Below are 54,670 nucleotides of genomic sequence, written 5' to 3'. Positions count from 1 at the left end.
CCGCATCTTTGGCTAGGGCATTGATGAACATCATCACATTCGGGCTGCCCGGTTCGACCCCGAGGTTGAAGTCCACGGTCTTGCCGCTATTGAGAAATGCCGAGAACCAGCCATCGCTGGCCGACTTCGGTTCCACCTTGCGCGACAGCCCTTTGCCGTCGTCGTAATAATTCAGCGTCGCCTCGGAGATCCAGTCTACTGATTCAGCCCCGCTGATGGCCTTCACCTGACGGGCATAACGTTGCCAGGTGCCAATCCCGCTGGCGGGTTCTCCCTGTGCCATCCAGTCGAGCAGAAATACATTGCCCGCCATTTGCCGGGTTTGTGCCATGGGCACCGATACCGCCGTATCCAGACCATTGCGGATAGCCTCGACCGTGCGTACCAATTCATATTGCTCCAGGCGATCGGCCAGCGCCCGATGCACCAGACGGGCTGTCAACAGGCCGGTGACCAGCAGCGCGGCGGCCAGAATGCCCACGACGCTGATCAGCATTTTTGAACGAACCGACATTGTTCTGAACATGATAAGAATCCATCAAAGGAGGAAAACGGCAAGATGGATCCGGCCACCTTGCGGTGCCTGGATCTGAGTTTTCTATGACAGAGCAATTAACGCGCCATGGGGAAGAGGGGGTTTTTGAAGCGATAAACGGTGATTGCCGTATCAAAGCAATACCATTTGCTATCAAATTGAGAATCTGCAGCAGGCTGGGGGAACGCTGCCGAGGGCCGGCAGGCGCCGTCGTTGACCAGGGGGGCTATTCTCTCCACAATCGAGAGCTCGCCGACGATGATAAAAGGGATGTGAAATGTTCTTTCACCAGGGCAAGCGCCAGCGGCGCATCTCAGTGGGCGGGCGCGACCTGTTCATTCACAACCTGCCGGCACATTCACCGCAAGACCTGTATCACTACTGTATGACGATCAGCTGGCCACGGTTTTATTGGTTCATTGCGCTGGCGTTTGTCGTGTTGAACCTGGTGTTTGCCGCGCTCTATCAGCTTCAGTCTGGCGGCATTGCCAATCAATATCCGCAAGGTTTTCTCGGCGCTTTTTTCTTCAGTGTGGAAACGCTGGCCACGGTGGGTTATGGCGACATGCACCCGCAGACTCTTTATACCCACTGGATTTCCATGCTGGAAATCTTCATCGGCATGATGAGCCTGGCGCTGATTACCGGGGTGACCTTTGCCCGCTTCTCCCGTCCGCACTCCCGTATTGTCTTTACGCCCCATCCGATTGTGCGCACTTTCAACGGCGAGCGGGTGCTGATGTTCCGGGCCGGCAATGCCAGAACCAATTTCATCATTGATGCCAGTGCCCGCCTGCGTTTGCTGCAGCATGAGCTGACCGACGAGGGGGTGTCATTTCGCAAGTTCTACGATTTGCCGCTGATTCGGCATGAGCATCCGATGTTTTTGCTCGGTTGGACCATGATCCACAAACTGGATGAAAACAGTCCGCTGTTCGGGCGAGATGCCGCCTCACTGGCCGAGAAAAAAGCCCAGCTTGTCCTGACCATCAGCGGTATTGATGAAACCACTGTTCAGTCAGTGATTGCCCGGCAGGTTTTTTCGCATCAGGACATCCGCTGGGATCATGCCTTCGTCGATCTGATCTACGCCGACGAAAACGGTAATGATCATGTTGATTATCTGCGGTTGAAAGATGTCGTCCCCTTGAACAGGGGGGTGGCAGATGGATCTTAGTTTGACCGGGACGCATGTCAGGACCGGTCAATCATGGCCGGCTGCGGATCTGTTGCGAGGGGTGGGTGCAGGTAAATCGCTCATGAACGGGTGGCCGACTCCGCTTTGTAAGCGCAAAAAGCCCGCAAGGCGGGCTTTTTCTTGTTCCGGAGAGCTTAACGTTCAGTTGATGCCGTACGCCGCGCACGAATTTTCATATCGATCTTCAAGTTGGCTTTGGTGGCCAATTTCACCAGCACATCGAGACCAAATGCTTCGACTTTGTCGTTTACCAGGTCCGAGATACGCGTGGTCGTGATGCCGAAGAAGCGGGCTGCCTGACTCTGATTCATGTGGTTGTCGCTGATGAAGGTTTTTAAAGCCAGAATCAACTCGGCGCGCAATTGCATATTGGCGGGCGTTTCGGTGGTTTGCATAAAAATGTCCCAGACACTGGCAGGGCGTTGAGCGCTCATTGACCTTGTTCCTTATGTTGACTCAGGGGAGGGCGATGGGAGGGTGCTGCTGAATCTGCATGGCCTGCGTGGTCTTGCCAGACTGTGCTGCCAGTCCTTTGCCAGACTCGAATGCCGAAATCAGGTTGGCATTCATCGCAGCGATGGCACCCACAATCGCCAGCCCACAGCTGATGGCCGTCAGGATGAGATTGTTGCGCAGGGAGGAGACTTCCTTGTGCTGTGATTCGCGCTGCTGCTCGAGCTTGATGTTGAACGCCTGAGACTGCTGCGCCAGGGCAGTCATCAGGCTGTGATGGTCTGCGCGCTGCATCTCGCGTTGCTGGATGATGACGTCTTGCAGCCTGTCGAAGTCGATGCGCTGAGCCTCTCGTAACGCTGCGCAGTCAGCACGCTGCATCTCGCGCAACTGGATGATGGTTTCGAGCAGTTTGTCAAAATCGATGCGCTGGGCTTCGCGCAACGCAGCGTAATCCGAACGCTGCAATTCACGTTGTTGTGTCATGGCGTCCTGCAGCTTGTTGAAGTCGATGCGCTGAGCCTCACGTAACGCTGTGTAGTCAGCGTGCTGCATCTCGCGAAGCTGCATGATGGTGTTCAGCTGTTTATCGTCGTCAGCCCGTTGCCCCTCGCATAAAGTGCTGATGCTGTCCTGCAACTGCTCGATGCTTCGACGCAATGAAACCTGTTCTGACGCCTGCTGCTTCAATTGCTGTCTGACACTGTCCCCCAGGGTGGTGGTGGTGATTTTGCTCTGTTCGGCGGATTGCCGGACCTGCTCTTGCAGTGCCGTGATGCGATGGTCTACCCGTTGGATCCGACCGTGCATCCGTTGCTCAATCACCCCCAGGCAGGCATCGAGATGTCCGCTGGCAACGGCGAATTGACGGCGAGTCGCCATGCGAATGCCGTGCAAGTCCTCCGTGTGAGGTGGGAAATGGCTATGCGCATGGCTGCGAGCATGGGCTCTGCGGGTTTTCTGCATGTTGCGCTGTCGTCCTTTCGCGATGTTTGTCCATGCATGGCTCCCGCCATGCCTCATCGGGGAGGATCCCCCCCGGAGGGCTTTCGCCCCCGGCCTCCAGAGTGATTGCCTACTTCGCCAGCAACATCGTGCAACCTGCCAGCGGCCGGCCGTCAGCCGACACATCGCGCGGCAGACACCGCCGTGCCACCAGGTCAAACAACGGCAGCAACGGCGACGGATGCAGACGGCGAGTTGTGACGTACAGGGGGTGATTAACCATGCCTGTCAGCCATACTGACTCCTCGGCTGCCTTGGTGTGGTCAGCGGGTCCGGGGGTGGTTGCACCCCCCCGGGCCCTTTAACACGGCAAACCTGCCGCGCCACATACCCTAGCGAAGGAGGTGACAGACCAGCAAATCAGCGCGGTCAGACGAGGCAAGGAGCGGAAGGGGGCATACGCCTTCAGGGCCCGGAGAAAGGTGGTGCGCGAATGCCGGCGGTGCACTCGCTTCAGGTGCACCGTTACCCATACCATCACAGGGTCTGTCCATTCTCGGCGCGGATGACTTGTCCGGTCATGGAGCGCGAAGTGAGCAGAAGCCAGATGGTGTGTGCGATGTCTTCCGCTGTCGAAATGCGTTGCAGGGGAAGGTGGCCCGAGAGTTGGCGCATCTTGGCCTCATTGCCTGACCACCAGCGGGTATCGACAGCCCCAGGGGCAATGCAATTGACGCGGATGTCCGGCGCCAGGGCCCGTGCGAGGGATTTGGTCATGCCGTGCAGGGCGGCCTTGGAGACAGCATAAGGCAGGGATGAACCATAGCCTGTTTCTCCGGCGATGCTGCCTACATTGACGATGGCGCTGCCGGGTGTGGTGCGCAGATATGGGGCGGCAGCCCGGCTGCAATGGAATGCCCCTTTGACATTGACCGCAAAGAGTTCGTCCCAGGTGTTGTCGCTGATGGCTTCCAGTTCAGCGAACGGCAATTGTCGGGTGATGCCGGCATTATTCACCAGATAGGTGATGTTGCCGAAGGCTTCGGCGATCTTGGTCATCATTCGCCTTACCTGGTCATCGTCAGCGACATCCGCCTGGATGGCGATGGCTTCCCCGCCTGCCGCGCGGATCGTGTCAACGGTGTCCAGTGCTGCTGCACTACTGCGTGAGTAGACAATCACCACCATACATCCGGCGGCGCCCAGCATCTCGCTGGTGGCCCGGCCGATACCTGTGCCGCCACCGGTAATGATGGCAACGGCTTTTTGTGAATTGCTCATGTCGAGTTTCTCTTTCTTGTTTGCTGCAAGGGATCCGGAGAGTCGATCACGCCGCTGGGCTGTCATCAGCCAATCCCCCTTCGGTATGTGCTTAAGGTTGCAGGAGTGTGGCGCCGACCGTGGCGCCCGACTCGAGACGGCGATGCGCTTCTGCCGCCTGGTTCAGGGGCAGAACGGCACCAATGCTTGGCCGCAAGCCCATTTGCAACTGCCGGATGGTCGCCCTGGCACCTTCGCGGTAGCGGGCCAGATCCGTCATGAAGCGGAAGACGCCGGGGCGGATGAGTGCGACCGAACGTGCCGGGCCGAGCAGCGACAGATCCAGTGGACCGCTGTCGCCAGCGACCTGCCCGACGCTGGCGACCATGCCGTAGGGGCGGACGCAGCCGAGCGTGTCGAGCAGCGTCTTTCCGCCAATACCATCAATCGCGTAATCGACCCCTTGGCCATCGGTCAGGCGCATGACCGCCGCCACGAAGTCCTCCTCTCGGTAATGGATCGCGTGGTCCAGTCCATGTGCGGTGGCGAGCGCCGCCTTGGCCGGCGAACTGACCGTGCCAATGACGCGGGCCCCCATGGTTTTTGCCCATTGCACGATGACCAGCCCCAGACCGCCGGCGGCCGCGTGAACGAGGACGGTCTCGCCGGCTTTCAGGGGGCGAACATCGTTCAGCAGCATGTGGGTGGTGATGCCGCGCAACAACAGGCTGGCGACTGCGTCATCGGTGACATCGTCAGGCAAGGGGATAGCCCTTGCGGCCGGCAGGTTGCGTGCCCCGGCATAGCTGCCGGTGGGTGGCCCGGCGTAGGCGATGCGCTGGCCAATCTGTACCGTATCGACATCCGGGCCGAGCGCCTCGACCACCCCGGCTGCCTCGACCCCCAGAACCGCCGGCAGCGAGGGTAACGGGTAAAGGCCGGTGCGATGGTAGATGTCGACATAATTCACGCCGATTGCCGTATGGCGGACACGGATTTCACCGGCCGCCGGCGGAGGAAGGACGGTCTCGGTCGTGGTCAGTGTGGCAGCGTCGCCATACTGGCCGATGACGATCTGCGTCGTTGTGGAGGATGCTGGAAAAGATGCGTACTTGCTCATGTTTGGCTCCTGATGAATCAGCTTGCCAGCGCAGCATACGTTGCGCAAAATAGCTCATCAATTCGCAAAACATTGACATTTACTGTGCAAAAAAACACAAAAAATCCTGGTGCTGAGAAGCGTGGCCTGCAATGGGATGACATCCGCTACTTCCTCGAGCTTGCGCGCACTGGCAGCCTGTCGGGTGCCGCCCGGCGGCTCAAGGTCGAACACTCGACCGTCGCGAGACGGGTCGAGGCGCTGGAGCAGTCTCTGGGTATCCGGCTCTTTGACCGCTTGCCCAAAGCGTGGACATTGACGACGGAAGGCGAAACCCTGGTCGCCCAGGCCGGTCGGCTCGATGACGAGGCGCAGGCATTCTCGCGGATTGCCCTCGGCGTTTCATCCCTGCAGGGAACAGTCCGCATCTCCGCGCCCCCGGTGCTGGCCGGGCATTTTCTGGTGCCTCGCCTGGCCGCCATCCGCTCACGCTGGCAGAACATCGAACTGGAAGTGATTGGTGAATCGCGCGAGGCCAATCTGGCACGGGGGGAGGCCGACCTGGCCATCAGGATGTCGCGCCCCACGGCGCCGGGCCTGGCTGCCCGTTGCATCGGGGACATGGGATACGGACTGTATGCTGCCCATGGTTATACCAGCAGGCCCGCAGAAGCGTGGGCGTTTCTCGGTTACGACGATCACCTTGTCCAGGTGCCGCAGCAGCGATGGCTGGCTCAGTTTGCCGGCTCGCGGCCTTTCGTCTTCAGAAGCAACGATCTGGCGGCATTGCTCAATGCTGCTCGCGCCGGATTGGGCATTGCCGTGCTGCCGCATTTTCTGGCTGCCGGCGATGAGGCTCTGGCGTTGCTCGTCAACCCGGCCTGCCCGACGGTTCGGCAGATCTGGCTGGCGATGCATCCTGACGTCAAACGCTCGCCACGGGTACGGCTGCTTGCCGATCTTCTGGCGGAGTTGGTCGGTGAAGCGCAAGCCCTGCTGTCTGGCGCCCGGCCGGGCTGATGCCCGCCGCGTCTCACAGGGCGTCGTAGACCGCGTCGCTGACCGGCTCCAGCCACTCATTGCGGCCTTCAAGCCCCGGAATCTCGACCGCAATGTGGCTGAACCAGCTATCGGCTTTGGCCCCGTGCCAATGCTTCACGCCTGCCGGGATATAGACACAGACGCCTTCCTTCAGGCTGATGGCGTCTTCCCCTTCCTGTTGATACCAGCCTTCCCCCGCGGTACAGATCAGCATCTGGCCGCCCCCCTGCCTGGCGTGATGGATATGCCAGTGATTCCGGCAGCCAGGGGCAAAAGTGACATTGGCCAGAAACAGCGGGGCCTCTCCCGGCGGAACCAGTGCATTCAGGAAGGACGCACCGGAGAAGTATTGCGCATAGGCCTCATTGGGCATGCCGGTGCCAAACACATTGGCTTTTTCAAACTCGTTCTGATCTGTGTATTTCATGATTTCTGATTCCTTTCAGTACCAGAGAAAGCGCTCTTGTCGCGAGGCCTGTCAGTCTTGCTGCCAAATCGCCCGGGCCATACGGAAGGCGGCCCAGGCTTTGGGCCAGCCCGCGTAAAAAGCCAGGTGAGTGATCACCGCCACGATTTCTTCCCGGGTGATCCCGTTGCGCCTGGCGGTCTGCAAATGGAAGTCAAGTGCGCTGTCGAGCATGCCGCTGGCCATCAGCGCAGTCACGGTGATCAGGCTGCGGTCTCGGGCTGAAAGCTCGGTGTCTCGTGACCAGATCTGACCGAACAGCACATCGTCGTTGAGCGCGGCAAACTGGGGGGCAAAATCACCCAGTTGATCCCGGCCGGCCGTTACTTTGGGTTGGTTCATGGCGTACTTCCTGCAAGGTTGATTCATGGTGCGGGACGCCGGGAAAGGCCTGCACGCCCGGGTTTGCCTGGGCTGCGAGCACATTGCCATGGCGATGGTTGAACTTTATCAGTCCCACAGTCATGCCAGTAGTCGCTATCATTGAGATAGTGATATGAGGAAAATTCATGATGGCGCGTATGGACTTCAACACCTTGCAAACTTTCGTCGTCGTGGCGCGCGAGCGCAGCTTTACCCGGGCGGCGGCGCAGCTTGGGGTCTCGCAGTCGGCACTGAGCCATGCAATTCGTGGCCTGGAAGAGCGCCTTGGCCTTCGACTACTCACGCGCACCACCCGCGGGGTCTCTCCCACCGAGGCGGGGGAGCGCTTGTTGTCCAATATCGGTCCCTATTACGAAGGGATTGAGTTTGAGCTGGCGGCGCTGAGCGAGCTGAAAGAGAAACCGGCCGGCACGGTGCGCATCACCTCGCACGATCATGCGGTGGATACCGTCCTGTGGCCCAGGTTAAAAGACCTGCTGCACGATTACCCTGAGATCAAGGTCGAGATCAATATCCACTATGGGCTGATCGACATCGTTGCGGAGCGCTTCGATGCCGGGGTGCGCAGTGGCGACCAGGTGGCCAAGGACATGGTCGCCGTGCGGATCGGACCGGACTATCGTCTCGCCGTTGCCTGCTCCCCCGATTATCTGGCCGGCCGGTCCAGGCCGCTCATCCCGCAGGATCTGGCCACGCATGCGTGCATTGGCCTGCGTTTGCCGACCCACGGCGGCCTGTATGCCTGGGAGTTCGAGAAAGACGGCAAGGCGCTGGAGGTGCGTATCGATGGCCAGTTCGTGTTCAATACCACGCCACAGATGCTGCGCGCTGCCTTGGCCGGTTATGGCATGGCCTATGTGCCCGAAGATCTGCTTGCGCCCTATCTTGCGCGAGGCGAACTGGTGACGGTGCTGGAGGACTGGTGGCCCACCCTGACCGGATACCACCTGTACTATCCCAGCCGTCGGCAGTCTTCTCCGGCGTTTGCCTTGCTGGTCGAAGCGTTGCGCTATCGGCGTTGAGGTGAGCTGTTGTAGGGACGCCTTACCCAAATGTGTCATACGGCCATTGACGGGAGCCTTGTGTCGCACGTGTCTTTAATTTGTCATTGAATCAGCCGAATAAAAAGCTATAAGTCATATTGTGCAGGCCTTACTGACAGCGTGTCAGCTTGGTCATCCAGATAAAAAAGCAGCCTGCAGCGAGGACCTGACATCGTTCAAAGGGGCCATTGTGACGATTCGCAGCAAGCTTCAGCTTCTGGTGCTTTCGGTGTTTACCCTGCTGGCTTTATTGGCCGGCGTCATTTTCTTTGGCATGCAATCGGTGTCGGCAAGCGATGCCAAGGTCTATCACCAGGCACTGGATGCCCAGGCCATCATCGAGGTCAAGGCCAGCGCCCTGTCCACCATCATCCTCGATCCCGCTTCTCAGGATACGGTCAAGGTTTTTGCTGATGCCAATGGCAACATCGGTCGCATGGCCGATCAGTTGAATCACAGCGATACTGCCGTTCCCTACCAGGACAAGATCCGGCTGGTGTTGTCGCAGTGGCAGCAATACAGCAGCGAGTCGGCGTCGATCATTGCCGAGGCGTCCAGGGACAGCAAGGTGGCCAACGAGAAAGTCGTGGCGCTGTATCACAGCCGTTTTTTACCCCTGCAGGCCAGTATCGAATCCCTGGTGAAAACGCTGCAGGAAGATGCGCTGGCGAGCAAGCATCGTGCGGATCAGGAGCAAGTGCGCACACTGTGGTGGACGACCAGTCTGGCAATGGCTCTGGCGGTATTGCTGAGTGCGGCCCTGCTGCGGCTGGGCCAGCAGATTCACGTCTCTCTCGCCCAGGTCCAGCAGCGCATCATCCAGACGGCACAAGAAAAGAATCTGTCACTGCGGCTCCCTGCCCTGGGGCATGATGAAATCGGGCAGACGGCTGCCGCGTTCAATGGATTGATGACTGCGTTGCAGCAGGATTTCAACCAGTTGCAGCAACGTGCGGTTTCTCTCGCGGCAGCCGCAGAGCAACTGACCAGTACCGCGGCAGCGGTCAGCCAAACCGCGCATGAGCAGGGCTCGGCATCGACACTGATGGCAGACCGTCAGCAGGCGCTTTCCAACAATATCTTCCGCGTCGTCCATCAGGCCGAAGAGACGCTGACCTTGTCCACCTCGGCCGAGAGTCATGCAGACGAAGGTCACGAAGTCATCAGCCAGACACTCAAGCATATCCACGGCATTCTTTCGACCATCACCGAAGCCTCGCACCGCATTCGCGAGGTTGAGTCACACAGCAGCGAAATTCAGACTGTCATTGGCCTGATCGGCGCGATTGCCGACCAGACCAATCTGCTGGCCTTGAATGCCGCCATTGAGGCAGCCCGGGCCGGTGAGGCCGGGCGTGGTTTTGCCGTGGTCGCCGATGAGGTTCGCAAACTGGCCGAGCGCACCACCCAGTCAACGCACGAAATCACCCGGACCATCGAGACGATGATTCAGAGCGCGACCCAGGCCACCAGCCAGATGGCGAGCGTGGAAGACATGATGGCGGTGAGCAAGGGACAAGCCGATGAGGCCGGCATTGCGATTGAAAAGATTCGCCATGCCATTGCCGAAGCCGCCGGCATGGTCGGCAGCATGACCAATGCGCTGAGTGATCAGCAGGGACTGTATGACGAAGTGACCCGTGAAATTGCGCATACGGCAACGCTGTCCGGACAAGGACACCAAGTGGCGCAACAACTTGCCAGCGCCGCTCTGCAGGTGCGTCAACTGGCCGATGAGCAGCGGACCACGCTGGCGCTATATCGCTATTGATAGCCGGGGAAGTGGTCCGGCGGAGAAACAGGGAAGTGGCTCTGGGGACACGCGCTTGTCGGCGGTACCATGATGTCGTTCGCACGCCGCATGCGGCTCGGGCGGACAGGTTATCCGAATCACGCAAGCATGGTTGATGGAGTCTGGATGTATATCCCGGAAAAATTCACTGAACAGCGCCCGGCAGAGCTGGCGCGACTGATTCGTCAGTTCCCGCTGGGCAGCCTGTCGTATTGTGTCGACGGGCGGCTCGATGCCATTCATGTGCCGTTCGAATTCGAGCCTTCGCCGCAGGGGGGCGTGCTGCGGGCCCATATCGCCCGTGCCAACCCGCTCTGGACCGAGCTGACCACCGGTGCCGAGGTGCTGGTGTTGTTCCGCGGCGAGGATGCCTATGTCTCGCCCAACTGGTACCCCAGCAAACACGCGCTCCATCGTCAGGTACCGACCTGGAATTACCAGGCCGTGCATGTGCGTGGTCGCTTTCGCGCGATCGATGACGAGAAGGCGGCAAGGGGCGTTGTGGCCCGCCTGACGCGCACCCACGAGGTACGGGTACAGGAAGCCAGACCGTGGAAAATGACGGACTCGGCGCCTGATTATATCGATGCACTGCTGAAGCAAATCGTGGTGATCGAAATCGACATCACCGAGATCGTCGGCATCTCCAAGGCCAGTCAGAACAAAGAGGCACATGACCGCGAATCAGTCGCCGGACAGATGCAACGACTGGGCAAAGACGAGATGTCACGGGTCATCACCCATGCGCAGCACCCCCACGCCACCCCGGATAACCTGTAGGGTGCAATCGCCGACGGCATTGCACCCATTGGGTCTTACATGCCCGGCAGCACCGGTTCGCAACGGACTTCGCTTTTAACTGAGTTGGCGATGAAGCATGCCTCGTGGGCCAACTGATGCATGGCGACAATCTCCTCTCTGTCCGGGCATTGGGGGCCGGCAAACTGCACCGCCGGGCGCAAAGTTACCCGCGTCATGGCCAGCCTGCCTTCGGCGTTCTTGCCCATGAAGCCCTGCGCCTTGTCCTGATAATGATCCACGCAGTATTGCCGGCCCGCGGCGATATCCAGAAACCACAGCATATGGCAGCTGGACAGGGCCGCGACAAAGGCCTCCTCCGGATCGACCGCGGCGGCATCGGACATGGGCGGCGGTACCACCGCTGGTGAGGACGAGCCGGGCACGATGGTACCCCCATCAAAACGCAGCCAATGCTGCCGGCTGTAGCGGCGGTCGAGAAACGGCTGCTCGCCGCGCTGCCACAAGACTTCGACGACAAATGACGCCATGGTTTGCCTCTCATTTTCTCAAGTGTGGCGATGCAGAAAGACCGTCAGGCTGTCCTTGGGTGGCTGGATGCCGGCGCGTGCCAGCACATTGCCCACCATGCCACGGTGATAATTGCCATGCGTCAGCAGGTGCATCAGCATTTGATCGCGTTGCATGCTGCCGGCCTGGCCATCGACAAAACAGAAATCCAGCTGTTGTGCCAGGTCGGTGTTATCCAGCGTGTGCAGGTAGTGCTGGAACCAGCGGTCACTGTCTTGCTGGCGGGTAAGCAGCGTCGCCAGTGTCGGTGTGTCCGTGGTATTGAGGGCAGCCCAGCCGTGCGGCAGTCCCTGCAGATTGGCCTGAAAGATCTGCTCGACCACCCAGACATGATTCAGGAGACGCAGGACTGTGGTCTGGTCCTGCGCCGACAGGCTGCTCAGGTGCACCGCCAGCAGGGCGTGAAGCTGTTCATGGGCCCATGCCTTGTATTGAAACAGGGTCTGCAATGTCTGCTGCATCCGATGTCCTCCGTCAAAGCTTCAGCGTATTCCTTATTCGTGAATTTATAATCAGTTCATCTGGAAACTCATTGATGAATGGATTTCATTAATATGATCGGCACACAGACAATCGAGCTGCTGGCGGTCGTGCAGCTCGCCGAAACCGGCAGCTTTACGCGCGCCGCCGAGCGCCTGGGGCTGACCGCTTCAGCCTTGTCCAAAGCGATAGACCGGCTGGAAAAACGCCTCGGCAGCCGGTTGTTTGCCCGCAGTACCCGGCGTGTGGTGCCCACCGCCGAGGGCGAACGCTTTATCGCGCATGCGCGGCGCATTGTGGATGATCTGGCGGCGGCCGAAGCTGATCTGCGCCTGGGCCGCCGCATACCGCAAGGCACCTTGCGGCTGACCGTGGGGACCGCCTTTGGTAACCATCAACTGCTGCCGGCGCTTCCGCGCTTTCTGGCGATGTATCCTCAGGTCAGTCTGGAGGTCTCGGTCACGGATCATCTGGTGGATATTGCGGCCGACGGATTTGATCTGGGCTTGCGGCTGGGGCCGCTGGGCCCGGTGGATGATCTGGTGGCCCGGCCCATTACCGCGTTGCCGCGCAAAGTGTGTGCCGCGCCGGCCTATCTGCAGCAGGCTGGTGAGCCGCGACATCCGGCAGAGCTGGCACAGCATCAGTGTCTGGTGGTGGCCGATGTGGCACAGGCCGATCAATGGCCGTTCCGGGTCGACGGACAGCAAAGGATGATCGACGTCGGCGCCCGCCTGCGCGTGGATAGTGCCGAGTCCCTGCTGAGTCTGGCCCTGGCTGGCGGCGGCATCATTCGCCAGTCGGCCTTCATGCTCGAGCCAGCCCTGCAGTCAGGGCGGCTGGTCGAAGTGCTGAAGCCCTGGCGTGTCGATGACCCCATGCCACTGACGGCACTGTTTCCGCCCGGCCGGCAACATCAGGCCAAACTGACGGCCATGCTGGATTTCCTGCAGCAAAATTTTGGCGGTCAAGGGTAGCGAAAGACGGAGAAAGACGGGGTCAGGTCTTGTTTTTTGCATCTCGATGCAAAAAACAAGACCTGACCCCGTCTTTCTGGATGGGTGTTTAATCCTCGCCCGGCCAGTCGAGCGTGCGTTGGCTATAGAAGCTGCGTGCCTGACCGTCGATCGGGTCGGTGAAGTGAATGGCGCGTGCCAGCAGGCACAGCGGTGCGCTGAAGTCATCGGCGGCCTTGTCGGGTAATAAGTCCGGGTACCAAGGATCACCGCAGATGCCGATGCCCAGTGCGGCCAGGTGGGCGCGCAGCTGGTGTTTCTTGCCGCTACGCGGTTGCAGGTGGTAGCGCGCCAGCATCCCGCGCCGCTCGATCAACGCAATATGGGTTTCGCTGTTGGCTTCGCCCGCTACTTCGATCATGCGAAAGTGGCCCTCGGCCTCCTGCAGGCGACTGCGGTAGACCATGGGCAAGGTCAGCTCCGGCCGCCAGGCACCGATGGCCTCGTATTCTTTTTGCACCTGGTGTTGCTGGAACAGGGTCTGGTAGGCGCCGCGCTCTTGTGGCCGACAGCAGAACAGCATGACGCCGGCCGTTTCCCGGTCCAGCCGGTGGATCGGCGTCAGCGCCGGCAGGGCCAGTTCACGTCGCAGGCGGCCGAGCAGGGTCTCGTGCACATGGCGGCCTCCGGGAATGCTGGCGAGAAAATGCGGTTTGTCGGCGACGATCAGATGCTCGTCACGGTAGAGAACGGGGGCATTGAACGGGATCGGGGTTTCGGCAGCCACTTCGCGGTAGTACCAGATCAGCTGGCGTGCCGGATAGGGGCTGTCGGGCTGGAAGGGCCGTCCCTGGGCATCGAAGATCCGTCCCTCTGTCAGGCGTTGTTGCCAGCTAGCCTGATCCACATGGGCAAAGCGCTCGCAGAGAAAGGCCAGCAGGGTCGGCCAGCTGCCAGGGGGCAAGTGCAGTCTGCTGGGTGTCAGGCCCTGGCGTGCAGGGAGGGGGGCGGACGGCTTGGACATGGTCAGGCTGACTCCGGCTGGGCATCGCGCCAGGTCAGCCAGACTCGCATATCGAACTCGAGCTGGTGGTAGTCCGGCTCCATATGGCAGCACAGTTGATAGAACGCCTTGTTGTGGTCTTTTTCCTTCAGGTGTGCCAGCTCGTGCACCACCAGCATGCGCAGAAAGTCTTCCGGTGCCTCGCGCATCAGCGAGGCAATGCGGATTTCGTTCTTGCTCTTGAGCTTGTTGCCCTGTACCCGCGCCACGAAGGTATTCGTCCCCAGCGTGCCCTTGACCGGATGCTGCTGGCCGTCGAACTGCACCTTGGCCAGGGCGGGCGCGTTCTTCAGGTAGCGCTGTTTCAGATCGCTGACGTACTGGTACAGCGCCTTGTCGGTCTGGATGGTGTGGCGGACCGGGTAGCGCCGTGCGAGCCAGTCACCGAGTTTGTTGGTTTGCAGCAGGGTCAGTACCTGTTCCTGCAAGGTGGCGGGATAGCCATGGAGGTAGTGAAGCGAGGTCATGGCGCCATGGTAGCGGTTTTTGCCAGATTTGCCTTGCGTTGCAACAAGCCCCGGCGAGCCGGGGCTTGTTGTCTGCGGCTCAGTGCCCCAACTGGCGCAGCGGGTGGGCGTTGTCCGGCCAGGGGCTGTCGAAGTGGCTGTCAATCCAGTCGTGGCTGAGCTGGCTCCAGCTGTGTGACCATCTGGGCTGCCGGTCCTTGTCCACCAGCAGGGCGCGAACGCCTTCGACGAATTCGCTGCGCGCGCAGACATTGACCGACAGCGTCAGTTCCATGCGTAACACATCGGCCAGCGACTGGTGGGCGGTACGCCGTTCAATCTCCCACGACAATGCCGCACTGGTCGGGCAGCCATGCAGGAAGCCTTCGCGCGCTTTGGCCAGCCAGGGATCGTCGAAGCTGGCGCATTCCAGGCTTTGCCGCACATCCTGCAGGGTGCCCTGGTTCATCAGGCGGCGGATGGTGTCGAAGTGGCGTTGCACCGGGCTGTCGAGTGCCGGATGGTCCTCCATGGCGCCCAGCAGTTGGCTGACATAGGCCTTGTGGTCGCGCGGATCGGCCGGCCAGGGTGCGCTGACCAGGCGGTCGAGCATGCTGTCGAAGGCGCCGGCTGCCAGGATGTGGTCACCCAGGTTGAGCCACAACGCATCGGCCGCATTGACCGGGGCGCCGGTCAGTGCCAGGAACAGGCCGACCCTGGCCGGCATGCGTGACAGAAACCAGCTGCCACCGACATCCGGGTACAGGCCGATGGTGATTTCCGGCATGGCGATGCGGCTGGTGGCGGTCAACACGCGGTGGCTGGCACCGGCCAGCAGGCCCAGGCCGCCGCCCATGACGATACCGCTGCCCCAGACGATCAGGGGTTTCGGGTAGCAATGGATGCGGTAGTCGAGGGTGTACTCCTCGCTGAAGAAGCTTTCTGCGTCCGGGTGCGGGGCGTTGCCCGGGCGGTCGATCAACGCCTGGCGCAGGGCGCGCACATCGCCGCCGGCGCAGAAGGCTTTGTCGCCGGCGCCGCGCAGCACGACGCCGACCACGGCGGCATCGTGCTGCCAGGCGATCAGTTGGCGATCAAGTGCGCGGATCATGGGCAGCGTCAGGGCATTGAGGCTCTTTTCGCTGTTGAGGGTGGCGATGCCGAGCTGTTGGCCCGCGCCGCAAGGCAGGGTGCTGAATTCAACCGGGTTCATGCGTTTTTCCATTGCGGGCTGCGCTTTTCCAGAAAGGCGTTGACCCCTTCGTGCTGGTCCTGGCTGTCGAACAGGCGCACAAAGGCTTCGCGTTCGCGGATCAGGTTGCTGGCCATCGGCTGATGGCGGCCAGCCTGGATCAGGGTCTTGCAGGCAGCCAGCGAGCCGGGGGACTGGCGCGCAGCCTGTTCGGCCAGCTTCAGGGCGCTGTTCAGCGCTTCGCCACGCGGCACCATCTGTTCGATCAGGCCGATGCGCAGGGCGGTCGGCGCATCAACGCGCTCACCGCACAAAATCATGCGTTTGGCCCAGCCTTCGCCAACCAGCCAGGGCAGGTTCTGCGTGCCGCCGGCACAGGGCAGCAGGCCGACCGAGGCTTCCGGCAGTGCCAGTTGCACCTGTTCTTCGGCAATGCGCAGGTCGCAGGCCAGCGCACACTCCAGCCCGCCGCCCATGGCATAGCCGTTGATGGCGGCAATGCTCAGGCCGCGGAAGGCGCTCAGTGTCTCGAAGGCTTCGGCGAACAGGATGGTCAGCGTCTGTGCCACGGCCTTGTCGCTGTCGGCAAATTGCTTGAGGTCGGCTCCGGCCGAGAAGAATTTTTCGCCCTGGCCAGTGATCACCAGGGCGTAAATGTCGCGCTCGGCATTGAGCTGCAGCACGCATTGTTTCAGCGCAGCCAGATTGTCGCGGGTGAAGGTGTTGGCCGGCGGGTTGGCCAGTGTCAGCAGGGCAGTATGGCCCAGGCGTTCCAGTTGAATGGTGTCAGTCACGCATCTCTCCTAGCGCAGGGTGTCGAGCGCGCCGGCGCTCAGCAGTTTACGGGCGATGATCAGTCGCATGATTTCGTTGGTGCCTTCCAGAATCTGGTGGACCCGGGCGTCGCGCACATGGCGTTCGAGCGGGAAGTCTTTCAGATAGCCGTATCCGCCGAACAATTGCAGCGCTTCATTGGCCACCTTGAAGCCGGCGTCGGTGGCAAACCGTTTGGCCATGGCGCAATAGGTGCCGGCCTCCGGGCTGCCACTGTCAAGCTGCCAGGCGGCCAGACGCACCATCTGTCGGGCGGCCACCAGCTCGGTCAGCATGTCGGCCAGGCGGAATTGCACGCTCTGCATCTCGGCCAGATGCTGCCCGAACTGCCGTCGCTGCTGCACATAGGTCCCGGCGGCATTCAGGGCTGCCTGGGCGCAGCCAAGGGCGCAGGCGGCAATGTTGATGCGCCCGCCATCCAGACCGCGCATGGCCAGTTTGAAACCCTGACCTTCTTCGCCCAGCAGGTTGTCGGCCGGAATCTCCACCTGGTCGAAGGTCACGGCGCGGGTCGGCTGGTTGCACCAACCCATTTTACGTTCTTTTTTGCCATATCCAATGCCGGGTGCATCAGCGGGGACAACAAAGGCGGAGATCCCGCCTGCGCCAGGGCCGCCAGTACGGGCCATGACCACCAGCACATCGGTGCTGCCGGCGCCGGAAATGAACATTTTCGAGCCGCTCAGGCGGTAGCCGCCGGCCGTGCGCTCGGCGCGCGTTTGCAGTGAGGCGGCATCCGAGCCGGCATTCGGCTCAGTCAGACAGTAGCTGCCCAGTTTGTCGCCGGCCACCATTTGCGGCACCCAGTGTCCGGCAACCTCCGGTCGGGCGAAGCGGGCGATCATCCAGCCGACCATATTGTGGATGGTCAGGTAGGCGGCGGTAGCGGTGCAGCCGGCGGCCAGTTCTTCAAAGATCAGGGCGGCATCCTGCCGTCCCAGACCGAGGCCACCGAACGTTTCCGGGATGTACAGACCGCAGAAACCGAGGTCGGCCGCCTGGCGGATGGCGTCCAGCGGGAAGTGCTCCTGTTCGTCCCATTCGGCGGCATGCGGCGCCAGCGCGTCCTGGGCAAAGCGGCGGGCGGCGTCCTGAAAGGCGCGCTGGTCATCGGTGAGGGCAAAGTCCATGTCTGTCTCCGCTCAATAGGTGTAAAAGCCCTGACCGCTCTTTTTGCCCAGCTGGCCGGCGGCGACTTTTTGTGCCAGCAGGGGGCAGGCGCGGTATTTGCTGTCACGGAATTCCTGATAAAGCACATCCATGATCGACAGACAGGTGTCCAGACCAATCAGATCCGCCAGCGCCAGCGGGCCGAGGGGGTGATTCATGCCCAGTCTCATCACCGTGTCGATGTCCTCGGCGCTGGCGATGCCTTCGTACAGGGCAAAGGCTGCTTCGTTGATCATTGGCATCAGGATGCGGTTGGAAATGAAGCCCGGAGCATCCTGCACGGTGACCGGGGTTTTCTGGCACTGGCGAGCCAGGTCCATGACGGTCTGCCAGGTGGTGTCACTGGTACGCAGGCCACGGATCACTTCGACCAGCGGCATCAGCGGCACCGGGTTCATGAAGTGCATGCCGATCACCTGCGCCGGGCGGCGGGTCCAGGCGGCGATGCGGGTCAGCGGGATAGACGAGGTGTTCGATGCCAGTAGCGTTTCCGGCGGACTGAGCCGGTCCAGCTCTTCAAAGATCTGTTGCTTGATGGCCTGGTTTTCGCTGGCGGCTTCAATGATGATCTGGCGCTCGTGCAGTTCGCTCAGGCTGTTGGCCGGGTGCAGACGCGCCAGGGTGGCGGCCTTGTCTTCGGCGCTGATCTGACCTTTCTGGCAGAAGCGGTCCAGGCTGGCGGCTATTTTTCCCAGTGCTGCATCGACGGCACTGGCCGAGACATCGACCAGGATGACATGACAGCCGCTGGCGGCCAGAACCTGGGCAATGCCATGGCCCATGGTGCCGGCACCGATGACGGCGGCGCGTTCGATCTTCATTGGCAGATCCCTTTTTGTGGCTTGTTCTTATGACAAATGGTGCTTTTACCATAGCGTAACGTTTACGTTAACGTCAATTGTGATCTATCATGGACTGACCCTGATTTTCCTTCCTGTGGAGAGCAATGATGCAACAGCAAGACATCGTGATTGTTGGTATGGCGCGTACCCCGATGGGGGGGCTGCAGGGCGATCTGGCGCACCTGAGCGCCGGTGAACTGGGAGCGGCGGCGATTCGCGCTGCGGTGGTGCGTGCCGGTGTGGCGGCCGATCAGGTCGAAGAAGTCATCATGGGCAATGTGCTGGGGGCGGGGCAGGGCCAGGCACCGGCACGTCAGGCCGCACTCAAGGGCGGACTGCCCGAATCGACGGCCTGCCTGACGATCAACAAGATGTGTGGTTCGGGTATGAAGGCGGTGATGCTGGCGCATGACCAACTGAAGGCCGGGTCGGCGGCGGTGATGGTGGCGGGCGGAATGGAAAGCATGAGCCGCGCCCCGTATATCATCCCCAAGGCACGTACCGGTTTGCGGCTGGGCCATGGCGAGCTGAAGGATCATATGTTCCTCGACGGGCTGGAGGATGCCTATGACAAGGGCCAGCTGATGGGGGTGTTTGCCGAGCAGTGCGCCGAGCATTACGGTTTCACCCGGGCCGCGCAGGATGCCTATGCGCTGGAGTCGCTGGCGCGCGCGCAGCAGGCGATCGAGAGCGGGGCCTTCTCGGACGAGATCGTGGCGCTGGAAGGCGAGCGTGCGGTCAGCCAGGACGAGCAGCCGCTCAAGGCCCGTCCGGACAAGATTCCGCAGCTCAAGCCGGCGTTCAGGAAAGATGGCACGGTGACGGCGGCCAATGCCAGTTCGATTTCCGACGGCGCGGCGGCGCTGGTGCTGATGACAGCCGCCGAGGCGGCGCGTCGTGGCCTGACGCCGCTGGCACGCATTGTTGGCCATGCCACCCACGCGCAGGCCCCGGCCTGGTTCACCACCGCCCCGGTGGGGGCGATGAAGAAGCTGCTGGCGCAGACCGGCTGGTCGGTGAGCGAGGTGGATCTGTTCGAGGTCAACGAGGCGTTTGCCGTGGTGGCGATGGCGGCGATGCGCGAACTGGATCTGCCACATGCCCGTCTGAATGTTCGCGGCGGGGCCTGCGCACTCGGGCATCCGATCGGTGCGTCCGGTGCACGCATTCTGGTGACGCTGATTTCGGCCCTGCGTCAGACCGGTGGTCGTCGCGGGGTGGCCAGTCTGTGTATCGGCGGTGGCGAAGCGACCGCCATGGCGATTGAGCTGATGTAAGCAGGTATGTCCACGGCACCTGTTTGGTTTGGCAGAAGGCCCTCCCCGTCAGGGAGGGCCTTCTGTTCAGCTTGCTGACAAACCCTTGTCCGCGTAGCGGACGCTCCCTTGCAGGGCAAGGGCGGGGGGTTAAGGCGTCGATGGGCAGGCTGGAAAATCAGTCAGTTGGTGACAAGGCCCGGCTTTGCCGGGTCCTCCAATATGGTCGCAAACCACCATTGTTAACAGCCTGGGCAGAAGGCCCTCCCCGTCGGGGAGGGCCTTCTGTTGTCCGCAACTGCCAATCGCGTGCAGACAATGCTTAGTGCTGATGGCCGTGCTCGCCATGGACATGCTGATGGGCAATTTCTTCCTGGCTGGCCTCGCGCACGTCCAGTACTTTGATCTGGAAGCGCAGGGTCTTGCCGCACAGCGGGTGGTTGCCATCCAGCAGGACCACCGGGCCCTTGATCTTGGTGACGAAGTAGTAGCGGGGCTCGCCATCCGGGCCGAGGCGGCGGATCTGGCCGCCAACCTTGATGCCGGGCGGGAAGTCGGCTTTGGGCATGCTGGTGACCAGCGCCTCGTCACGTTCGCCAAAGGTGTCTTCGCTGACGAGTTCCAGTGTGGTCTGAAAGCCCGCTTCCTGACCTTCCAGCGCGGCCTCCAGTTTGGGGAAGAGGTTGTCGTAACCCCCATGCAGGTAGGACACCGGCGACTTGCCATCGTCGTAAACATGTCCCTGGCTGTCGGTGACTTTCATCCGCAAGGTGACGGCGCTGTTCGAGGTAATTTTCATGATTGCTGAGGGCTGATGAACAAAGCGGGAAGGTTGGCAGTTCCGCCAGGGGGTGTCAACAACCTCCCCGGCGGGCGCCATGGCTACAGTGCCAGCCCCATCAGGATCTCATCCTGAGGCTGGCCATGGACAACCATGGCCTCGGGTTCGACGCCATAGGGCACAAATCCCAGCGAACGGTACAGACGGATGGCCGGAACATTGGTGCCGTGGACGCTCAGCAAAAGACGGCTGACGCCGGGCTGTTGCCTGGCATGGGCAATGGCGGCCTGCATCAGCTTTCTTCCCGTACCGCTGCCGCGCGCGCTTTCGGCGACATACATGCTGACGATGGTCAGTTTGTGCTGTTGTTTGCGCCGTGCGTGCTGCAGCAGACCGACCATGCCGACCAGCTGTCCGTCGCAGAAGGCGCCGATCATGCCGACGCAGGGCGGCTCGGTCAGCCGCTGGGCAAATTGCGCTACGGAGAGGGATGCTTCTTCATCCGGGTAGGGGACGAAGGACAGTGGGTCGGTGTGCAGGCTGTGCAGCCGCAGCGCACGAAAGGCTTCGGCATCGTTGGCTTGCAACAGGCGGAGTGTGATGTCCATGGGGGGCCTCAGTCGGCCTGCCGCATGGCGGCAAAGGCCTGGATGATGCGCTCGGCAGTGGCCAGTGGCTGTTCCAGCGGGAACAGGTGGCTGCCGGGCTGATGATCGGTTTGCAGCCCCAGACGCTGGCGCACATAGTGCAGGTCGTGCGCGTTGAGCACCGGTTTGTCGCCGGCGGCCAGGTAGAGCCCCGGTACCCGGTTGCGATCACGGTAGCGGTGCATATTGTGTGGCAGGGTGCAGTAGATCTGATGCTCGATGGCCGGCCGGAACTTGAGCTGGCGGCCACCATGCCCGTCGTCGATCGTGCCATGACGGGCATAGTCCCACAGACAGTCCGGATCAAAACGGCTGAACATCGGCTTGCGGCCGAAATAATCGTGCACCATCTCGACCGAAGCCCAGCTGTCGCGTCGCTTCAGGGTGTTGCCGCCCGGGGTGACGCGGTCGATGAAGCCCAGCTTCTTGGCCAGCCAGATGCTCCAGGCGCGGCGTGGCGCGAACAGGGGGGAGTCCAGAATGACCAGTCCTTTGAACAGGTCGGGGCGCTCGATGGCGGCGTACAGCACCAGGATGCCGCCGAGGGAGTGCCCGACTGCCCATACGGGGCCCTGGCCGCCTTGTTCGATGGCAGCGATGGTTTCATCTACCAGCTGTGGCCAGCAGTCACGGATGGCATAGGCCGGGTTGTGACCGATGCAGTCGGTGTAGGACACGGTGTAGTGCTGGCCCAGCGCCGTCAGCATTTTTTGATAAACACTGGCGGGGAAGCTGTTTGCATGGGCAAAATACAGGTGTTCTGTCATGGTCTATGCAAATTGGAACAAACGTTTGTCATAGTAGCGGAATTTTTTACTGATTGGTAAGCATCGGAAGGCTCGGGGAACTGGCCGGTTGTGTATCAGTCCATTCTGGTCGACCCGATAATAAGGCCCTGCATGAAACAGCGTTTTTTCCTCTTTTTTATCTTGCTGGCATCGCTTGCCATGTTGATTCGTCCCGCCCAGGCGCTGGAGCAGGGCGATTTGCTGCGCCCGGAAAAGGCCTTTGTCACTTCGGTGCAGAGAACCGGCGATGAACTGATGCTGACGCTGGACGTGGCAGAGGGTTATTACGTCTACCGTGATCGTATGCAATTGACCACCACCCCGCCGGACCTGCTGCAGGCGGTGCGTTTCCCTGCCGGTGAGGTGAAAAACGATCCCTATTTCGGCCGTCAGGTGATCTTCGAGCGCCAGAATCGCATCGTGGTGCCATTGCGACCCGGTGCGCCGGCGCAGTTCACCCTGTCGGTACGCCTGCAAGGCTGCGCCAAGGTGGGGGTCTGCTATCCGCCATATACCCGCAAGCTGCAGGTCGGCGGGACCGATGCTTCGGCCGGTGCCTGGCTGACCGGCTGGCAGACCCCGTCCCCGGCCGGCAGTCAGCCGGCCCCCCGGGGGCTGCCGCTGACGCTGCTGGCTTTCTTTGCCGCCGGGGTCGGCATGGCCTTCACCGCCTGCATGTACCCGCTGCTGCCCATCCTGGCCTCACTGATTGCCGGGCAGGGGGGCACGCTGACGCGCCGGCGCGGATTTGCCCTGTCGCTGGCTTATGTGCAGGGACTGGCGCTGACCTATACCGCCGTCGGCGTGGTGGCCGGGCTGACCGGCTCGCTGTTGACCGTCTGGCTGCAGCAGCCGGCGGTGATCCTGTCGGCCTGCGCCCTGATGGTGTTGCTGGCCCTGTCGATGTTCGGGCTGTTCAACATCCAGTTGCCCAATGCCTTGCAGTCGCAGCTGGCCGCGTGCGCCAATCGCCTGCCGGGCGGGCGACTGCTGACGGTGTTGCTGATGGGGGCTTTGTCGGCGCTGATTGTCGGGCCCTGCGTGGCCCCGCCGCTGGCGCTGGCGCTGGGCTATATCGGCAGCACCGGTGATGCCTGGCTGGGCGGGCTGGCTTTGTATCTGATGGCGCTGGGCATGGGGGTGCCCCTGATGCTGGTCGGGACCTTCGGCGCACACCTGCTGCCGCGTGCCGGCCGCTGGATGAACGGGGTACGGGCGGTCTTCGGCGTGGTGATGCTGGCGGTGGCCCTGCAACTGGCGACGCCCTTTCTGCCCGGCTGGCTGGTGCTGACGGCCTGGGGGGGGTTGTGCATCGGCTCGGCGGTGTTTCTGCGGGCATTTGATGCGCTGCCGGTCAATGCTCACTCCCTGACCCGCCTGGGCAAGGCGCTGGGACTGGTCCTGTTTCTGATCGGGGCAGCCGAACTGGTTGGTGCGCTGGCGGGCGAGTCAAATCCGCGGGCGCCGCTGGCCTGGCTGGGGGGGCGTGCGGCGGCGGCCGCGCCGGGCAGCCTGCCGCATTTTGCGCCGGTGGCCGATGTCACCGGCTTTGATGCTGCCTTGCAGGCAGCGGCCGGGCGGCCGGTGGTGCTCGATTTCTATGCCGACTGGTGTGTCAGCTGCAAGGAGATGGACGACACCACCTGGCGCGCAGCATCGCTGGTCGGGCCGCTCTCGGGCATGACCCTGCTGCGTGCCGACGTGACGCAGAACAGTGAAGCGCATGCCGCGCTGCTGCGCCGTTTCGGCCTGTACGGCCCGCCGGGCATTATTCTGCTGGATGCCCGCGGACAGGAACGTGATCGTATCATTGGTTATATCGATGCAGCGGCGCTGGCCAAAAGGCTGGCGGCGTTGCAGTCCGCACAGTGAGTCGGGCGCCAGTGGCGCCGGGAGAAGGAATGTTTGCCAAGAGTCTGTCGAATGTCAGCGTGATGGGTGTCATGCGCATCGCCGTGGTGCTGTTGCTGGTGGTGGCCTGTTATCGCATCATCCAGCCGTTTCTCGGTGCGCTGATCTGGGCGGTGATCATTGCCGTGTCAGTCTGGCCGGCCTACAACTGGCTGGTCTACAAACTGCATAATCGTCGCCGGCTGGCGGCGCTGGTGATGATCGGGGCGATCGCCCTGGCGATTGCCGCACCGATTGCCCTGATGATTCTGTCTCTGGGGGATCTGTGGCCGTTCCTGAGCCAGATTGCGCGCGGGCTGGGCAACTACCACCTGCCCGATGCGCCGGCCTGGCTGCTCAACCTGCCGTTTGTCGGTGACCCGCTCGGCCAGATCTGGCGCGGGGCACAGAACGATCTGCCGGCGATGCTGGGCAAGCTGATGCCGGCCATCAATCGCGGCGCACTGTGGTCCCTGTCCTATGGCGCGCAGCTGGTGCTGAGCCTGCTGGAGATCGTGCTGGCGCTGGTGGTGGCCGGTTTGCTGCTGATCAATGGCGAGCATGCCTGGCGTGTTGCCGAGGCCACCATCATCAAACTGGGTGGTGCGCCGGCCATCGAATTGCCCGAGGTGGTCTCGCGTACGATTCGCGGCGTGACCACCGGGGTGATCGGTACCGCACTGGTGCAGACCCTGCTGTGTGTGATCGGTCTGGTGATTGCCGGCGTGCCGGCGCCGGTGGTGCTGGGTTTCCTGTGTTTCATGCTGGCGGTGGCGCAGTTGCCGACGCTGCTGGTATGGCTGCCGGCGGCGCTGTGGGTGTTCTACACCGGGCACAATGGCCTGGCGATTTTCCTGACGCTGTGGGGGTTCCTGCTGGTCAATACCATCGATAACTTCATCAAGCCGGTGCTGATCAGTCAGGGGGCCAAATTGCCGCTGTCGCTGATTTTCATCGGCGTCATCGGCGGCCTGCTGGCCTGGGGCATGATCGGCCTGTTCATCGGCCCGACCTTGCTCGCCGTCTGCTACACCCTGTTTGTCCACTGGTTGCGCGGCGACGGGTCGCTGCCGCCGGGCGCCTGAGCCACCAGAAGGCGCCCGGGCGCTGTCTGGCTTTACAGCCAGCCCAGTTGCAGCGCCAGGGTGCCCAGCATCAACCCGCCGAGGATGGCGAGGAAAGTGGGCAGGCAGCGCAGGGCCAGCTCACGTCCGCCCATGCTGAAGATCAACCCCATCTTGAACAGTGCGTTGGCACCGACCGCCAGGGCAATGGCCGTCGCGCAGGACACGGCTTCAAAGCGTTGCTGGGCAAACAGGTTCAGCACGGTCAGTACGATGGCGTCGACTTCGTTGGCGCCGGAGATCACCGCGACGGTATAGACCCCCGAGCGTCCGAATTCGGCATTCAGCCAGGCCGAGACCAGCAGGATCAGTGCGAAAGCGGCGGCAAAGCCCAGTGCCATCTTGAGGTCGGCCGGGTTGCTCAGCGCCAGCTGTTGCTGGTCTTCCTGTCGTTGTTGCCGGTGGTGGCGCAATAACGCGATGGCCAGCCCGAGCAACATGCCGGGGGCCATGACCGTGGCGACAAAGGGCAGGGCGGCCGGTGCCAGTGCGGCGGCAAACAGCATCATGCGCAAGTTCAGTACCAGATTGGCCAGCTGGATGATGGTACTGGCGCGCACCAGGCTGGCGGGCTCGCGCTTGACCTGGCGGGCATAGATCAGACTGGTGACGGTGGAGGACACCAGGCCGCCGAGCAGTCCCAGCAGTGGTGCGCCCACCCGGTTGCCAAACAGGCGTACCGACAGATAGCCGACCTGACCCAGACCGACGATCAATACCACCATCAGCCAGACCTGATGCGGGTTGAAGGCCTCGAAGGGCCCAATGGCCCGGTTGGGCAGCAGCGGCAGGATAATGAAGCTCAGTGCACCGAACTGCAGCAGGGAGTAGATGTCGCGCCGGTCTAGCTTGCGGGTCAGCCCGACCAGCTCCGGCTTGAGGTAGAGCAGGGCCGTGACCAGGATGGCCCCGGCCACGGCCAGCGGCGCGTAGCCGTAATAAACCAGTACGCCCAGGCAGTAGACCACCACAAAGGCTGCAATGGTCGTGGTGTGCGGGTCGCTGTTTTCGTCGACGCCATGCACGCCGGGCAGAAAACCGAAGGCCGTCAGTACCAGCAGGCCCGCCAGCGGGAACAGTGGTTCGCCGCTGTGCTGGCCGATCATGGCGCACAGGGTGCCGAACATGGCGCCCAGCGGAAACGTGCGAATCCCGGCCAGGACATGGCGTTTGCGCTCGCGTTCGATGCCGACCAGCAGGCCGATGCCCAGGCTGGTCAGCAAGGCGGGCAGCGCTTCCAGCGGGGTGCCGGTCAGCTGCAGCCAGTCTGCAGGGTGAAAGCCGTTCATGTGAGCCCCTTCCGGCAAGCAAAAAGCCGGCATGCGCCGGCTTTGGTTTGCATCAAAGTGTCTCCAGCCTGAGCCGGATGGCGGCGCCGATGCCATTGGCGTCGAGGCCGCAGCCGGCCAGCAGCAGGCCGGGGTCGCCATGCTCGATATAGTCGTCCGGCAAGCCCAGTTGCAAGACCGGGGTCTGCAGGCCGAGCGCCTCCATCACTTCGACGCAGGCAGAGCCGGCGCCGCCCATGATGGCGTTTTCTTCCACCGTGACGATCAGTGCATGGCGGGCGGCCAGTTCGGCGATCAGCTCGCGGTCAATCGGCTTGACGAAGCGCATGTCGGCCACGGTGGCATCCAGCGCTTCGGCGGCAGCCAGGGCCGGGGTGACCATGCTGCCGAAGGCCAGGATGGCGACCTTGCCCTGACCCTGGCGGCGTACGATGCCGCGCCCGAGCGGCAGAGCCTGCATGACCGTCTCGATGGGACGGCCCGGGCCGGTGCCGCGCGGGTAACGTACCGCGGTCGGGCTATCCAGCATGAAGGCGGTATACAGCATCTGGCGGCATTCGTTTTCGTCCGAAGGCGTCATGACCGTCATGTTCGGGATGCAGCGCAGGAAGGAGATATCGAAGGATCCGGCATGGGTCGGTCCGTCGGCGCCCACCAGTCCGGCGCGATCGATGGCAAAGACCACCGGCAGGTTCTGCAGCGCCACGTCGTGAATCAACTGGTCGTAGGCGCGTTGCAGGAAGGTCGAATAGATGGCCACCACCGGCTTGATGCCGTCACAGGCCAGGCCGGCCGCAAAGGTGACCGCATGTTGCTCGGCAATGCCGACATCAAAGTAGCGCTCAGGGTATTCGCGGGCAAAGCGCACCAGGCCGGAGCCCTCGCGCATGGCCGGGGTAATGCCGACCAGCCGCTTGTCGAGTGCCGCCATATCGCACAGCCAGTCACCAAAGATCTGGGTGTAGGCCGGCTTGCCATCCTTCTTGCCGCCGGCGAGGCCGTTGGCCGGATCAAAGCGGGTGACGCCGTGATAGGCCACCGGGTCATTTTCCGCCAGCTTGTAGCCCTGCCCCTTCTTGGTGACGATGTGCAGGAACTGCGGACCCTTGAGGTTTTTGATATTGCTCAGCATGTCGACCAGGGCATTCAGGTCGTGGCCGTCGATCGGGCCGAGGTAGTTGAAACCGAACTCCTCGAACAGCGTGCCCGGCGTGAACATGCCCTTGACGTGCTCTTCCACCTTGCTGGCGATTTCCTTCATCGGCGGCACCATGCCGAGCACCTTGCTCGAACCGCTGCGCATGGCCGAGTAGAAGCGACCGGACAGCAGACGCGAGAAGTAGTGGTTGAGCGCGCCGACGTTGGGCGAAATCGACATGTCGTTGTCGTTGAGCACCACCAGCAGATCGACCTCCATGTCGCCGGCATTGTTGAGCGCCTCGAAGGCCATGCCTGCGGTCATGGCGCCATCGCCGATCACGGCGATGCTCTTGCGCTCGATGCCTTGTTGGCGTGCCGCGACCGCCATGCCCAGCGCCGCACCGATCGAAGTCGAGGAGTGGCCGACACCGAAAGTGTCGTACTCGGATTCTTCACGCTTGGGGAAACCGGCCAGGCCGCCTTGTTGACGCATGGTGTGCATGCGCGCCTTGCGGTTGGTCAGGATCTTGTGCGGGTAGGTCTGATGCCCCACATCCCACACCAGTCGGTCATGCGGCGTGTCAAAGACGTAGTGCAGGGCAATGGTCAGCTCGATGCTGCCCAGATTGGAAGCCAGATGGCCGCCGGTCTTGCTGACCGATTCCAGCAGGAAAGCGCGCAACTCGCTGGCCAGCTGCGGCAACTGCTGGCGGGTCAGCCGCTTGAGGTCGGCGGGGGTGTCAATGGTGTCTAGCAACGGGTACATGGTCGTTCTGTTCGTGTGCGTTAGAACGAGCGGGCGACGATATAATCGGCCAGCTCTTTCAGGCGTTGGGCATCGGGGCCGAAGTCCGCCAGGGCGGCAAAGGCATCGTCACGCAGCTCGCGTGCAAAGCGTTTGGCTTCGGAGAAGCCCATCAGACTGACATAGGTGGGTTTGTCATTGGCGGCGTCCTTGCCGGCGGTCTTGCCCAGAGTCTGGGTGTCGGCCTCGCAGTCAAGGACATCGTCGACCACCTGAAAGGCCAGACCGATGCATTTGGCGAAGTGGTCCAGCTTGTGTTGCTGTTCATTGCTCAGCGCACGGCCGGCACGGGCGCCCAGCAGTACCGAGGCTCGGATCAGGGCGCCGGTTTTCAGCATGTGCATGTATTCCAGCTCCGGCAGCGACAGTTGCTGCCCGACACTGGCCAGATCGATGGCCTGACCACCGGCCATGCCGGCCTGACCGGAGGCCTGCGCCAGCGTGGCGACCATCGACAGCTGGGTGGCGGCCTCGACGCCCGGCAACGGCGTGGCCAGCAGCTCGAAGGCCAGCGTCTGCAGGGCATCGCCCACCAGCAGGGCATTGGCTTCACCATAGGCCACGTGACAGGTTGGCTTGCCTCGGCGTAGCACGTCGTTGTCCATGCAGGGCATGTCGTCATGCACCAGCGAATAGGCGTGGATCATCTCGATGGCGGCGCCGATGCGCAGCAGGTTGTCCTGCCCGGCGCCAGTCAGTGCGCCGGCGGCGCAGACCAGCAGCGGCCGCACGCGCTTGCCGCCTTCCAGCGTGGCGTAGCGCATGGCCTGGTGCAGTTCGACCGGTGCACAGTTTTCGGATGGCAGCGTGTGCGCCAGCGTGCGCTCGATTTGCTGCTGAATGTCGGTCATCCAGCCGAGAAATGGCTCAGGCACCATTTTTCAGCTCCAGCGGCTTAAGTTGACCTTCTTCCAGCACTTTCAGCTGGCCTTCGGCATCGGACAGCTTGCCCTGGCAGAACTTGAGCAGTTCGATACCGTCCTTGTAAGCCGTCAGCGCCGCATCCAGCGGCATTTCGCCGCCTTCCATGGCCTGAATGATGCTTTCCAGCTCGGCCAATGCAGATTCGAAGCTCTCCGGCGTCTTGGCGGATTTGGCCATCAGAAGTCCCTTGCGCGATGTGGTTGGCTCGCGCGCGTAGCGCGAACGGAAACGGCATATTTTATGCCCATCTACTGAGCTGTGCCAGATAACAATGATTTTTGTTGGGGTGGCGGTCAGCGCCCGACGTCGGGGCGTACCGAGTTCGCTTGTCCACAGGGCCGGCTGCGCCAGTAACCCGCCAGCAGCGAGCCCGACAGATTGTGCCAGACCGAGAACAACGCCCCCGGCAGAGCGGCCAGTACCGAGAAATAAGTCTTGCCCAGCTGGGCGGCCAGACCGGAATTCTGCATGCCGACCTCGATGGCCAGCGTGCGGCATACCGATTCGCTGAAGCCCAGCAGGCGCGCCCCCCAGTAGCCACAGAACAGTCCGGTCAGGTTGTGCAGCATCACGGCCAGGATCAGCACCGGTCCGACACTGGCGATGTTTTTCTGGCTGCCGGCGACAATGGCGGCGATCAGCAGCACGATGGCCGCCATGGAGACCAGCGGCAGCGCCGGCTCGATGCGTCGTACCAGCGGGGCGGCAAAGCGGTGAGCCAGCACGCCGAGGCCAATGGGCAGGATCACGACTTGCAGGATGCCCAGCAGCATGCCGAGGATGTCGACGCTGATCGAGGCATCAATGTAGAGCCGAGCCAGCAGCGGGGTGGCAAAGACGCCGACCAGGGTGGAGAGCGCCGAGACAGTGACCGAGAGGGCCACGTCACCACCGGCCAGATAGATGATGACATTGGAGGCTGTACCGCTGGCCACGCTGCCGACCAGCACCATGCCGGCGGTCAGCTCCGGGGACAGGTGAAAGGCACGTGCCAGCAGCCAGGCGGCCAGCGGCATGATCAGATAATGCAGACCAATGCCTGCCAGCACCGGTGCCGGACGCTGCAGGACACGTCGGAAATCTGCTGCCGTCAGGGTCAGGCCCATGCCGAACATGATCAGGCCGAGCATCAGCCCGGTATGCGGCAGCAGGGGGGTGAAGCGGGCGGGCAGCATGAATGCCACCAGCGAAAGCAGGATGGCCCAGAGCGGAAACAGTCGGGTCAGGGTACGGGTCATGAGACAGTCCGGATGAAATCGGGTCGGACATGATGCCACGAATCCCGGGGCGGGACACGCGGCACCCTACGTCGGCGATCTGTGAAGCTAGTGAGACAATGATTTATTGGGCGGGTTGCGGTCTCAGCAGCGACAGTACCACCGAGCCGCCCAGCAGCAGGAAGACCACCAGCAGCGACCAGCCGGCGGCGATGTGCAGCCAGTTGACCAGCAGCATCTTCAGGCCGATGAAGCACAGAACCAGTGCCAGACCGATCTGCAGCAGATGAAAGCGGTCGAGCATGCCGGTCAGCAGGAAGAACAGCGCGCGCAGACCGAGAATCGCCAGGATGTTGGAGGTCAGCACGATGAACGGATCGAGTGTCACGGCAAAGATGGCCGGAATGCTGTCGACGGCAAACACCACGTCCGACAGCTCGATCATCACCAGGCACAGCAGCAGCGGGGTGGCGTACAGCATGCCGTTGCGCCGGGTAAAGAAGGCCTCGCCCTCCAGCCGGTCGCTCAGGCGCATGTGGCGCCGCAACCAGGCCAGCAACCGGCTCTGGCTCAGGTCCGGGTCGCTGTCATTGCCCTTGAGCATCTTGATCCCGGTCAGCAGCAAAAAGGCCCCGAACAGGTACAGCACCCAGGAGAACTCCGCCACCAGTGCGGCGCCCAGGCCAACCATCAGTGCGCGCAGCACCAGAGCCCCCAGGACACCGTACAACAGCACCTTGCGCTGGTGTTCGGCCGGGACGCCGAAAAAGCCGAAAATCACCAGGAAAACAAAGATGTTGTCCACGGCCAGTGCTTTTTCGATGACGTAGCCGGTAAAGAACTCCAGCGCCTTTTGCCGGGCAATCACCGGCCCGACCGCCGGGTCATGTGCCAGCCAGGCCCACAGGCCGAATCCGAAGGCCAGTGCCACGCTGAACCAGACCAGACTCCATCCCAGCGCCTCCCTGGTGGTCACCCGGTGAGGGCCCTTTTGCTTCAGCGCCAGCATGTCGAGGGCGATCATGCCAAGGACCATCACAAAAAACAGCAAATAGAACAACGGGGATCCGACCGAAGGAACGGAACTGGTCATGAACAAGACTCTCCAGAGATAATCAGGCAACATTCTGCAAACGCAGTCAGACTTTACCATTGAACAAAGGTTCTTTCTTCATCATGAATAAAACCATTCTCATCACCGGCTGCTCCAGCGGTATTGGTTATCACTGCGCCAAAGCCTTGCAGGCCAGGGGTTGGCGGGTGCTGGCGACTTGTCGCCGGGCCGAGGATGTGGCGCGGTTGCAGGGGGAGGGGCTGGAGGCGCTGCAGATGGATGTTGATGATTCGGACTCACTGCGTGCCGGCGTGGAAAAAACCCTGTCGCTGACTGGCGGCAGGCTCGATGCCCTGTTCAATAATGCAGGCTTCGGTCAGCCGGGGGCGGTGGAGGACATCGGTCGCCAGGCCATGCGAGCCCAGTTTGAAACCAATGTGTTCGGCGCCTGGGAACTGACCAATCTGCTGCTGCCGGTCATGCGCCGGCAGGGACATGGCCGCATTCTGTTCACCAGTTCCATTCTCGGTTTTGCCGCCATGCGCTATCGCGGCGCCTACAATGCCAGCAAATTTGCGCTGGAAGGGCTGTGTGACACCATGCGGCTGGAGCTTGCCGGTTCCGGGGTGGCGGTGGTGCTGATTGAACCGGGGCCGATTGCCACTCCGTTTCGCGACAATGCACTGGGGCACTTTCTGCAGCAGGTCGATCCGACGCGCGGGGTGCATGCCGACTCGTATCGCAGTCAGCTCGATCGCCTGCAGCGCGTCAGCAAGCCGACCCCCTTCACCGAAGGCCCCGAGGCGGTGTTTGCTGCCGTCTGGCGCGCGCTCAACGCCCGTCATCCGGCAGCGCGCTACCGTGTGACCCTGCCCACCAAGGTTTTCTGGTACCTGAAGCGGCTGCTGCCAACCCGCTGGCTGGATCGTCTGGCCGCCCTGGCAACGTAAAAAAACAACCACGGGGTCAGGTCTTGTATTTTGCATCGAGACGCAAAATACAAGACCTGACCCCGTGGTGGCGACTGTGGCAGTCCGGGGGGGTGAATCGGCTCACCGGATTTTGCCTGGTCAGGTTATAATCGTCCCATTTTTCCGAATTTTCCAAGCGCACAAGTAAACATGGAACTTGCCAAGAGCTTTGAACCGGGCGACATCGAGCGTCGCTGGTACCAACACTGGGAACAGGCCGGCTATTTTCAGCCGAGCATGGACCTCTCCCGTCCGTCTTTCTGCATCCAGCTGCCGCCGCCGAATGTGACCGGCACCTTGCACATGGGCCATGCCTTCAACCAGACCATCATGGATGGCCTGACGCGCTATTACCGCATGCAGGGCCACAATGCGGCCTGGATTCCGGGAACCGACCACGCCGGGATTGCCACTCAGATCGTGGTGGAACGCCAATTGGGCGAGCAGGGCGTTTCGCGTCATGATCTGGGCCGCGACGCGTTCATCAGCAAGGTCTGGGACTGGAAGGGTGTGTCCGGCGGCACCATCACCTCGCAAATGCGTCGTGTCGGCTGCTCGGTCGACTGGTCGCGCGAGTATTTCACCATGGACGACACCCGTGCCGAGGTGGTGACCGAGGTGTTCGTGCGCCTGTTCGAACAGGGTCTGATCTACCGTGGCAAGCGACTGGTCAACTGGGATCCGAAGCTGGGTACCGCCGTCTCCGACCTGGAAGTGGAATCGGTCGAAGAAGACGGCCATATGTGGCATATCCGTTACCCGGTGGTGGGCAGTGACGAATCCATCGTGGTGGCCACCACCCGTCCGGAAACCATGCTCGGTGACGTGGCGGTGGCAGTGAGCCCGACGGATGAACGCTATGCACACCTGATCGGCAAGATGCTGGTGCTGCCGCTGACCGGCCGCCAGATTCCGCTGATCGCCGACGAGTATGTCGATGCGGCCTTCGGTACCGGCTGCGTCAAGATTACCCCGGCGCATGATTTCAACGACTATCAAGTCGGCAAGCGTCACAACACGCAGCTGATCAGCGTGCTCAATCTGGATGCCACGCTGCGTGCGCGTGCTGAAGTGTGGGGCTTTGAAGGCGAACAGTTCGACGCCATCGACCTGCCGGCGGCGTATGCCGGTCTGGATACCCGTGCGGCACGCAAGGCGCTGGTAGCCGATCTGGAGGCTCAGGGCTTCCTGGTCGAGGTCAAGCCGCACAAACTGATGGTGCCGCGTGGCGACCGTACCGGCTCGGTGATCGAACCGATGCTGACCGATCAGTGGTTTGTGGCCATGACCCGCGTGGGCAAGGATGATCCGACCGGCAAGTCGATTACCCAGAAAGCCATCGATGCGGTGGAAAGCGGGGAGGTCCGTTTTGTGCCGGAGCAGTGGGTCAACACCTACAACCAGTGGATGAACAATATCCAGGACTGGTGCATTTCGCGTCAGCTGTGGTGGGGACATCAGATTCCGGCCTGGTACGATGCCGACGGCAAGGTCTATGTGGCGCGCGATGAAGCTGCGGCACTCAAGCTGTCCGGCGGCAAGCCGCTGACCCGCGACGATGACGTGCTCGACACCTGGTTCTCGTCGGCGCTGGTGCCGTTCTCCACGCTGGGCTGGCCGGCCGAGACCGATGCGCTCAAGGCCTTCCTGCCGTCCAATGTACTGGTCACCGGTTACGAGATCATTTTCTTCTGGGTGGCGCGCATGATCATGATGACCACCCACTTCCTCGGCAAGGTACCGTTCCGCGACGTGTACATCCACGGTATCGTGCGCGATCACGAAGGCAAGAAGATGTCGAAGTCCGAGGGCAATGTCATTGACCCGGTGGATCTGATCGACGGTATCGATCTCGAGCGTCTGGTAGAGAAGCGCACCACCGGTCTGCGTCGTCCGGAGAAGGCACCGCAGATTGCCACGGCGACCAAGAAGCTGTTCCCGGAAGGTATTCCGGCCTACGGGACCGACGCCCTGCGCTTCACCATGGCCAGCTATGCCTCGCTGGGGCGTTCGGTCAACTTCGACTTCAAGCGCTGTGAAGGCTATCGCAACTTCTGCAATAAGCTGTGGAATGCGACCCGCTTCGCCATGATGAATCTGGAAGGCAAGGACTGCGGCCAGGACGAGTCGCTGCCGCTTGAGTTCAGCTTTGTCGACCAGTGGATCATCGGTCGTCTGCAACAGGCGGAAATCGATGTGACCGAAGCCCTCAATACCTATCGCTTCGACCTGGCCGCCCAGGCGATTTACGAGTTCATCTGGAACGAGTATTGCGACTGGTATCTGGAGCTGGCCAAGGTTCAGCTGCAGCAGGGCAATGAGGCGCAGCAGCGCGCCACACGCCGCACGCTGGTGCGGGTGCTGGAAGTGGCCCTGCGCCTGACGCATCCGATCATGCCCTTCATCACCGAAGAGCTGTGGCAGACCGTGGCCCCGCTGGCCAATGCCAAGAAGACCGAGTCGATCATGCTGGCCGGCTGGCCGATCGCTCAGCCGGAGAAGATTGATGCTGCGGCCAGCGCGCGCATGGCTGAGTTCAAGGACCTGGTCAATGCGGTGCGCAATCTGCGTGGCGAGATGGGGCTGTCCCCGGCACAGAAGGCACCGTTGTTTGTGGAGGGCGACGCAGCCCTCAATGACTTCCTGCCGTATCTGAAGCCGCTGGCCAAACTGTCCGATGCCGCGGTCGTGGCGCAATTGCCGCAGGACGATGCCCCGGTGGCCATCAGCAACGGTGCCCGCATGATGCTGAAGGTGGAGATCGACCGCGAGGCTGAAGCGGCCCGTCTCAACAAGGATCTGACCAAGACCGAGGCGGAGTACGCCAAGCTGATGGCCAAGCTGGAAAAGCCGGGTTATGTCGATCGTGCGCCGGCGCATCTGGTTGAACGTGACCGTGCGCAGCAGGCCGAGCTGGAAGCCCGTCTGACCAAGGTGCGCGAGCAGCTGGCCAAGCTTGGCTGATCACGCCCCCCCGAAACGGTTCCCTGTCGCCCCGGTGATTCATCACCGGGGCTTTTTGTTGTTTCAGGCATTGCCCTCATGGCACATGAACGTCATCTGTGAGCCGATATAAACCAGATAACTGTTGGTGCCGAGCGGTTCAAAAGTCAGGTTCAGGGCACTGCCCGGGCTGGGCAGCGGTGCCAGCCAGACCGGTAAAGGCTGGTCGGTCTCCTGTTTGCTCTGATTGGCCCTGACGCGCAGGCGCAGGTCATGTCCTTCCTGAAATTCCTTGTCGAACTGGATTTCCCGCCATCGGTGTTCAACCTTGTCGTCGATGGCGACCCGCGAGTCGATCAGGATGCTGCCGGCGTCAATCCAGAACACCACGCTGCCACTGGTTTGTTGTCCACCAGGGGCATCACTGCGAAACAGCTGGTTGTTGTCGGCAAAGCAGCGCCCGCGCGGGTAGGGCGGATTGAGATGCTGTTTGTGCCAGGCTGCGATCAGTGCTGGGATCAGGGCCAGTAATACAAGTGTGAAGTACAGGATTCGGTATCCAGGGCGATCTGGGTTGGGCAGGCGGCAATCCATTCGGCATTTCCTCTTTTGATGTAGTAAATGAAAGGCTGTGACGGCGCCACGGATCGGACCAGTTGCGTGAGGTGGGTTCGATCTACCGTTGTCGTGCTGACATGCACGTAGACGGTGCGGCTCCCCACTTGCATCAGTGGACGGAAAACTGGCGGTTGCAGCGGTTGGTAGCGCCAGGCCACCAGATAAGCGCAGCCGATGAGCAGTAGACAAAGCATCCTCAGCTGAAAGCGACGTTGCGATTTGGGCGCCATGGGCTCAAGTGCCAGCGCCTCTCCCTGGAAAAGAACCCCATGCCTTGGAATCGTTTTGATCTGGGCAGGGTCCAGCCCAATCTCGCTGAAGCGGTCGCGCAGCAGTTTGACCAGCTGGTGGTAGCTGTTTTCAGCCACGATCATGCCGCGCTGATGCCATACGGTTTCAATCAGTTGTTCCTTGCGTGAAACACCATTTAATAATGCCTGCAATAAAATATTGCAGTTGGCATTCAGCTCGTACATTTTCTTTTCACGCCTGGCATATATTTTTCCGCATGACGGCCAGTATTCAAAATGACCATTCAGTAAATATCCAGGTTTGTTTGGCTTTTGTGTCTCCTTTTTCATGAATTTTGTTTTCAGCTCATGAATGAAATGAGTGATATTGGCCATTTTGATTTTCTCTGCTTGGTGTTATTCCCGCCTTCTCCGAATGTTTGACGTTGGTCATTTCAGGGTTTTACTCCGGTTTCTGACCTGGTCCTGGCGTCCGTATGCCTAGATCACGGAGGATTCTGACCTCTGCCTTGCGGGATCTCAGCTGATCATGAGAAAGGATGTGCATTGTTTGAATCAGAATTTTCTTGCCTTTTGGCTTGGTGAATTAAATATCAGCCATATTGATTTTTGCTGACGGAAAAATCATTATTTTAAATAGGATTTAATTTCGATTTCTGAGTGGGGTGTCGTACATTTTTCCAGGCCAACAGGCTGTTATCTCAACGGGCCTGACTATTGCCCGTATAGGGTGATGCAGGCCACTTTGATCAGGAAAATTTATGACTAACCGTAAACTCTCATCTCTGCTGGCGACGCTTATGTTGTCTGCCTTCGCGCTTCAGGCTCAGGCACAGGAAGCGACATTCAATATCGAGTCAGACGTGGACAGCCAGATGATGGCGTATACCCATAACAGCACCACGCTGGATACCCATATGCCAGACATGGGTTATTCGCCAGTGAGCAAGACCTTTTCTCCGTCCACCATGCGGCTCGACTTCCAGACCACGGATCCCACCAAGGGTCTGGCCGTCACGTTGATCAATAACACCGGTCTGGTTGGTCGTTTCGATCCAGCCAACACCGCGGCGACCACCATCAGCTTCAATGGTGTCGCCATGACGACGGGCACGGCGATCACGCTGACCAAGGACCAGATGGCCTGGACGGTTCATGGCGCCGGTGGCGAAAGCAAGGCGGGCTTTCCGCTGACGGTGGCCGCCAATGGGCCGGTCACGGTCTCGGACGAGTATCACGGCAACTTCACCGTTCAGTTTGCAGTGGACCTGTAATTCCACGCTCCGACTTCATTCAAAGAAAGAAACCATCATGCGTTACATGAAAATCTCGGCCGTGCTTGGCTTGTTGCTGGCGGGTGCGTTTGCTGCTTCTGCCCAGGCGCAGGAAGCCACCTTTGATGTCATGGCTCAGTCCGATATCTCGGTCTATGCCTACACCCACGGCACCAGCACGCTCAACACCCAGATGCCACCGCTGACCTACACCCTTGCGACTAACAAGTTCGGTATTTCCAGCCAATTGCTGGATGTCTGGACTTCGGACAAATCCAAGGGCATCAAGGTTGAACTGGGTGCCCAGCCGGTGCTCACTGGCCAGAATCACGGTGGAGCGATCCCGCTGCAAATCAAGTTTGGTGGTCAGCCGTTGACGGTTGGCAATGACGTTTCATTCGATGCCACCACCATGGACTGGGTGGCCAATGGGACGCAAGGCACGACCAAGGTGCCGTTGTCACTGGATGTGACTTCTAGTGCCACCAGCCCGGCGGCGGATCACTACGTTGGCAGCTTCATCGTCAACTTCAAGATGGGTGCCTGAGTGCCCTGATGTGGCCCGGCCGGTTGCCCGGCCGGGATCCGTTGCTGTTGGTATGGAGTCATCCGTGCAATGAATACCTGTTTTCCACGCATGCTGAACGCCAGGACGGGTTGGCGTCCGACACGCCTGACGCTGGCCTTGTTGCTGGCCTATTCGGTCGGCGTCCGTGCGGCACCACCCGGTTTTGAGGCGCTGGAAAAGCCCCATGAAGAGATTCTGGACGTCATGTTGTTCGGTCGCTCACTGGGGCAGGAGCCCGTGCATTTATCAGCGGACAGCGTGCAGTTTGATCATCCACAAGCACTGCTGAGCAAAATCAAGCTGCGGCCCGAGTCGCGTGGCCTGGTGCTGCAATGGTTGTCGGTGGCGTTGCCGCGTCATGATGAGCTGACCTGCGCGGCACAGTATCAGGCTGCGGGTTGTGGCACGATTTCCGCACCCCGACAGGCCGAGGTGATCTACGACGATGCCGAGAGCCGCTTGTCGCTGTTCCTGCCCGGAGATGTCTTGGCAGTGGATGGTAATGAAAACCCGCACGGTGCCCGACTGTATCAGCCTGATCCGGACGCTTCAGTCGGCCTGGTGCACGAGCAGCGCTTTCAGGCGGTACAAAGCCAGACCGGCAGCAGCCGCAACCAGGTGATGTCTGCCTTTGGTAACGGTGCACTGGGCCTGGGGGACCGGGGTTTTGCGGGTTTGCGCTGGCAAGGAAGCCATGATCAGAGTGGCGGCAGCACCGACAATGATTTTGATGTCACCGACCTGTATCTGCGCGGTGATCTGAATGAACGTATGTATCTGCAGGCCGGACGCATGGGGGCGCAGGATCTGTATGGCCCTCTCGGCGGATCGCAGTCATTTTCCTTCCTGCCGATTCCGGTCATCAGCGGGGTGCGGATCGGCTCCTCGCGCAGTTATATCAATGCGAGTAATGACTTTACCGCCAGCAGCCTGCCGGTGGTGCTGCAGAATAATTCTCGTGTCGATCTGTATCGCGGCAAGCAGCTGCTGCAATCTTACGTTCTTGCTCCTGGCGCACATTTACTGGACGCCTCGCGGCTGCCGGATGGCAGTTATCCCGTCACCATTCGCGTCTTCGAGGGAGACCGGCTGGTGAATGAGCAAACCCTGCCATTTACTCGTCGCAGCGGCTTACAAGCGCCGGGCCTGGATGGCTTTGATGGTTTTCTCCAGGCGGGCGAACTGCGTACTCAGGATAGCGTGGCCGATGCCAATGGCCGACAACGCGATGATGAGGTGTTTCAGGCCGGGGCGCGCATTCCGCTGGGGCGCTGGCCGGCCAGCCTGACGCTCGGATTTTCGTCTGACATGATCGCGCGTTATGGCGAGGCCGGGCTCAGTTGGTCGAACAGCACCGATTGGGGCACGTTCAATGGCCAGTTGTCTGCCTTTGCCGGCAACAACGGTGTTCGTGGTGTGGCGCAAAATTTCAGCTGGTCGATGCCGGATGGCGGGATGGGGGCCTCGCTGTATCAGACCCGCTCCTGGGCACCGGCCTGTGGTGCCGAATACTCTCCGTTGCTGGGAGTCAAGGGCTGCAATCAGTCACTGACAGCTTCCCTGTCGTTCAATACCGGCAAATGGGCCTGGGCTGCGCTCTACACCCACAGCGACTATGACGGTGTCGATGTCGAGCAACAGCCGGATGACCCTTATACCTGGCCGCCCGGTCCGATTGTCCGCGGGATCAACGATGTCAGCCGAAGTTATCAATTGACTGCAACCCGCAGCTTTAACTTTGGGCGGCTGGTGGTGAATACCAGTCTGGGGCTGACGCAGAACAGCTATAACGATGGTCGCAGCCGCCATGGCGCCTTCCTGAGTTTCAATGCCAATCTGATGCCGGATGCCACCCTGAGCAGTGCCGGCCATGCCAGCAATACCGCGCTGGATTATCGCTATCAGGGTGGCAGCGATCGTGCGAGCCATACGCTGGGCGTCACACACAGCGAGAGCTGGTTGAACGGCAGTTACCGTGCCTGGAGCGTCAGCGGCGATGCAGGCAGCGATGGCTCGACAGACGCGACGCTCAGTGGCGATTACAACGGTCAATACGGCCATGGCGCGGCGACCCTGCTGGGCAATAGTGGCGGCGGCAACGATTCGTCCTCTCTCAGTCTGAGTTATGACTCCTCTTTCAGTGTCAGTCACAAGGGCCTGGCCTTCGGTGCGGCACCCAGCAGCGCCGGACAGCCCCCTGCCGCGGTGGTGATCGATCTGCCGCCGATCGGTAACGAATCCATGTTGTTGTTGCAAACCAGTAACGGAAACTATGACGCATCTGTTGGCCATGCTATCAGCGTGCCGGTCGACGGCTATTCGGTGGCCTCCGTGAACGTCAGTGAGGCAAATGAAAACACCGTGGGCAATCTGTCGCTCGGAGCGGGACGCAACTATTCAGGCTTCCTGCTGCCAGGCCATGTCTACGATGAAACCCTGCAAGGCCATGCCAGCTACACCTATATCGGCCGTCTGCTGCGTGATGGCAAACCGTTTGCCGGTGCCTTGCTGTTGGGGAGCAGTAGCTCGGTCAGCTCGGAAGTCGGTGGTTTTTCTCTGTTGATGGATCGGCGTGATGCCGGACTGGTGTATGCCTGGGCTGAAGCCGGTGGTCTGTATCAGTGCAAGGTCGTGCAACACCGGGACCGAGCTGACGTGGTCTTCGTTGGCAGTCTGGCCTGTGAGCCAGTGGATGTGGCGACCGCGCCGGCCGAGGTAGCTGCCCGGATACAGGCATGGCAGCAGACAGCCGAGTCGCCGCCTTCTGATTTGCCGGCCAGTCCGGCGTCCTGATGTCTTCCCTACATTTCATGCTGTTCAAGGAGCAATCATGCATTGCAAGTCTGTAGTTTTACGCGCCAGCCTGCTGGCACTGGCGCTGTCCCCTGCCGTGAGGGCCGGGCAGATTTCCCTCTACCCGATGGAGGTCAAGGCGACGGCCGGCACGGCGCACCTGCCGACGCTGACGGTGATCAACTCACCCGACAGTAAAACCTATGTCTCGACCAGAGTGACCGAGATTCTGAAACCCAATACGCCGCAGGAAAAGGAAGTCGAGCTGTCCGGGCTGGATGACAAGGATCTGATTGCCTCGCCATCCAAATTTGTGCTGGCCCCCGGTGCCAACAAAAAGGTTCGGCTGGTGTTCATGGATACCGTCGAAAAAGAGCGCGATTTCCGGGTCTATACCACCCCGGTGACTGACAGCAAGCAACTGGCCGATCTGGCCGGCGCGCTGGAGGGGACTGCTTCTGCCGCCAGGGGCGAGAGCAAGGCCATCAAGACCGAGGTGTCGGTAGCGATTGCCTGGGGGGCGCTGATCCGTCTGCTGCCGGCTGAGCCAAAGATCGCCTGGAGTGCCAGTGTGCATGACGGCAAGTTCTATCTGAAAAATACCGGCAATGTCCGCTTTCATGTGAAGAACGTGCAGCACTGTGATGAAAAAGCCAGTTGCCCGGCCATCAGCAAAGAAGGGAAGAGCGATGAGTTCAATGTCTATCCGGACATGGAGCGGCTGATTGGCTCGGCGCGCGGGGTGGACAAGCTGACGTTTGATGTCTCGGACAATGAGGGTGGACCGGTGACGCACATTCTGGCTGCTTCGCTGTTGCCGCACTGAGACGGGGGCTGCCATGTCTGCGTTTTCTCGCGAGTCTTTCCGATTGTCTGGCCTGGGGTTGGTCTTCGGCCTGCTGTCGCTGCCTGCTTGGGCGACGACCTATAACCTCGACTTTAACTACAATGCGGATGCCCGACAGGATGCCCAGTTCGGCATCGTGGTGCTGGCCAGGGATCCGTCGACCCTGCAGGACTACAATACGCCCTGTGCGCTGAACAATGTGCAAGTGACCACCAATCTGGGTGGCTCGATTGTGTTTACCTCCAACAAGTCTTCCAGCATCAAGCTGACGGTACCGATTACCGGTCAGTTTCCGGTGCGGGCTTCGACCAGTAACCTGGCGCAGGTCTCTCCCTGGATTGGGACGAGTGGCAACTATAGCGGCAACAGCAGCAAGCTCATGCCAACGTTCGGGGCGTACAGCGCCCTGTATTACGGGCCGCCAACCGATTCGGGCGGGGTCTCGTCCAATGTCTGTGCCAACAACAGTACTCAGACTTCGACGCGCAAGAATCATTACAACTCGGGTATCGGGGGCAACTGGAGTGTCAGTGATACCCCCAAGTTGGGGGTGACGCTGCGTTTGTCCACTCTGTCGGCGGCCGATCTGCAAAATGGCGGGACGACGGAATGGACCGCCAACTTTTCCCCGACAGGTCAGTATGGCCTGCAGTACTACAACGACCCTCGCGACCCGGGATCCTATACCTCGATCAGCGGCAGCAATCTACCGGCCAATACCTACAAGCTGACGATCAAGGTTACGGCGCCCTCGCGCATCCTGACGTCCGATCCTCCCGCCGGTGACCTGGCTTCGAGCAGCAGCGGCCTGTTCTCTGCCAGCGGGTATCTGCAGAAGATATGTCTTTATGACGGCACGGGTGATGGCTCGGCGGGTGGGGCCTTGCAAGTGCGCGTCGACAACAACATGACCAATAACAGCAGCAGCAATTTCGCCCTGGCACCCAATGGCCAGGCCGGCACACCGGCATCTCAGTTGCTGTATTTTTCCCTGACCGGTGCCAGTCCGATCAATCAGGGAGTGGTGATTAATCGTGCACAGACTTATAGCTACCGCAATTATTCGGCCTATGAAGCCACCTATGACCCATCGACCGGCGGCAATCTGACCGGTCTGCCCGCTTCGTTCAACTGTGTGCCATGGAACCTGCGCCTGAAAGCCGCACCGCAAGGCAAGGCGCCGGGCACCTATGGCGGTCAGCTGAACTTGACCCTGAGTAGTGCGCCGTAAGGTGCGTGCTGTTTTTTTACCTGAAAGGAAACATGAAGATGAAGCTTACGATGCTGGCTGCCACACCATGGTTGTTGCTCGCCGGGGTATCTGCCTGGGCCGACAATACGGCGGATATTCCCGTGACCGGTTCAGTACCGGTTTATCTGAACGTGGACTCGTCAACGCCCGGGGGGCTCAATACGCAGTTACCACTGAATTATGACCCGACCAGCAATACCTTTGATGGCTCGCGCGATCTGGTATTCAACACCACGGATACCAGCAAAGGGGTTCAGGTTCAGCTGACCAATGATGACCACATGTCCGGTGCCATCGTGGGCAACACCGCCCAGGTGCCGCTGCAGCTCACTTTGACCGCTAATGGCGTCACCTCGACGGTACTGCAAAATCGCAACGATACCACCACGATCTCCCGCGCCAACATGAACTGGAATAACACGACGCTGACCAGTCCGGATATCACCTTGCACGTGCTGGGGGTACCGACCGGCCGGATTCCGGCTGACGTGTATTCCAGTCATGTGCAATTGACCTTCTCTCTGGCGCCGTGATCAAAATGACAAGGAGAACAGCATGCGGGCGATCCGGCATTTTCTGTGTTGCGCTTCGCTGCCGTTGTGGCTGGCTTACCCGGGTTGGGCTTGGGCGACCAGCTCAGCAGACATTCCGGTGAGTGGTCGAGTGGATCCCTATGTCGTGGCCTCTGCGACCAGCGGTGCGTTGTCCGACCCGATGGTGGTGGGGTATGACCTGCTGGCGGACCGTTTTCAACCGGCCAGCATGTCGCTGCGCTTTCTGACGTCGGATGCGTCACGTGGCCTGCAGGCAACGCTGTTGCCTGGTGCGGCCATGGTTGGTGCTACCTATCACCAGTCATTCCCGCTGGAGGCGGCGCTGGGCGTGTCCGGCGCCCTGATGCGCCCTCTGCCGGCCGGTGTGCCGGTGCCCTTCAGTGTGGCCGAGGCGCAGTGGGACAGCAGTAGCGGGTTTGCCAATAGTCAGGCCTTTCTGCTGCGTGTCAATGCCAGCGGCAGCCTGCCGCAGGCAGATCATTATAGCGGGCAGGCGGTGATTGCCTTTATGCCCGGATTGTGAGGTGGCAGGTGAAAGCGGAAGACAAGATGGACCGAAGGGCGTGGGTGGGGGCACTGGCACTGCTGAGCGGGACCGGGCTGGCAATGGCGGACAGTGCCACGATCAACCTGTCGCTTCAGGTGCCGCGCGATCCGCCGCAGATCGTGTTTGATGGCGCGACACGCGTGACCCTGCCAGTCGATGGTTCGGACGGGACGCTTGGCAGTGTCTGTCTGTTTGATGGATCCGGCGGCTCGGGCAGCAGGCCGTCCCCCAGTGGCGACATGCAGTTGAGCTTCACGGATGACAATACCAGCAGCCGCAGCAACCCCAGGTTGTTCTCGCTGGGGCTTAACGGAGCGACCGGGGCCAGCGGTAGCAGCCGGATGGACTATTTGTTGTCCGTGGAGGCGGTTGGCTGGCAGACCTGGGGGCCGATGCAGCGCGGCGTGGCCCAGTCATTCAGTAGCAGCACTTATCCAGGCAAGACGGTGAGTCATGCGGCCACGACGAGCATTCCCTATCCCTTTTATTGCTTGCCCATCACGCTGCATCTGAGCACAACAAGTGACGGCTCGACGGCAGGGGCCGCCAGTGGCGTGTCTGCCGGCAGTTATAGCGGGCAATTGACCTTGACCCTGAGTGTGCCGGTCTGAGGTAAGTATGTTTGATAACCTTTGGAGAAATCGTATGAACAAGATTGTATTGTCCGGCCTGATGGCCGCAACGCTGGCCTTGTCGTTGCAGGCAGGGGCGACAGCCACCCCGGTAACGGCCGCAGTGACCGTGTCGGCTACCATGCCGGTGACTTTCAGTGTGACACCGACTGGTGGTTGGGCTGTGACGCTGGGCGCCTATGACCCCAACACCGGCTTGCTGACCTCGGGGACCAATGCGCTGACGTTTACCACCAGTGACACCTCCAAGGGGGTGGAGTGGGCCTGGACCAGCGGCAGCACGCTGACCAAGGGTTCGGATACCATGAACCTGGCTGTCGGCATCAAGATCGGCACGGCGGCCACGACCTACAAGACCACACCGGATGGCACCTGGACCACGATTCCGGCGACCAGCCTGAACTGGAATGGCACCACCCATACTTCGGGTGCCACCATCAATCTGGACATTACGCAGGCGAGTACCGACAGTACCAAACCCGCCGGCAGCTATACCGGCACGGTCAATCTGTCGTTCCGTCAGCAGACCTGACCTGCGGCAGCAAGGTCAGCCAGGCGGCAATGCGTTCGGCGCATTGCCGCCATTTTGTATCCAGCATCAGCATATGGCCGGTGTCTGGCAGGATTTCTGCGCTGACGCCGAAGTGGCCGGCGGTGGCGACGACATCATCGGCATGGATCAGCTGGTCTCCGGCGCCGCCCAGCACCAGGGCAGGTGTGGGCAGGGGGCGGCCGATGGCCAGCGGGTTGACCAGGGTCATGTCGATCAGGGCACGCTGGCTTTCCTGCTGGCTGTGGCGGATCAGCCATTCGATGTCTTCATCCGGGGTGGACGGCGAGAACAGCAAGGCGCGCAGTTCGTCGTAGTCGGGGTTGTACTGACCGTGCTGGTAAAGGTTGAGCTTGATGAACAGCCCCGGCGCATTGCTCAACAGGCGCAGGCTGGAGCCGGCCAGGCCGGCCGGTGGCACCGAGGCCAGCAGGACAGCGCCGGGCAGGGGGCTGTGACGCAGGTATTGCTGCAGGACAAAGCCGCCCATGGAGTGGGCGATCACCACGGGCTGTTGCCGGATCTGACGGATGGCACTGGCCAGATTCTTGCGATAGTCCTCAATGCTGACTGCGGCCAGATAATGGCGACCTTCGCTCTGGCCGTGGCCTTCCAGGCTCAGCGCCCAGCAGTCGTAGCCCTGGCTGGCGAACCACGGCAGGAAGTGCGGCTGCCAGGCCCAGGCACCGCAAAAGGCACCATGCAAAAACAACAGGGGGGGCGCTTGGCGCGCCTCCCCGCTTGCCGGCTGGTGGATCAGTTCAAGTCTGGGGGTCACAGGACTTCGGCCGCGTGATCTGCCAGGCGCGAACGTTCTCCGCGTTGCAGTGTGATGTGGCCGGAGTGCTCCCATCCTTTGAAGCGGTCGACCACATAGGTCAGACCCGAGCTGCCCTCGGTCAGGTAGGGGGTGTCGATCTGCGAGATGTTGCCGAGACAGACCACCTTGGTACCGGGGCCCGCCCGGGTGATCAGGGTCTTCATCTGCTTCGGCGTCAGGTTCTGCGCTTCGTCGATGATCAGGTACTTATTGAGGAAGGTGCGCCCGCGCATGAAATTCAGGCTCTTGACCTTGATGCGCGAACGGATCAGGTCGCGCGTGGCGGCACGGCCCCAGTCGCCGCCATCGTCATCGGTTTTGTTGAGCACATCGAGGTTGTCCTCCAGTGCGCCCATCCACGGGGCCATCTTTTCTTCTTCGGTCCCCGGCAGAAAGCCGATGTCTTCGCCCACCGGCACGGTGACGCGGGTCATGATGATTTCGCTGTAGATTTTCTGTTCCAGCGTCATGGCCAGTCCGGCTGCCAGGGTCAGCAGGGTTTTACCGGTACCGGCCTGCCCCAGCAGCGTGATGAAGTCGATCTCCGGATTCATCAGCAGATTGAGGGCGAAGTTCTGTTCGCGGTTGCGCGCGGTAATGCCCCAGACGTTGTTCTTGCTGTGCGAGTAGTCTTTGAGCGTTTCCAGCACGGCATCTTTGCCGGACAGGCTCAGGACCCTGGCCTGCAGTGGCGATTCGCCCTCCTGCCACAGCATCTGATTGCAATGCAGAGAGGCAGTATCCGGTCCGCGCAGCTGGTAATAGCTGCGGCCCTTGTCCTGCCAGGACTTCAGGTCCTTGCCGTTGCGTTCCCAGAAGCTGGTGTCAATTTCGCGGGTGCCGGTATAGAGGATGTCGGTATCCTCCAGCACCTTGTCATTGAAGTAATCTTCGGCGGCCAGGCCGAGGGCATGCGCCTTGATGCGCATGTTGATGTCTTTGGACACCAGGATCACCGGACGATCCGGGAACTGGTCACGCAAGGCCGAGACGATGCCGAGGATCTGGTTGTCGGCCTTGCCTACCGGCAGGGAGTCGGGCAGGACGCCGCGGATGGCCTGGGCCTGCAGGAACAGTTTGCCGGTGGCAGCGTTCTTGCTCGGGCCTTTCAGTTCGATGCCGGCGGCAATGTCGGCATCGTTGCTGGTGACGATTTCATCCAGGAAGCGGCTGGCCTGACGACCGTTGCGGGCCACTTCGGACATGCCCTTCTTGTGTTCGTCCAGTTCTTCCAGGGTGATAATCGGGATGAAAACATCGTGTTCTTCGAAGCGGAACAGGCAGGTGGGATCGTGCAGCAGTACGTTGGTATCAAGAACGAACAGTTTGCTGATCTTGTTTTTCTTGCGGCTTGCCATGATGGATATCCCCTTTGACTTGTTGGTCCTGGCGGCACCGTCCCGAGCCTGCTGACGGCGCCCGCCATCGGGCACTGCCTGTGAAACTGCCAATCCTTACAGTGATTCGACGATGGCCAGCACCTCCTCCGCATGGCCGGGTACCTTGACGCCACGCCATTCGCGCACCACCCGACCGTCGGCACCGATGACGAAGGTGCTGCGCTCGATGCCCAGCACCTTTTTGCCATACATGTTCTTGCTTTTGATGACATCAAACAGTTTGCACACGGTTTCTTCGCTGTCCGACAGCAGCTCGAATGGCAGCGAGTATTTGCTCTTGAAGTTTTCGTGCGACTTCAGGCTGTCACGCGAGATGCCGACGACTTCGGCGCCCTTGGCCTGGAAGGCCGGGTAAAGGTCGCGGAAGGCCATGCTCTCGTTGGTGCAGCCTGGGGTGTTGTCCTTGGGGTAGAAGTAGATCACCAGGGGGCGTGGGGCGTCCGCCAGCGTGAAGGTCTTGCCGGAGGTGGCCGGCAGGGTGAAGTCAGGGCAAAGCTCGTCTTGCATGGAAGCTCCAGTGGAATCAGTGGTTGTCTGCAACGTTATCGTCGTTATGTTACGTGTTCCCTGTGCCGTTGCTTAAGATTAGCATGAACTTGGGGTAGGAAATCAATCGGTCATACGTTTAAGCAATACCAACAGGGCGCCGCCTTCGTGACTTTCACTCCAGGCCAGAACTTCCGGGTGGTGAGAGAGCCAGGTACGGGTCATGCGTTTCAAGACCGGTTCGCCGCTGGAACCGATGCCGCGGCCATGAATGATGCGCACACAATTGCCGAGGCGCCTTGCCTGATGCAAAAAAATGGCCAGGCGATCCTGCGCCTGATAGCGGTCGTAGCCATGCAGGTCCAGCTCGGCACAGACCGGCCAGTGCAGTGCTCGCAGTTTTTTCAGGGTATTGCCCTGCATGCCGGCGCGCACAAACTGGTTGTCGCTGTGTGCCGGTTCGAACCAGCCGACAGGATGTGGGTGCAGTCTGTCGCTGTGAGCGCGGGCGCGTTTGCGTGGGTGCGGGCTGGGGCGGGGCGGGGCGAAGTGGACACGGCCATCATCGGCAAGCGGGGTGACGTCGCACAACTGGCTTTTGAAGTCGATGTCGGGCGGCTCGACCGGCTTGGCCGGCCTGGCCGGTACCTCGGGTACCGGCCGGCGCGGCAAGGCGCGCAATTTATCCTTGAGCGACTTCAAGCGGGTTTACTTCAGTTGGTCGAGGTAGCGCTCGGCGTCCAGGGCAGCCTGGCAGCCGGAGGCGGCGCTGGTGACGGCCTGGCGGTAGATATGGTCCTGCACGTCGCCGGCTGCGAAAACGCCTGCAATGCTGGTGGCGGTGGCATTGCCCTGGTTGCCGCCCTTGGTGATCAGGTAGCCGGTGGCATCCATTTCCAACTGACCCTTGAAAATCTCGGTGTTCGGCTGATGGCCAATGGCAATAAAGACGCCGCTCAGACTCAAGTCTTCGGTCTTCCCGTCGATAACAGACTTGATGCGGGCACCGGTGACGCCGCTTTGGTCACCCAGCACCTCATCCAGGACGGCATGCAGTTTGAGGCTGATCTTGCCTTCGGCGACACGCTCGTTGAGCTTGTCGATCATGATTTTTTCGGCGCGGAAGCTGTCGCGGCGGTGGATCAGGGTCACATGGCGCGCGATGTTGGCCAGGTACAGCGCTTCTTCAACGGCAGTATTGCCGCCGCCGACCACGGCGACGTCCTGATTGCGATAGAAGAAACCATCGCAGGTGGCGCAGCCGGATACGCCCTTGCCCATAAAGGCTTCTTCCGACGGCAGGCCGAGGTATTTGGCTGAAGCACCGGTGGCGATGATCAGTGCGTCGCAGGTGTAGCTGCCGGCATCACCCTCGAGGCGGATCGGTTTTTCGTTCAGATGGGTGGTGTGAATGTGGTCGAAAATGATCTCGGTGCCAAAACGTTCGGCATGACGCTGGAAGCGGGCCATCAGTTCCGGTCCCTGAACGCCGTCGGCATCAGCCGGCCAGTTGTCCACTTCGGTGGTGGTCATCAGCTGACCGCCCTGTGCCATGCCGGTGATCATCACCGGTTGCAGGTTGGCGCGGGCTGCGTAAACAGCGGCGGTGTAGCCGGCCGGGCCGGAACCGAGGATCAGAAGGCGGCTGTGGCGGGATTGGCTCATCGTGGTTTTCCTGTTGCAGTTTTATGTGGATCAAGTGCATTTTAGCAGCTCTGCCATGACAACTGGCAAACCGCCATCTACACTTGGCATGACAGTTTTGGGTTTATAGGAGATTGGGGCATGAACATCGCCAGTCAAGTATCAAATATCGGCTCGGATAGCAGTGGTGTGGGCCAGGCAGCGCAGATCTCTGTGCTCAACAAGGCCAAGAACATCGACGCCAGTACCGTTTTGCCCTTGCTCGACTCTGCCGTGCAGTCGTCGCAGCAGATCCAGGCGACCACGGTCAATCCGGCTCATCTGGGGCAGAACGTCGACGTTCACGCCTGACCATCCTGCACGCTTTGACTAGAAAACCGGCGCCCGTGGGCGCCGGTTTCTTTTTTTACGCCGGCTGGCTCTCGACGGCGGCCTGCATGGCTTCGATTGGTAAAAACAGCTGTTTGTAGGCCGCCGGGGAATCCACGAAGCCGCAGCCCTGATAAAAGCGGGCGACCTGTTCGTTGAGGGGCTGAGTCAGCAGGGCCGTCACGCCGGCCTGCTGGTTGATGGCCAGCACATGCCGGATGGCCTGGGCCAGCAGCGCGTGGCCCAGGCCCTGATGCTGGTAGAGTTTGTCGACTGCCAGTCGGGTCAGGATGGCCACCGGCAGCGGGAAGTGGTCGCGATCGGCGATCTGCTGGCCGTGACCGGGGAATTCGCGCGAATCGATCTGCCCGACGCTCAAGCTGAAATACGCGACAACGCGTTGCTGGACGCAGACCACGAAGGTCTTGGCCGAATGGTTGCGTTGTGCCTGCCAGGCCCGATGGGCCAGCCAGTCATTCATGGCAATTTTGTCGCAGTCGAAGGCATGGGTATCGTGCTGTAGCTGCAGCTCGGACGGCGGCAGCAGCGCTGAGTGACTTTGCCAGGGCGGGGTTTGTGCCATCAGGTGGCAGAGGCTGGCCGATGGTGGCTGCGGACGCTGGCGCAAGGCGATCAGTTGCTGCCGTTCATGGCCGCGGACATAGAACTGGCACTGGTCCAGGACGGTGCGTTCGGCAGCCGCGCAGGCGCTGTCGTGCAGAAAGGCGCTCAGGGTTTTGCCGCAGAGGTCGGCGGCACGGCGCAGCAGGATGTCCTGCTCATGGCTGAGTTCGATGTGATGTTGTACGGATTTTTGAAACCAGCCGAATGGACGCAAGGGCATGATGGCTGTCCCATGGCAATTTCAGTGCTTGCATGGTAGATCAGCCGGCCGGACGACTCAATCCTGCGGCGGATTCAGGCCTTGGTATTGACGTGGGTGTTGCTGTCGGAGGGCAACAGCAGGGTCTGGGCGGTCTGGTATTGCTGGATGGCCGTGGGCGGCGGCGGATTGGGGGCGCGGCTGTTCTGGGCCTGGCTGTTGGCCTGCTGCGCCTGTTGGATCTGCGCTTGTTGCTGGCGTGCCTCGGCCTGACGGTTGGTCTGCTGTGCGGCCTGTTGGCGTGCCTGCTCGGCCTGGGTGACCTGTGTGCGCTGTTGCTGGCTTTGTGCCGCCTGACTGGCCTGGGCGCTGGCCAGTTGCTGCTGCAGTTCGGCCTGGACCCGCGCGGTTTGCTGGTTGTATTGCGGCTGCAGTGACGGCGCAGCGGCGGCCTGACCGGCCTGATTGGCTGCGCCGGCCTGATTCTGCTGGCGAACCTGGCGGGTCTGTTCTGCCTGTTGTGTCTGCTGTGCCTGCAGTACCGGCACATTGGTGGCGGCACTGGAGGGCAGGCGGACGATGGTGCTGCTCATGCCTGACTCCAAGGGGACTTTCTGTCAGTTTAGCGCATGCGTGGCCGAAAATCACATCAAAATCATCAGCTTGCCGGTTTTTCGTGCAAGACCTGTGCCAGCATGTGTTCAGCCAGCTGATCCACGCTCAGTTCGCCATCCGGGCGGAACCATTGCACGGTCCAGTGCAGGCTGCCCAGCAGGGTGCGTCGCAGCAGCCGGGTGTCGCCGCTGATCATGCCGGCAGCAGCGGCCTCGTCCAGCGTATCCTGCCACAGCGCCTCATAGCGGTCGCGCAGCCGGATCAGCTCCGGGCGGGCGGCTTCACTGACGCTGCGCCATTCGTACAGCATGACCTCCAGCGCCGCCTGGTTTTCGCCCAGCAGCGAGTTGAGGTGGACATGGAACAGTGCCGCCAGTCTGGCGCGCAGATTGCCGGCCTGGGCCAGAGCGGCCTGCAGTTGTTCGGTGGTACGGGTAATGCCCAGCGCCATGACCGCGACCAGAATCTCTTCCTTGTTGCGGAAATGGTAGAACAGGCTGCCGGATTGCATGCCGACGGCGTTGCCGAGGTCGCGGACGGTGGTGCGTTCGTAGCCCTGATCGCGGAACAGGCTGGCGGCGGCGAGCACCAGTTCCATGCGACGGTTGTTGTGGTCGGTGGCGTGATTATTCATGACTGGCGTCGGCAGCGGGGCTCAGGTCGGGCAGCAGGCGGGTCGCCGCATGCCAGACTTGCTCGGGAGCCAGCTTCTCCAGGCAATCGGTATGGCCGAACGGGCAGGTGCGCTCGAAGCACGGGCTGCATTCCAGGCTGAGCGACACGATTTCCGCGCGTTCGGACAGCGGCGGGGTGAAGTCGGGACTGGAGGAGCCGTACAGGGCCACCAGCGGAATGTCGAGTGCTGCAGCGACATGCATCAGGCCGGAGTCATTGCACACGGCAATGTTGGCCAGGCCGATGAGATCGATGGCCTGATCGAGGCCGGTCTTGCCGCACAGGTTGACCGCCAGACCATGCGACAGGCGGCTGATGTCATTGCCGATCTCGGCATCCTTGTTCGAGCCAAACAGCCAGACATGGAAACCGGCGGCAGCGAAGCGTTCGGCCAGTTTGGCAAAGTGCCGGGCCGGCCAGCGTTTGGCGGGTCCATACTCGGCGCCGGGACAGAAGGCCACCACCGGACGGTCGGCCGTCAGACCGAGTTCGGCCAGTGTCGCCTGTTGTCGGGCCGGATCGGCAATCAGCTGCGGATGCGGAATCGGACGCGACAGCGGCTGCCCCTTGCTGGGGGCCAGGGCGCAGAAGCGCTCGACCATCATCGGCAGGCTGTTTTCGTCCAGCTCGCGCCAGTCGTTCAGCACGCCGTAGCGTGATTCGCCGATGAAGCCGGTACGGCAGGGAATGCCGGCAAACAGGGGGATCAGGGCCGACTTCAGCGAATTGGGCAGGACGATGGCCTGATCGAACTTCAGCCGTGCCAGTCGCCGCGCGACCTTCCAGCGGGCCAGCAGGTTCAGCGCGCCATGGCCGAAGGGGTTGAGGTGTGCCTGCGAGACTTCCGGCATGCGGGCCAGGAGCGGCAAGGTCCACTGGGGTGCAAAGACATGCAGCTCGATGTCACCGTACAACTGATGCAAACGGCGATACAGCGGCTGGGCCATGACACTGTCGCCCACCCAGGAGGGCGCGATGACCAGGATTTTTTTCATTCGGCTTGAATTCAATTAAAAAAGGGTGCGGCCAGGCAGCACCCTTTGCGACGTCGTGACGGCCTTAGTGGTGCGCACCCGGTTTGCCACCTTGCAGCTGGTAGCGGGTCGAGCAGTACGGGCATTGTGCTGCGCCATGCTCGTCCAGCGACAGATAGACGCGCGGATGGGCATTCCACTTCAGCATGTCGGGCATCGGACAGGCCAGCGGCAGATCGCTGGCCGTGATGTCGATATGGCGTGCGGTATTGGCTTTGAGTTCGGACATCAGGTATTTCCTTGCTTATTTCACGTAAGTCAGCCATTCGGCGTGGCTGTCATCCAGACCCTTGACGCTGTCGAAGAAGCGTCGCTGGATCTCGGTGGTAATCGGGCCGCGGCGACCTTCGCCGATCTGCCGGTTGTCCAGTTCGCGGATCGGGGTGACCTCGGCGGCGGTGCCGGTGAAGAAGGCCTCTTCGGCACTGTAGACCTCGTCGCGCGTCAGGCGTTTTTCGATGATCTGCAGCCCCATTTCCTCGGCGATCTGCATCACGGTATCACGGGTGATGCCTTCCAGTGCCGATGTCAGATCGGGAGTATACAGCTTGCCCTTGCGAACGATGAAGACGTTTTCGCCGGAACCTTCCGCCACATAGCCCTCGACATCCAGCAGCAGTGCCTCGTCATAGCCGTCGCGGGTGGCTTCGGTATTGGCCAGGATCGAGTTCATGTAGTTGCCGTTGGCCTTGGCCTTGCACATGGTGATGTTCACATGGTGGCGGGTGAAGGACGAGGTCTTGACGCGGATGCCTTTCTCCAGGCCATCGGCGCCCAGGTAGGCGCCCCACGGCCAGGCGGCCACGATGACCTGAACGTCGTCGGTGGGCGGGGCGACACCCAGCTTGCCGGAGCCGTAGAAGGCCATCGGACGGAAATAGCAGGAGGACAGCTTGTTGGCCTTGACCACCTCATGGTGGGCCTGATTGATCTGCTCCTTGGTGAAGGGCATCTTCATGCCGAGGATGTGCGCCGAGCGGAACAGGCGGTCGGTATGGTCCTGCAGGCGGAAGATGGCCGGGCCGCGCGGGGTTTCGTAGGCGCGCACCCCTTCGAATACGCCCATGCCATAGTGCAGGGTATGGGTCAGCACGTGGGTGGTGGCGCTGCGCCAGTCGACCAGTTCGCCGTTGTACCAGATAAAGCCGTCTCGTTCAGCCATCGACATGATGAGTTTCTCCGTTTGTCCGTTTTAATGTTTTGTGATTATAGCGTTGCCACGGCCACGCCAGTCAGTCTGTACCAAACAGATATTGCCATAGCGCCCGGGCCTGACGGTAGTGTTCTTCCAGTTCCGGCGTGACTTCGCAACGCCGCAGCTCGTTCAGGCGTGCCGCATGCTGCAGTTTTCGGCAGTAGCGATAGGTCTGTCGGGCGGCCTCGGCCAGCTCGCCCGGAATCAGCCCGGCTCGGGCGGCCACGGCCAGCAGGGCGATGGTGCCGGTATTGGCGCACAGCTCGGGCAACTGACCGGCATGGGCCAGAATCAGGTACTGCACGATGAATTCGATGTCCACCAGCCCGCCGCGTGCATGCTTGACGTCGGCCGGTTCGGCCGGGT

General features: G+C 61.3%; 60 protein-coding genes (2 of these 60 cut by a window edge). 21 read left to right on the top strand and 39 right to left on the bottom strand.

The window, feature by feature from the left end; all coding sequences use genetic code 11:
* Positions 1-526: the 5' end (the start) of a methyl-accepting chemotaxis protein gene (locus JNO51_RS10165; protein WP_215776673.1), read on the bottom strand. It extends 1,421 nt beyond the left edge of the window; the window shows 526 of its 1,947 coding nt (coding positions 1-526); the start codon lies at positions 524-526; the stop codon falls past the left edge of the window.
* Positions 527-812: 286 nt separating this feature from the next.
* On the opposite strand from JNO51_RS10165, the gene JNO51_RS10160 reads away from it, so the two are divergent.
* Complete coding sequence (locus JNO51_RS10160; protein WP_215776672.1) at positions 813-1,712, top strand: ion channel; 900 nt, start codon at positions 813-815, stop codon at positions 1,710-1,712.
* A gap of 155 nt (positions 1,713-1,867) precedes the next feature.
* Here the strand turns inward: JNO51_RS10160 and JNO51_RS10155 are convergent, their stop codons facing one another.
* The 5 genes from JNO51_RS10155 to JNO51_RS10135 form a co-directional block, all read right to left on the bottom strand.
* Positions 1,868-2,167: a helix-turn-helix domain-containing protein gene (locus JNO51_RS10155; RefSeq protein ID WP_215776671.1), complete on the bottom strand. Its 300-nt coding sequence runs from the start codon at positions 2,165-2,167 to the stop codon at positions 1,868-1,870.
* A gap of 22 nt (positions 2,168-2,189) precedes the next feature.
* On the bottom strand, positions 2,190-3,068 hold the full coding sequence (locus tag JNO51_RS10150; RefSeq protein WP_215776670.1) for a hypothetical protein: 879 nt from the start codon (positions 3,066-3,068) through the stop codon (positions 2,190-2,192).
* A 193-nt stretch (positions 3,069-3,261) separates the two neighbouring features.
* On the bottom strand, positions 3,262-3,414 hold the full coding sequence (locus JNO51_RS10145) for a hypothetical protein (protein WP_215776669.1): 153 nt from the start codon (positions 3,412-3,414) through the stop codon (positions 3,262-3,264).
* Positions 3,415-3,668: 254 nt separating this feature from the next.
* Positions 3,669-4,478 (bottom strand): SDR family NAD(P)-dependent oxidoreductase, encoded by an 810-nt coding sequence (locus tag JNO51_RS10140; protein ID WP_215776668.1) that lies wholly within the window; start codon positions 4,476-4,478, stop codon positions 3,669-3,671.
* A gap of 25 nt (positions 4,479-4,503) precedes the next feature.
* Positions 4,504-5,511: a quinone oxidoreductase gene (locus tag JNO51_RS10135; RefSeq protein ID WP_215776667.1), complete on the bottom strand. Its 1,008-nt coding sequence runs from the start codon at positions 5,509-5,511 to the stop codon at positions 4,504-4,506.
* 84 nt (positions 5,512-5,595) lie between these two features.
* Here JNO51_RS10135 and JNO51_RS10130 point away from each other — a divergent pair, with 84 nt between their 5' ends.
* Positions 5,596-6,510 (top strand): LysR family transcriptional regulator, encoded by a 915-nt coding sequence (locus tag JNO51_RS10130; protein WP_252346058.1) that lies wholly within the window; start codon positions 5,596-5,598, stop codon positions 6,508-6,510.
* Positions 6,511-6,523: 13 nt separating this feature from the next.
* Here the strand turns inward: JNO51_RS10130 and JNO51_RS10125 are convergent, their stop codons facing one another.
* Positions 6,524-6,958, bottom strand: coding sequence for a cupin domain-containing protein (locus JNO51_RS10125; RefSeq protein ID WP_215776665.1), 435 nt, complete (start codon positions 6,956-6,958; stop codon positions 6,524-6,526).
* Between the two features lie 51 nt (positions 6,959-7,009).
* The gene (locus JNO51_RS10120) at positions 7,010-7,339 is read right to left on the bottom strand and encodes a carboxymuconolactone decarboxylase family protein (RefSeq protein WP_215776664.1); all 330 of its coding nucleotides are present in this window, start codon (positions 7,337-7,339) and stop codon (positions 7,010-7,012) included.
* Positions 7,340-7,506: 167 nt separating this feature from the next.
* Here JNO51_RS10120 and JNO51_RS10115 point away from each other — a divergent pair, with 167 nt between their 5' ends.
* From JNO51_RS10115 to JNO51_RS10105, 3 genes are all read left to right on the top strand, one after another.
* On the top strand, positions 7,507-8,403 hold the full coding sequence (locus JNO51_RS10115; protein ID WP_252346057.1) for a LysR family transcriptional regulator: 897 nt from the start codon (positions 7,507-7,509) through the stop codon (positions 8,401-8,403).
* 211 nt (positions 8,404-8,614) lie between these two features.
* Positions 8,615-10,195: a methyl-accepting chemotaxis protein gene (locus JNO51_RS10110; RefSeq protein ID WP_215776663.1), complete on the top strand. Its 1,581-nt coding sequence runs from the start codon at positions 8,615-8,617 to the stop codon at positions 10,193-10,195.
* Positions 10,196-10,342: 147 nt separating this feature from the next.
* Entirely contained in the window at positions 10,343-10,996 is a 654-nt protein-coding gene (locus JNO51_RS10105) for an FMN-binding negative transcriptional regulator (RefSeq protein ID WP_215776662.1), read from the top strand.
* 35 nt (positions 10,997-11,031) lie between these two features.
* On the opposite strand, the gene JNO51_RS10100 is transcribed toward JNO51_RS10105, so the two are convergent.
* Positions 11,032-11,505, bottom strand: coding sequence for an OsmC family protein (locus JNO51_RS10100; RefSeq protein WP_215776660.1), 474 nt, complete (start codon positions 11,503-11,505; stop codon positions 11,032-11,034).
* Positions 11,506-11,523: 18 nt separating this feature from the next.
* Positions 11,524-12,006, bottom strand: coding sequence for a DinB family protein (locus tag JNO51_RS10095; protein ID WP_215776658.1), 483 nt, complete (start codon positions 12,004-12,006; stop codon positions 11,524-11,526).
* Between the two features lie 78 nt (positions 12,007-12,084).
* Between JNO51_RS10095 and JNO51_RS10090 the strand changes: the two genes are divergently transcribed.
* Positions 12,085-13,002, top strand: coding sequence for a LysR family transcriptional regulator (locus JNO51_RS10090; protein WP_215776655.1), 918 nt, complete (start codon positions 12,085-12,087; stop codon positions 13,000-13,002).
* An 88-nt stretch (positions 13,003-13,090) separates the two neighbouring features.
* Here the strand turns inward: JNO51_RS10090 and JNO51_RS10085 are convergent, their stop codons facing one another.
* The 6 genes from JNO51_RS10085 to JNO51_RS10060 all read right to left on the bottom strand — a co-directional run bounded on the left by JNO51_RS10085 (position 13,091) and on the right by JNO51_RS10060 (position 18,507).
* On the bottom strand, positions 13,091-14,005 hold the full coding sequence (locus JNO51_RS10085; protein WP_252346056.1) for a pseudouridine synthase: 915 nt from the start codon (positions 14,003-14,005) through the stop codon (positions 13,091-13,093).
* Positions 14,006-14,007: 2 nt separating this feature from the next.
* Entirely contained in the window at positions 14,008-14,511 is a 504-nt protein-coding gene (locus tag JNO51_RS10080) for a M48 family metallopeptidase (RefSeq protein WP_215776653.1), read from the bottom strand.
* Between the two features lie 79 nt (positions 14,512-14,590).
* Positions 14,591-15,703 (bottom strand): enoyl-CoA hydratase/isomerase family protein, encoded by a 1,113-nt coding sequence (locus JNO51_RS10075; RefSeq protein WP_215776651.1) that lies wholly within the window; start codon positions 15,701-15,703, stop codon positions 14,591-14,593.
* The gene (locus JNO51_RS10070; RefSeq protein WP_215776649.1) at positions 15,700-16,476 is read right to left on the bottom strand and encodes an enoyl-CoA hydratase; all 777 of its coding nucleotides are present in this window, start codon (positions 16,474-16,476) and stop codon (positions 15,700-15,702) included. The genes JNO51_RS10075 and JNO51_RS10070 overlap by 4 nt, the downstream gene beginning before the upstream one ends.
* Before the next feature lie 9 nt (positions 16,477-16,485).
* Positions 16,486-17,646, bottom strand: coding sequence for an acyl-CoA dehydrogenase family protein (locus tag JNO51_RS10065; protein ID WP_215776647.1), 1,161 nt, complete (start codon positions 17,644-17,646; stop codon positions 16,486-16,488).
* A 12-nt stretch (positions 17,647-17,658) separates the two neighbouring features.
* Positions 17,659-18,507, bottom strand: coding sequence for a 3-hydroxybutyryl-CoA dehydrogenase (locus tag JNO51_RS10060; protein ID WP_215776646.1), 849 nt, complete (start codon positions 18,505-18,507; stop codon positions 17,659-17,661).
* Between the two features lie 128 nt (positions 18,508-18,635).
* Here JNO51_RS10060 and JNO51_RS10055 point away from each other — a divergent pair, with 128 nt between their 5' ends.
* On the top strand, positions 18,636-19,805 hold the full coding sequence (locus JNO51_RS10055; protein ID WP_215776645.1) for an acetyl-CoA C-acyltransferase: 1,170 nt from the start codon (positions 18,636-18,638) through the stop codon (positions 19,803-19,805).
* Between the two features lie 301 nt (positions 19,806-20,106).
* Here JNO51_RS10055 and JNO51_RS10050 read toward each other — a convergent pair whose 3' ends face one another.
* The 3 genes from JNO51_RS10050 to JNO51_RS10040 all read right to left on the bottom strand — a co-directional run bounded on the left by JNO51_RS10050 (position 20,107) and on the right by JNO51_RS10040 (position 21,979).
* Positions 20,107-20,583 (bottom strand): peptidylprolyl isomerase, encoded by a 477-nt coding sequence (locus tag JNO51_RS10050; RefSeq protein ID WP_215776644.1) that lies wholly within the window; start codon positions 20,581-20,583, stop codon positions 20,107-20,109.
* Between the two features lie 83 nt (positions 20,584-20,666).
* Positions 20,667-21,173, bottom strand: a complete 507-nt coding sequence (locus JNO51_RS10045; protein ID WP_215776643.1) for a GNAT family N-acetyltransferase — start codon at positions 21,171-21,173, stop codon at positions 20,667-20,669.
* 8 nt (positions 21,174-21,181) lie between these two features.
* A complete protein-coding gene (locus JNO51_RS10040; protein ID WP_215776642.1) occupies positions 21,182-21,979 on the bottom strand; it encodes an alpha/beta hydrolase in 798 nt (265 codons plus the stop codon).
* Between the two features lie 180 nt (positions 21,980-22,159).
* Between JNO51_RS10040 and dsbD the strand changes: the two genes are divergently transcribed.
* Together dsbD and JNO51_RS10030 are read left to right on the top strand one after the other, a co-directional pair.
* On the top strand, positions 22,160-23,872 hold the full coding sequence (dsbD, locus tag JNO51_RS10035; protein ID WP_252346055.1) for a protein-disulfide reductase DsbD: 1,713 nt from the start codon (positions 22,160-22,162) through the stop codon (positions 23,870-23,872).
* Between the two features lie 29 nt (positions 23,873-23,901).
* Entirely contained in the window at positions 23,902-24,975 is a 1,074-nt protein-coding gene (locus tag JNO51_RS10030) for an AI-2E family transporter (protein ID WP_215776638.1), read from the top strand.
* A gap of 32 nt (positions 24,976-25,007) precedes the next feature.
* Here the strand turns inward: JNO51_RS10030 and JNO51_RS10025 are convergent, their stop codons facing one another.
* From JNO51_RS10025 to JNO51_RS10000, 6 genes are all read right to left on the bottom strand, one after another.
* The gene (locus tag JNO51_RS10025) at positions 25,008-26,303 is read right to left on the bottom strand and encodes a DUF4010 domain-containing protein (protein WP_215776636.1); all 1,296 of its coding nucleotides are present in this window, start codon (positions 26,301-26,303) and stop codon (positions 25,008-25,010) included.
* Between the two features lie 52 nt (positions 26,304-26,355).
* Positions 26,356-28,209 carry a 1-deoxy-D-xylulose-5-phosphate synthase gene (gene dxs, locus JNO51_RS10020; protein WP_215776633.1) on the bottom strand — a complete coding sequence of 618 codons (1,854 nt, stop codon included), beginning with the start codon at positions 28,207-28,209 and terminating at the stop codon, positions 26,356-26,358.
* Positions 28,210-28,229: 20 nt separating this feature from the next.
* Positions 28,230-29,126, bottom strand: coding sequence for a polyprenyl synthetase family protein (locus JNO51_RS10015; RefSeq protein WP_215776630.1), 897 nt, complete (start codon positions 29,124-29,126; stop codon positions 28,230-28,232).
* Complete coding sequence (locus JNO51_RS10010; protein ID WP_215776628.1) at positions 29,116-29,349, bottom strand: exodeoxyribonuclease VII small subunit; 234 nt, start codon at positions 29,347-29,349, stop codon at positions 29,116-29,118. Before JNO51_RS10010 ends, JNO51_RS10015 begins: the two co-directional genes overlap by 11 nt.
* 116 nt (positions 29,350-29,465) lie before the next feature.
* Positions 29,466-30,410 (bottom strand): bile acid:sodium symporter family protein, encoded by a 945-nt coding sequence (locus JNO51_RS10005; RefSeq protein ID WP_215776626.1) that lies wholly within the window; start codon positions 30,408-30,410, stop codon positions 29,466-29,468.
* Positions 30,411-30,513: 103 nt separating this feature from the next.
* Positions 30,514-31,482 carry a TerC family protein gene (locus JNO51_RS10000; RefSeq protein WP_215776623.1) on the bottom strand — a complete coding sequence of 323 codons (969 nt, stop codon included), beginning with the start codon at positions 31,480-31,482 and terminating at the stop codon, positions 30,514-30,516.
* 83 nt (positions 31,483-31,565) lie between these two features.
* Here JNO51_RS10000 and JNO51_RS09995 point away from each other — a divergent pair, with 83 nt between their 5' ends.
* On the top strand, positions 31,566-32,393 hold the full coding sequence (locus tag JNO51_RS09995; protein ID WP_215776621.1) for an SDR family NAD(P)-dependent oxidoreductase: 828 nt from the start codon (positions 31,566-31,568) through the stop codon (positions 32,391-32,393).
* A 171-nt stretch (positions 32,394-32,564) separates the two neighbouring features.
* Complete coding sequence (locus tag JNO51_RS09990) at positions 32,565-35,378, top strand: valine--tRNA ligase (protein ID WP_215776619.1); 2,814 nt, start codon at positions 32,565-32,567, stop codon at positions 35,376-35,378.
* 63 nt (positions 35,379-35,441) lie between these two features.
* Here JNO51_RS09990 and JNO51_RS09985 read toward each other — a convergent pair whose 3' ends face one another.
* Both JNO51_RS09985 and JNO51_RS09980 read right to left on the bottom strand, forming a co-directional pair.
* A complete protein-coding gene (locus JNO51_RS09985; RefSeq protein ID WP_215776616.1) occupies positions 35,442-35,951 on the bottom strand; it encodes a hypothetical protein in 510 nt (169 codons plus the stop codon).
* The gene (locus tag JNO51_RS09980) at positions 35,876-36,601 is read right to left on the bottom strand and encodes a hypothetical protein (RefSeq protein WP_215776612.1); all 726 of its coding nucleotides are present in this window, start codon (positions 36,599-36,601) and stop codon (positions 35,876-35,878) included. The genes JNO51_RS09985 and JNO51_RS09980 overlap by 76 nt, the downstream gene beginning before the upstream one ends.
* A 386-nt stretch (positions 36,602-36,987) precedes the next feature.
* On the opposite strand from JNO51_RS09980, the gene JNO51_RS09975 reads away from it, so the two are divergent.
* From JNO51_RS09975 to JNO51_RS09935, 9 genes are all read left to right on the top strand, one after another.
* The gene (locus JNO51_RS09975; protein ID WP_215776610.1) at positions 36,988-37,500 is read left to right on the top strand and encodes a CS1 type fimbrial major subunit; all 513 of its coding nucleotides are present in this window, start codon (positions 36,988-36,990) and stop codon (positions 37,498-37,500) included.
* Positions 37,501-37,537: 37 nt separating this feature from the next.
* Positions 37,538-38,047 carry a CS1 type fimbrial major subunit gene (locus JNO51_RS09970; RefSeq protein ID WP_215776608.1) on the top strand — a complete coding sequence of 170 codons (510 nt, stop codon included), beginning with the start codon at positions 37,538-37,540 and terminating at the stop codon, positions 38,045-38,047.
* A gap of 69 nt (positions 38,048-38,116) precedes the next feature.
* Complete coding sequence (locus JNO51_RS09965; protein ID WP_215776605.1) at positions 38,117-40,861, top strand: TcfC E-set like domain-containing protein; 2,745 nt, start codon at positions 38,117-38,119, stop codon at positions 40,859-40,861.
* A gap of 37 nt (positions 40,862-40,898) precedes the next feature.
* Positions 40,899-41,687: a hypothetical protein gene (locus tag JNO51_RS09960; protein ID WP_215776603.1), complete on the top strand. Its 789-nt coding sequence runs from the start codon at positions 40,899-40,901 to the stop codon at positions 41,685-41,687.
* A 13-nt stretch (positions 41,688-41,700) separates the two neighbouring features.
* Complete coding sequence (locus JNO51_RS09955) at positions 41,701-42,939, top strand: CfaE/CblD family pilus tip adhesin (protein ID WP_215776601.1); 1,239 nt, start codon at positions 41,701-41,703, stop codon at positions 42,937-42,939.
* Positions 42,940-42,977: 38 nt separating this feature from the next.
* Complete coding sequence (locus tag JNO51_RS09950) at positions 42,978-43,493, top strand: hypothetical protein (RefSeq protein ID WP_215776598.1); 516 nt, start codon at positions 42,978-42,980, stop codon at positions 43,491-43,493.
* Between the two features lie 118 nt (positions 43,494-43,611).
* On the top strand, positions 43,612-44,037 hold the full coding sequence (locus JNO51_RS09945) for a hypothetical protein (protein WP_215776596.1): 426 nt from the start codon (positions 43,612-43,614) through the stop codon (positions 44,035-44,037).
* A 26-nt stretch (positions 44,038-44,063) separates the two neighbouring features.
* Positions 44,064-44,672 carry a CfaE/CblD family pilus tip adhesin gene (locus JNO51_RS09940; protein WP_215776593.1) on the top strand — a complete coding sequence of 203 codons (609 nt, stop codon included), beginning with the start codon at positions 44,064-44,066 and terminating at the stop codon, positions 44,670-44,672.
* A 34-nt stretch (positions 44,673-44,706) separates the two neighbouring features.
* Entirely contained in the window at positions 44,707-45,225 is a 519-nt protein-coding gene (locus JNO51_RS09935) for a hypothetical protein (RefSeq protein ID WP_215776591.1), read from the top strand.
* Here JNO51_RS09935 and JNO51_RS09930 read toward each other — a convergent pair.
* From JNO51_RS09930 to trxB, 5 genes are all read right to left on the bottom strand, one after another.
* Positions 45,197-46,021 carry an alpha/beta hydrolase gene (locus JNO51_RS09930; protein ID WP_252346054.1) on the bottom strand — a complete coding sequence of 275 codons (825 nt, stop codon included), beginning with the start codon at positions 46,019-46,021 and terminating at the stop codon, positions 45,197-45,199. The genes JNO51_RS09935 and JNO51_RS09930 overlap by 29 nt on opposite strands.
* Positions 46,018-47,421, bottom strand: a complete 1,404-nt coding sequence (locus JNO51_RS09925) for a PhoH family protein (RefSeq protein ID WP_215776587.1) — start codon at positions 47,419-47,421, stop codon at positions 46,018-46,020. Before JNO51_RS09925 ends, JNO51_RS09930 begins: the two co-directional genes overlap by 4 nt.
* A gap of 96 nt (positions 47,422-47,517) precedes the next feature.
* Positions 47,518-47,970 carry a peroxiredoxin gene (locus JNO51_RS09920; RefSeq protein ID WP_215776584.1) on the bottom strand — a complete coding sequence of 151 codons (453 nt, stop codon included), beginning with the start codon at positions 47,968-47,970 and terminating at the stop codon, positions 47,518-47,520.
* 102 nt (positions 47,971-48,072) lie between these two features.
* Positions 48,073-48,651 carry a Smr/MutS family protein gene (locus tag JNO51_RS09915; RefSeq protein WP_252346053.1) on the bottom strand — a complete coding sequence of 193 codons (579 nt, stop codon included), beginning with the start codon at positions 48,649-48,651 and terminating at the stop codon, positions 48,073-48,075.
* A gap of 6 nt (positions 48,652-48,657) precedes the next feature.
* Positions 48,658-49,614: a thioredoxin-disulfide reductase gene (gene trxB, locus JNO51_RS09910; protein ID WP_215776582.1), complete on the bottom strand. Its 957-nt coding sequence runs from the start codon at positions 49,612-49,614 to the stop codon at positions 48,658-48,660.
* Between the two features lie 120 nt (positions 49,615-49,734).
* Here trxB and JNO51_RS09905 point away from each other — a divergent pair, with 120 nt between their 5' ends.
* Positions 49,735-49,944 (top strand): putative motility protein, encoded by a 210-nt coding sequence (locus JNO51_RS09905; RefSeq protein ID WP_252346052.1) that lies wholly within the window; start codon positions 49,735-49,737, stop codon positions 49,942-49,944.
* Between the two features lie 55 nt (positions 49,945-49,999).
* Here JNO51_RS09905 and JNO51_RS09900 read toward each other — a convergent pair whose 3' ends face one another.
* The 7 genes from JNO51_RS09900 to glnE form a co-directional block, all read right to left on the bottom strand.
* Positions 50,000-50,806 (bottom strand): GNAT family N-acetyltransferase, encoded by an 807-nt coding sequence (locus JNO51_RS09900; protein WP_215776580.1) that lies wholly within the window; start codon positions 50,804-50,806, stop codon positions 50,000-50,002.
* Positions 50,807-50,880: 74 nt separating this feature from the next.
* Entirely contained in the window at positions 50,881-51,378 is a 498-nt protein-coding gene (locus tag JNO51_RS09895; protein ID WP_215776577.1) for a hypothetical protein, read from the bottom strand.
* A gap of 65 nt (positions 51,379-51,443) precedes the next feature.
* Positions 51,444-52,034: a TetR/AcrR family transcriptional regulator gene (locus JNO51_RS09890; RefSeq protein WP_215776574.1), complete on the bottom strand. Its 591-nt coding sequence runs from the start codon at positions 52,032-52,034 to the stop codon at positions 51,444-51,446.
* Positions 52,027-53,070, bottom strand: a complete 1,044-nt coding sequence (waaF, locus tag JNO51_RS09885; protein ID WP_215776572.1) for a lipopolysaccharide heptosyltransferase II — start codon at positions 53,068-53,070, stop codon at positions 52,027-52,029. The genes JNO51_RS09890 and waaF overlap by 8 nt, the downstream gene beginning before the upstream one ends.
* 64 nt (positions 53,071-53,134) lie before the next feature.
* Positions 53,135-53,338 (bottom strand): zinc-finger domain-containing protein, encoded by a 204-nt coding sequence (locus tag JNO51_RS09880; protein ID WP_215776570.1) that lies wholly within the window; start codon positions 53,336-53,338, stop codon positions 53,135-53,137.
* Between the two features lie 15 nt (positions 53,339-53,353).
* Positions 53,354-54,277: a branched-chain amino acid transaminase gene (locus JNO51_RS09875; RefSeq protein ID WP_215776567.1), complete on the bottom strand. Its 924-nt coding sequence runs from the start codon at positions 54,275-54,277 to the stop codon at positions 53,354-53,356.
* A gap of 64 nt (positions 54,278-54,341) precedes the next feature.
* On the bottom strand, positions 54,342-54,670 hold the end of the coding sequence (glnE, locus tag JNO51_RS09870; protein ID WP_215776565.1) for a bifunctional [glutamate--ammonia ligase]-adenylyl-L-tyrosine phosphorylase/[glutamate--ammonia-ligase] adenylyltransferase. It continues 2,350 nt past the right edge of the window; 329 of the gene's 2,679 nt are visible here — the last part of the coding sequence; the start codon falls outside the window, past its right edge — the gene reads right to left on this strand; it ends in the stop codon at positions 54,342-54,344.

This window comes from Paludibacterium sp. B53371 (assembly GCF_018802765.1).
Taxonomy (GTDB): Bacteria; Pseudomonadota; Gammaproteobacteria; order Burkholderiales; family Chromobacteriaceae; genus Paludibacterium.
This window is presented reverse-complemented; position numbering and strand designations above follow the sequence as displayed.

Coding starts and splice junctions, on each gene's coding strand:
- JNO51_RS10160 (WP_215776672.1), top strand. CDS start 813: ATGTTCTTTCACCAGGGCAAGCGCCAGCGGCGCATCTCAGTGGGCGGG.
- JNO51_RS10155 (WP_215776671.1), bottom strand. CDS start 2,167: ATGAGCGCTCAACGCCCTGCCAGTGTCTGGGACATTTTTATGCAAACC.
- JNO51_RS10150 (WP_215776670.1), bottom strand. CDS start 3,068: ATGGCGACTCGCCGTCAATTCGCCGTTGCCAGCGGACATCTCGATGCC.
- JNO51_RS10145 (WP_215776669.1), bottom strand. CDS start 3,414: ATGGTTAATCACCCCCTGTACGTCACAACTCGCCGTCTGCATCCGTCG.
- JNO51_RS10140 (WP_215776668.1), bottom strand. CDS start 4,478: ATGACAGCCCAGCGGCGTGATCGACTCTCCGGATCCCTTGCAGCAAAC.
- JNO51_RS10135 (WP_215776667.1), bottom strand. CDS start 5,511: ATGAGCAAGTACGCATCTTTTCCAGCATCCTCCACAACGACGCAGATC.
- JNO51_RS10125 (WP_215776665.1), bottom strand. CDS start 6,958: ATGAAATACACAGATCAGAACGAGTTTGAAAAAGCCAATGTGTTTGGC.
- JNO51_RS10120 (WP_215776664.1), bottom strand. CDS start 7,339: ATGAACCAACCCAAAGTAACGGCCGGCCGGGATCAACTGGGTGATTTT.
- JNO51_RS10115 (WP_252346057.1), top strand. CDS start 7,507: ATGATGGCGCGTATGGACTTCAACACCTTGCAAACTTTCGTCGTCGTG.
- JNO51_RS10105 (WP_215776662.1), top strand. CDS start 10,343: ATGTATATCCCGGAAAAATTCACTGAACAGCGCCCGGCAGAGCTGGCG.
- JNO51_RS10100 (WP_215776660.1), bottom strand. CDS start 11,505: ATGGCGTCATTTGTCGTCGAAGTCTTGTGGCAGCGCGGCGAGCAGCCG.
- JNO51_RS10095 (WP_215776658.1), bottom strand. CDS start 12,006: ATGCAGCAGACATTGCAGACCCTGTTTCAATACAAGGCATGGGCCCAT.
- JNO51_RS10090 (WP_215776655.1), top strand. CDS start 12,085: ATGGATTTCATTAATATGATCGGCACACAGACAATCGAGCTGCTGGCG.
- JNO51_RS10085 (WP_252346056.1), bottom strand. CDS start 14,005: ATGTCCAAGCCGTCCGCCCCCCTCCCTGCACGCCAGGGCCTGACACCC.
- JNO51_RS10080 (WP_215776653.1), bottom strand. CDS start 14,511: ATGACCTCGCTTCACTACCTCCATGGCTATCCCGCCACCTTGCAGGAA.
- JNO51_RS10075 (WP_215776651.1), bottom strand. CDS start 15,703: ATGAACCCGGTTGAATTCAGCACCCTGCCTTGCGGCGCGGGCCAACAG.
- JNO51_RS10065 (WP_215776647.1), bottom strand. CDS start 17,646: ATGGACTTTGCCCTCACCGATGACCAGCGCGCCTTTCAGGACGCCGCC.
- JNO51_RS10060 (WP_215776646.1), bottom strand. CDS start 18,507: ATGAAGATCGAACGCGCCGCCGTCATCGGTGCCGGCACCATGGGCCAT.
- JNO51_RS10055 (WP_215776645.1), top strand. CDS start 18,636: ATGCAACAGCAAGACATCGTGATTGTTGGTATGGCGCGTACCCCGATG.
- JNO51_RS10050 (WP_215776644.1), bottom strand. CDS start 20,583: ATGAAAATTACCTCGAACAGCGCCGTCACCTTGCGGATGAAAGTCACC.
- JNO51_RS10045 (WP_215776643.1), bottom strand. CDS start 21,173: ATGGACATCACACTCCGCCTGTTGCAAGCCAACGATGCCGAAGCCTTT.
- JNO51_RS10040 (WP_215776642.1), bottom strand. CDS start 21,979: ATGACAGAACACCTGTATTTTGCCCATGCAAACAGCTTCCCCGCCAGT.
- dsbD (WP_252346055.1), top strand. CDS start 22,160: ATGTTGATTCGTCCCGCCCAGGCGCTGGAGCAGGGCGATTTGCTGCGC.
- JNO51_RS10030 (WP_215776638.1), top strand. CDS start 23,902: ATGTTTGCCAAGAGTCTGTCGAATGTCAGCGTGATGGGTGTCATGCGC.
- JNO51_RS10025 (WP_215776636.1), bottom strand. CDS start 26,303: ATGAACGGCTTTCACCCTGCAGACTGGCTGCAGCTGACCGGCACCCCG.
- dxs (WP_215776633.1), bottom strand. CDS start 28,209: ATGTACCCGTTGCTAGACACCATTGACACCCCCGCCGACCTCAAGCGG.
- JNO51_RS10015 (WP_215776630.1), bottom strand. CDS start 29,126: ATGGTGCCTGAGCCATTTCTCGGCTGGATGACCGACATTCAGCAGCAA.
- JNO51_RS10010 (WP_215776628.1), bottom strand. CDS start 29,349: ATGGCCAAATCCGCCAAGACGCCGGAGAGCTTCGAATCTGCATTGGCC.
- JNO51_RS10005 (WP_215776626.1), bottom strand. CDS start 30,410: ATGACCCGTACCCTGACCCGACTGTTTCCGCTCTGGGCCATCCTGCTT.
- JNO51_RS10000 (WP_215776623.1), bottom strand. CDS start 31,482: ATGACCAGTTCCGTTCCTTCGGTCGGATCCCCGTTGTTCTATTTGCTG.
- JNO51_RS09995 (WP_215776621.1), top strand. CDS start 31,566: ATGAATAAAACCATTCTCATCACCGGCTGCTCCAGCGGTATTGGTTAT.
- JNO51_RS09990 (WP_215776619.1), top strand. CDS start 32,565: ATGGAACTTGCCAAGAGCTTTGAACCGGGCGACATCGAGCGTCGCTGG.
- JNO51_RS09985 (WP_215776616.1), bottom strand. CDS start 35,951: ATGGATTGCCGCCTGCCCAACCCAGATCGCCCTGGATACCGAATCCTG.
- JNO51_RS09980 (WP_215776612.1), bottom strand. CDS start 36,601: ATGGCCAATATCACTCATTTCATTCATGAGCTGAAAACAAAATTCATG.
- JNO51_RS09975 (WP_215776610.1), top strand. CDS start 36,988: ATGACTAACCGTAAACTCTCATCTCTGCTGGCGACGCTTATGTTGTCT.
- JNO51_RS09970 (WP_215776608.1), top strand. CDS start 37,538: ATGCGTTACATGAAAATCTCGGCCGTGCTTGGCTTGTTGCTGGCGGGT.
- JNO51_RS09965 (WP_215776605.1), top strand. CDS start 38,117: ATGAATACCTGTTTTCCACGCATGCTGAACGCCAGGACGGGTTGGCGT.
- JNO51_RS09960 (WP_215776603.1), top strand. CDS start 40,899: ATGCATTGCAAGTCTGTAGTTTTACGCGCCAGCCTGCTGGCACTGGCG.
- JNO51_RS09955 (WP_215776601.1), top strand. CDS start 41,701: ATGTCTGCGTTTTCTCGCGAGTCTTTCCGATTGTCTGGCCTGGGGTTG.
- JNO51_RS09950 (WP_215776598.1), top strand. CDS start 42,978: ATGAAGCTTACGATGCTGGCTGCCACACCATGGTTGTTGCTCGCCGGG.
- JNO51_RS09940 (WP_215776593.1), top strand. CDS start 44,064: ATGGACCGAAGGGCGTGGGTGGGGGCACTGGCACTGCTGAGCGGGACC.
- JNO51_RS09935 (WP_215776591.1), top strand. CDS start 44,707: ATGAACAAGATTGTATTGTCCGGCCTGATGGCCGCAACGCTGGCCTTG.
- JNO51_RS09925 (WP_215776587.1), bottom strand. CDS start 47,421: ATGGCAAGCCGCAAGAAAAACAAGATCAGCAAACTGTTCGTTCTTGAT.
- JNO51_RS09920 (WP_215776584.1), bottom strand. CDS start 47,970: ATGCAAGACGAGCTTTGCCCTGACTTCACCCTGCCGGCCACCTCCGGC.
- trxB (WP_215776582.1), bottom strand. CDS start 49,614: ATGAGCCAATCCCGCCACAGCCGCCTTCTGATCCTCGGTTCCGGCCCG.
- JNO51_RS09905 (WP_252346052.1), top strand. CDS start 49,735: ATGAACATCGCCAGTCAAGTATCAAATATCGGCTCGGATAGCAGTGGT.
- JNO51_RS09900 (WP_215776580.1), bottom strand. CDS start 50,806: ATGCCCTTGCGTCCATTCGGCTGGTTTCAAAAATCCGTACAACATCAC.
- JNO51_RS09895 (WP_215776577.1), bottom strand. CDS start 51,378: ATGAGCAGCACCATCGTCCGCCTGCCCTCCAGTGCCGCCACCAATGTG.
- JNO51_RS09890 (WP_215776574.1), bottom strand. CDS start 52,034: ATGAATAATCACGCCACCGACCACAACAACCGTCGCATGGAACTGGTG.
- waaF (WP_215776572.1), bottom strand. CDS start 53,070: ATGAAAAAAATCCTGGTCATCGCGCCCTCCTGGGTGGGCGACAGTGTC.
- JNO51_RS09880 (WP_215776570.1), bottom strand. CDS start 53,338: ATGTCCGAACTCAAAGCCAATACCGCACGCCATATCGACATCACGGCC.
- JNO51_RS09875 (WP_215776567.1), bottom strand. CDS start 54,277: ATGTCGATGGCTGAACGAGACGGCTTTATCTGGTACAACGGCGAACTG.